Origin of the sequence: Burkholderia sp. AU38729, assembly GCF_020419725.1 — a bacterium.
Taxonomy (GTDB): Bacteria; Pseudomonadota; Gammaproteobacteria; order Burkholderiales; family Burkholderiaceae; genus Burkholderia.
In genome coordinates this window covers 57,412-112,749 of record NZ_JAIZQO010000003.1, presented here as the reverse complement: position 1 = coordinate 112,749, position 55,338 = coordinate 57,412, and the positions used below count along the sequence as shown (strand labels likewise).

56 protein-coding genes (1 of these 56 only partly in view) are annotated in these 55,338 nt (G+C 67.9%); 20 read left to right on the top strand and 36 right to left on the bottom strand.

What is annotated here, in order from left to right:
- Positions 1–285: 285 nt before the first annotated feature.
- From LGM56_RS09440 to LGM56_RS09425, 4 genes are all read right to left on the bottom strand, one after another.
- Positions 286–747 (bottom strand): ExbD/TolR family protein, encoded by a 462-nt coding sequence (locus LGM56_RS09440; protein WP_089494089.1) that lies wholly within the window; start codon positions 745–747, stop codon positions 286–288.
- 24 nt (positions 748–771) lie between these two features.
- Complete coding sequence (locus LGM56_RS09435; RefSeq protein WP_059528793.1) at positions 772–1,440, bottom strand: MotA/TolQ/ExbB proton channel family protein; 669 nt, start codon at positions 1,438–1,440, stop codon at positions 772–774.
- 18 nt (positions 1,441–1,458) lie between these two features.
- The gene (dapB, locus tag LGM56_RS09430; protein ID WP_089424479.1) at positions 1,459–2,256 is read right to left on the bottom strand and encodes a 4-hydroxy-tetrahydrodipicolinate reductase; all 798 of its coding nucleotides are present in this window, start codon (positions 2,254–2,256) and stop codon (positions 1,459–1,461) included.
- A 65-nt stretch (positions 2,257–2,321) separates the two neighbouring features.
- Positions 2,322–3,137: an outer membrane protein assembly factor BamE gene (locus LGM56_RS09425; RefSeq protein WP_089494088.1), complete on the bottom strand. Its 816-nt coding sequence runs from the start codon at positions 3,135–3,137 to the stop codon at positions 2,322–2,324.
- Between the two features lie 141 nt (positions 3,138–3,278).
- On the opposite strand from LGM56_RS09425, the gene fur reads away from it, so the two are divergent.
- Complete coding sequence (gene fur, locus LGM56_RS09420; protein ID WP_226204328.1) at positions 3,279–3,707, top strand: ferric iron uptake transcriptional regulator; 429 nt, start codon at positions 3,279–3,281, stop codon at positions 3,705–3,707.
- A gap of 177 nt (positions 3,708–3,884) precedes the next feature.
- Here fur and LGM56_RS09415 read toward each other — a convergent pair whose 3' ends face one another.
- The 3 genes from LGM56_RS09415 to LGM56_RS09405 form a co-directional block, all read right to left on the bottom strand.
- Entirely contained in the window at positions 3,885–4,403 is a 519-nt protein-coding gene (locus LGM56_RS09415; RefSeq protein WP_089494087.1) for an ureidoglycolate lyase, read from the bottom strand.
- 14 nt (positions 4,404–4,417) lie between these two features.
- Complete coding sequence (alc, locus tag LGM56_RS09410; protein ID WP_226204326.1) at positions 4,418–5,425, bottom strand: allantoicase; 1,008 nt, start codon at positions 5,423–5,425, stop codon at positions 4,418–4,420.
- A 104-nt stretch (positions 5,426–5,529) separates the two neighbouring features.
- Complete coding sequence (locus LGM56_RS09405) at positions 5,530–6,852, bottom strand: C4-dicarboxylate transporter DctA (RefSeq protein ID WP_046546282.1); 1,323 nt, start codon at positions 6,850–6,852, stop codon at positions 5,530–5,532.
- A gap of 212 nt (positions 6,853–7,064) precedes the next feature.
- Between LGM56_RS09405 and LGM56_RS09400 the strand changes: the two genes are divergently transcribed.
- Complete coding sequence (locus LGM56_RS09400) at positions 7,065–7,787, top strand: FadR/GntR family transcriptional regulator (protein WP_089472139.1); 723 nt, start codon at positions 7,065–7,067, stop codon at positions 7,785–7,787.
- A gap of 45 nt (positions 7,788–7,832) precedes the next feature.
- On the opposite strand, the gene cynR is transcribed toward LGM56_RS09400, so the two are convergent.
- Positions 7,833–8,723 (bottom strand): transcriptional regulator CynR, encoded by an 891-nt coding sequence (gene cynR, locus LGM56_RS09395; protein WP_206150152.1) that lies wholly within the window; start codon positions 8,721–8,723, stop codon positions 7,833–7,835.
- A gap of 311 nt (positions 8,724–9,034) precedes the next feature.
- On the opposite strand from cynR, the gene LGM56_RS09390 reads away from it, so the two are divergent.
- Positions 9,035–10,234, top strand: coding sequence for an MFS transporter (locus tag LGM56_RS09390; protein WP_226204323.1), 1,200 nt, complete (start codon positions 9,035–9,037; stop codon positions 10,232–10,234).
- 109 nt (positions 10,235–10,343) lie between these two features.
- Here LGM56_RS09390 and LGM56_RS09385 read toward each other — a convergent pair whose 3' ends face one another.
- Positions 10,344–11,402: an L-idonate 5-dehydrogenase gene (locus LGM56_RS09385; protein WP_089424474.1), complete on the bottom strand. Its 1,059-nt coding sequence runs from the start codon at positions 11,400–11,402 to the stop codon at positions 10,344–10,346.
- A gap of 13 nt (positions 11,403–11,415) precedes the next feature.
- The gene (locus LGM56_RS09380) at positions 11,416–12,189 is read right to left on the bottom strand and encodes an SDR family NAD(P)-dependent oxidoreductase (RefSeq protein ID WP_226204321.1); all 774 of its coding nucleotides are present in this window, start codon (positions 12,187–12,189) and stop codon (positions 11,416–11,418) included.
- A 151-nt stretch (positions 12,190–12,340) separates the two neighbouring features.
- On the opposite strand from LGM56_RS09380, the gene LGM56_RS09375 reads away from it, so the two are divergent.
- Entirely contained in the window at positions 12,341–13,243 is a 903-nt protein-coding gene (locus LGM56_RS09375) for a LysR substrate-binding domain-containing protein (protein ID WP_226204319.1), read from the top strand.
- 77 nt (positions 13,244–13,320) lie between these two features.
- Here LGM56_RS09375 and gap read toward each other — a convergent pair whose 3' ends face one another.
- Positions 13,321–14,331 (bottom strand): type I glyceraldehyde-3-phosphate dehydrogenase, encoded by a 1,011-nt coding sequence (gene gap, locus LGM56_RS09370; RefSeq protein ID WP_059500962.1) that lies wholly within the window; start codon positions 14,329–14,331, stop codon positions 13,321–13,323.
- An 87-nt stretch (positions 14,332–14,418) separates the two neighbouring features.
- Complete coding sequence (tkt, locus tag LGM56_RS09365) at positions 14,419–16,491, bottom strand: transketolase (protein WP_089494081.1); 2,073 nt, start codon at positions 16,489–16,491, stop codon at positions 14,419–14,421.
- Between the two features lie 216 nt (positions 16,492–16,707).
- Here tkt and speE point away from each other — a divergent pair, with 216 nt between their 5' ends.
- From speE to LGM56_RS09350, 3 genes are all read left to right on the top strand, one after another.
- Complete coding sequence (gene speE / locus LGM56_RS09360; RefSeq protein ID WP_089439211.1) at positions 16,708–17,565, top strand: polyamine aminopropyltransferase; 858 nt, start codon at positions 16,708–16,710, stop codon at positions 17,563–17,565.
- Positions 17,566–17,727: 162 nt separating this feature from the next.
- Positions 17,728–18,144 carry a VOC family protein gene (locus LGM56_RS09355; protein ID WP_226204317.1) on the top strand — a complete coding sequence of 139 codons (417 nt, stop codon included), beginning with the start codon at positions 17,728–17,730 and terminating at the stop codon, positions 18,142–18,144.
- A gap of 17 nt (positions 18,145–18,161) precedes the next feature.
- Positions 18,162–18,929: a 16S rRNA (uracil(1498)-N(3))-methyltransferase gene (locus tag LGM56_RS09350; protein WP_226204315.1), complete on the top strand. Its 768-nt coding sequence runs from the start codon at positions 18,162–18,164 to the stop codon at positions 18,927–18,929.
- Between the two features lie 127 nt (positions 18,930–19,056).
- Here the strand turns inward: LGM56_RS09350 and LGM56_RS09345 are convergent, their stop codons facing one another.
- The 4 genes from LGM56_RS09345 to LGM56_RS09330 all read right to left on the bottom strand — a co-directional run bounded on the left by LGM56_RS09345 (position 19,057) and on the right by LGM56_RS09330 (position 23,713).
- Complete coding sequence (locus LGM56_RS09345; RefSeq protein WP_226204313.1) at positions 19,057–19,833, bottom strand: hypothetical protein; 777 nt, start codon at positions 19,831–19,833, stop codon at positions 19,057–19,059.
- A 148-nt stretch (positions 19,834–19,981) separates the two neighbouring features.
- Positions 19,982–20,545: a barstar family protein gene (locus tag LGM56_RS09340; protein ID WP_089439207.1), complete on the bottom strand. Its 564-nt coding sequence runs from the start codon at positions 20,543–20,545 to the stop codon at positions 19,982–19,984.
- Between the two features lie 16 nt (positions 20,546–20,561).
- Positions 20,562–20,993 (bottom strand): ribonuclease domain-containing protein, encoded by a 432-nt coding sequence (locus tag LGM56_RS09335; protein WP_031398890.1) that lies wholly within the window; start codon positions 20,991–20,993, stop codon positions 20,562–20,564.
- A gap of 377 nt (positions 20,994–21,370) precedes the next feature.
- The gene (locus LGM56_RS09330; RefSeq protein WP_306427099.1) at positions 21,371–23,713 is read right to left on the bottom strand and encodes an NADP-dependent malic enzyme; all 2,343 of its coding nucleotides are present in this window, start codon (positions 23,711–23,713) and stop codon (positions 21,371–21,373) included.
- Positions 23,714–23,848: 135 nt separating this feature from the next.
- On the opposite strand from LGM56_RS09330, the gene thiL reads away from it, so the two are divergent.
- From thiL to LGM56_RS09315, 3 genes are read left to right on the top strand one after another with little or no spacing between them, the layout of a single operon-like run.
- Positions 23,849–24,847: a thiamine-phosphate kinase gene (gene thiL, locus LGM56_RS09325; RefSeq protein WP_089494077.1), complete on the top strand. Its 999-nt coding sequence runs from the start codon at positions 23,849–23,851 to the stop codon at positions 24,845–24,847.
- Positions 24,837–25,388: a phosphatidylglycerophosphatase A gene (locus tag LGM56_RS09320; RefSeq protein WP_226204311.1), complete on the top strand. Its 552-nt coding sequence runs from the start codon at positions 24,837–24,839 to the stop codon at positions 25,386–25,388. Before thiL ends, LGM56_RS09320 begins: the two co-directional genes overlap by 11 nt.
- 31 nt (positions 25,389–25,419) lie before the next feature.
- A complete protein-coding gene (locus LGM56_RS09315) occupies positions 25,420–25,920 on the top strand; it encodes a CinA family protein (protein ID WP_034186407.1) in 501 nt (166 codons plus the stop codon).
- A gap of 38 nt (positions 25,921–25,958) precedes the next feature.
- Here LGM56_RS09315 and LGM56_RS09310 read toward each other — a convergent pair whose 3' ends face one another.
- The 18 genes from LGM56_RS09310 to mpl form a co-directional block, all read right to left on the bottom strand.
- A complete protein-coding gene (locus LGM56_RS09310) occupies positions 25,959–27,017 on the bottom strand; it encodes a haloacid dehalogenase-like hydrolase (RefSeq protein ID WP_226204309.1) in 1,059 nt (352 codons plus the stop codon).
- 221 nt (positions 27,018–27,238) lie between these two features.
- Positions 27,239–28,066 carry an orotidine-5'-phosphate decarboxylase gene (gene pyrF, locus LGM56_RS09305; protein ID WP_011350899.1) on the bottom strand — a complete coding sequence of 276 codons (828 nt, stop codon included), beginning with the start codon at positions 28,064–28,066 and terminating at the stop codon, positions 27,239–27,241.
- Positions 28,067–28,105: 39 nt separating this feature from the next.
- Positions 28,106–29,167 carry an aldose 1-epimerase gene (locus LGM56_RS09300; RefSeq protein WP_089494074.1) on the bottom strand — a complete coding sequence of 354 codons (1,062 nt, stop codon included), beginning with the start codon at positions 29,165–29,167 and terminating at the stop codon, positions 28,106–28,108.
- 49 nt (positions 29,168–29,216) lie between these two features.
- A complete protein-coding gene (locus tag LGM56_RS09295) occupies positions 29,217–30,023 on the bottom strand; it encodes an SDR family NAD(P)-dependent oxidoreductase (RefSeq protein WP_226204307.1) in 807 nt (268 codons plus the stop codon).
- A 29-nt stretch (positions 30,024–30,052) separates the two neighbouring features.
- On the bottom strand, positions 30,053–31,069 hold the full coding sequence (gene araH / locus LGM56_RS09290; RefSeq protein WP_039353002.1) for an L-arabinose ABC transporter permease AraH: 1,017 nt from the start codon (positions 31,067–31,069) through the stop codon (positions 30,053–30,055).
- A 70-nt stretch (positions 31,070–31,139) separates the two neighbouring features.
- Positions 31,140–32,651 carry an L-arabinose ABC transporter ATP-binding protein AraG gene (gene araG / locus LGM56_RS09285; RefSeq protein ID WP_226204306.1) on the bottom strand — a complete coding sequence of 504 codons (1,512 nt, stop codon included), beginning with the start codon at positions 32,649–32,651 and terminating at the stop codon, positions 31,140–31,142.
- 69 nt (positions 32,652–32,720) lie between these two features.
- On the bottom strand, positions 32,721–33,716 hold the full coding sequence (locus LGM56_RS09280) for an arabinose ABC transporter substrate-binding protein (RefSeq protein ID WP_039353007.1): 996 nt from the start codon (positions 33,714–33,716) through the stop codon (positions 32,721–32,723).
- Positions 33,717–33,827: 111 nt separating this feature from the next.
- Complete coding sequence (locus LGM56_RS09275; protein ID WP_226204754.1) at positions 33,828–34,607, bottom strand: SDR family oxidoreductase; 780 nt, start codon at positions 34,605–34,607, stop codon at positions 33,828–33,830.
- Positions 34,607–35,284, bottom strand: coding sequence for a 2-dehydro-3-deoxy-6-phosphogalactonate aldolase (locus tag LGM56_RS09270; protein ID WP_226204303.1), 678 nt, complete (start codon positions 35,282–35,284; stop codon positions 34,607–34,609). Before LGM56_RS09270 ends, LGM56_RS09275 begins: the two co-directional genes overlap by 1 nt.
- 22 nt (positions 35,285–35,306) lie before the next feature.
- Entirely contained in the window at positions 35,307–36,332 is a 1,026-nt protein-coding gene (locus LGM56_RS09265) for a 2-dehydro-3-deoxygalactonokinase (protein WP_089494069.1), read from the bottom strand.
- Positions 36,329–37,228 carry an IclR family transcriptional regulator gene (locus LGM56_RS09260; protein ID WP_089494068.1) on the bottom strand — a complete coding sequence of 300 codons (900 nt, stop codon included), beginning with the start codon at positions 37,226–37,228 and terminating at the stop codon, positions 36,329–36,331. The genes LGM56_RS09265 and LGM56_RS09260 overlap by 4 nt, the downstream gene beginning before the upstream one ends.
- Positions 37,229–37,575: 347 nt before the next feature.
- On the bottom strand, positions 37,576–37,977 hold the full coding sequence (locus tag LGM56_RS09255) for an EF-hand domain-containing protein (RefSeq protein WP_089494067.1): 402 nt from the start codon (positions 37,975–37,977) through the stop codon (positions 37,576–37,578).
- An 80-nt stretch (positions 37,978–38,057) separates the two neighbouring features.
- Complete coding sequence (locus LGM56_RS09250) at positions 38,058–39,668, bottom strand: S10 family peptidase (RefSeq protein ID WP_226204301.1); 1,611 nt, start codon at positions 39,666–39,668, stop codon at positions 38,058–38,060.
- A 437-nt stretch (positions 39,669–40,105) separates the two neighbouring features.
- A complete protein-coding gene (mtgA, locus tag LGM56_RS09245; protein WP_226204299.1) occupies positions 40,106–40,843 on the bottom strand; it encodes a monofunctional biosynthetic peptidoglycan transglycosylase in 738 nt (245 codons plus the stop codon).
- A gap of 14 nt (positions 40,844–40,857) precedes the next feature.
- Positions 40,858–41,724 (bottom strand): shikimate dehydrogenase, encoded by an 867-nt coding sequence (gene aroE, locus LGM56_RS09240; RefSeq protein WP_226204297.1) that lies wholly within the window; start codon positions 41,722–41,724, stop codon positions 40,858–40,860.
- Positions 41,721–43,808, bottom strand: a complete 2,088-nt coding sequence (locus LGM56_RS09235) for a ribonuclease catalytic domain-containing protein (protein ID WP_226204295.1) — start codon at positions 43,806–43,808, stop codon at positions 41,721–41,723. The genes aroE and LGM56_RS09235 overlap by 4 nt, the downstream gene beginning before the upstream one ends.
- An 80-nt stretch (positions 43,809–43,888) precedes the next feature.
- The gene (locus LGM56_RS09230) at positions 43,889–44,458 is read right to left on the bottom strand and encodes a YqiA/YcfP family alpha/beta fold hydrolase (protein ID WP_226204293.1); all 570 of its coding nucleotides are present in this window, start codon (positions 44,456–44,458) and stop codon (positions 43,889–43,891) included.
- Positions 44,455–45,840, bottom strand: a complete 1,386-nt coding sequence (mpl, locus tag LGM56_RS09225; RefSeq protein ID WP_226204291.1) for a UDP-N-acetylmuramate:L-alanyl-gamma-D-glutamyl-meso-diaminopimelate ligase — start codon at positions 45,838–45,840, stop codon at positions 44,455–44,457. The genes LGM56_RS09230 and mpl overlap by 4 nt, the downstream gene beginning before the upstream one ends.
- A 246-nt stretch (positions 45,841–46,086) precedes the next feature.
- Between mpl and LGM56_RS09220 the strand changes: the two genes are divergently transcribed.
- The 10 genes from LGM56_RS09220 to LGM56_RS09175 all read left to right on the top strand — a co-directional run bounded on the left by LGM56_RS09220 (position 46,087) and on the right by LGM56_RS09175 (position 54,323).
- Positions 46,087–46,731: a hypothetical protein gene (locus LGM56_RS09220; protein WP_039353186.1), complete on the top strand. Its 645-nt coding sequence runs from the start codon at positions 46,087–46,089 to the stop codon at positions 46,729–46,731.
- A 7-nt stretch (positions 46,732–46,738) separates the two neighbouring features.
- A complete protein-coding gene (locus LGM56_RS09215; RefSeq protein ID WP_226204288.1) occupies positions 46,739–47,290 on the top strand; it encodes a TlpA family protein disulfide reductase in 552 nt (183 codons plus the stop codon).
- Positions 47,291–47,484: 194 nt separating this feature from the next.
- Positions 47,485–47,937 (top strand): type II 3-dehydroquinate dehydratase, encoded by a 453-nt coding sequence (aroQ, locus tag LGM56_RS09210; RefSeq protein ID WP_011350880.1) that lies wholly within the window; start codon positions 47,485–47,487, stop codon positions 47,935–47,937.
- A gap of 66 nt (positions 47,938–48,003) precedes the next feature.
- Positions 48,004–48,477: an acetyl-CoA carboxylase biotin carboxyl carrier protein gene (gene accB / locus LGM56_RS09205; protein ID WP_046544894.1), complete on the top strand. Its 474-nt coding sequence runs from the start codon at positions 48,004–48,006 to the stop codon at positions 48,475–48,477.
- An 84-nt stretch (positions 48,478–48,561) separates the two neighbouring features.
- Complete coding sequence (gene accC, locus LGM56_RS09200; protein WP_021161890.1) at positions 48,562–49,929, top strand: acetyl-CoA carboxylase biotin carboxylase subunit; 1,368 nt, start codon at positions 48,562–48,564, stop codon at positions 49,927–49,929.
- A gap of 2 nt (positions 49,930–49,931) precedes the next feature.
- Positions 49,932–50,834, top strand: a complete 903-nt coding sequence (gene prmA / locus LGM56_RS09195) for a 50S ribosomal protein L11 methyltransferase (protein WP_226204286.1) — start codon at positions 49,932–49,934, stop codon at positions 50,832–50,834.
- A gap of 45 nt (positions 50,835–50,879) precedes the next feature.
- Positions 50,880–52,229 carry a zinc-ribbon and DUF3426 domain-containing protein gene (locus tag LGM56_RS09190; protein WP_226204284.1) on the top strand — a complete coding sequence of 450 codons (1,350 nt, stop codon included), beginning with the start codon at positions 50,880–50,882 and terminating at the stop codon, positions 52,227–52,229.
- Positions 52,230–52,302: 73 nt separating this feature from the next.
- The gene (tpx, locus tag LGM56_RS09185; protein WP_226204282.1) at positions 52,303–52,806 is read left to right on the top strand and encodes a thiol peroxidase; all 504 of its coding nucleotides are present in this window, start codon (positions 52,303–52,305) and stop codon (positions 52,804–52,806) included.
- 85 nt (positions 52,807–52,891) lie between these two features.
- A complete protein-coding gene (locus LGM56_RS09180; RefSeq protein WP_226204280.1) occupies positions 52,892–53,830 on the top strand; it encodes a carbohydrate kinase family protein in 939 nt (312 codons plus the stop codon).
- A 19-nt stretch (positions 53,831–53,849) separates the two neighbouring features.
- Complete coding sequence (locus tag LGM56_RS09175) at positions 53,850–54,323, top strand: glycine zipper 2TM domain-containing protein (RefSeq protein ID WP_021161893.1); 474 nt, start codon at positions 53,850–53,852, stop codon at positions 54,321–54,323.
- Positions 54,324–54,574: 251 nt separating this feature from the next.
- Here LGM56_RS09175 and LGM56_RS09170 read toward each other — a convergent pair whose 3' ends face one another.
- Both LGM56_RS09170 and LGM56_RS09165 read right to left on the bottom strand, forming a co-directional pair.
- Positions 54,575–55,270 (bottom strand): histone H1-like DNA-binding protein, encoded by a 696-nt coding sequence (locus LGM56_RS09170; RefSeq protein WP_226204278.1) that lies wholly within the window; start codon positions 55,268–55,270, stop codon positions 54,575–54,577.
- A gap of 28 nt (positions 55,271–55,298) precedes the next feature.
- On the bottom strand, positions 55,299–55,338 hold the 3' portion of the coding sequence (locus LGM56_RS09165) for a hypothetical protein (RefSeq protein ID WP_076841698.1). The gene runs 287 nt beyond the window's last position; only the last 40 of its 327 coding nucleotides appear in the window; its start codon lies beyond the right edge, outside the window; the stop codon is at positions 55,299–55,301.

Below are 55,338 nucleotides of genomic sequence, written 5' to 3'. Positions count from 1 at the left end.
TCGGACTAGGCTTTAAGCGACGCGACGGCGCGCGCGCAGGAGTGGATCGAAAATCGTGCTTGCCCGGCGGACCTGCAGGTTCGCTGTTGCCGGACCTGTTCGCGGTTTCCGGGCATTTTCCGGGTAACCCGCAGCATGCCCGGGTAGCCTGGAAAATTCCGGGTTACCTGAAAAAAGCCTGCCAACCGGGAAAAACGTTGATTATACCGCCCGCGCCGGCCCATTCGACCGGTCTTGCGGCGGGGCGGCCCGATCCCGCGGCCGGGACAGGCCCGCCGGCTCCGCTCAGCGGTTGGCCGGCACGGCGGGCGCCGCCGCGGAACCGCCCGCCTGCGGCGGCACGTCGGTCACGAAGCCGATCCGCGTGAGGCCGGCGGCCTGCGCGGCGCCCATCACCTGCGCGATCACGTCGTAGCGGGTCGCCCGCGATGCGCGCAGCCGCAGCTCGGGCGGCGCGCCGCCCGCGGCGGCGGCCCGGAAGCGCGCGGGCAGCGCGTCGAGCGTGACCGGTGCGTCGTCCCAGTACAGCTTGCCCGCGTCGTCGATCGACAAGGTGACGGATTGCGGCGTGTCGCGCGCGACGCTGGCCGCGACCTTCGGCAAGTCGAGCCGGATCGCGTGCGTCATCAGCGGCGCGGTGATGATGAAGATGACGAGCAGCACCAGCATCACGTCGATCAGCGGGGTCATGTTGATCTCCGCCATCGGCGCGGACGTCTTGTGGTGCTCGAGTCCGCCGAATGCCATGGTCGCTCCTCCGGAATGGACGCGTCAGGCTTCCTGCGCGCACACGAACACGTGCAGGTCGCGCGCGAAGCCGTCGAGTTCCTCGGCGAGCTGCCGCACGAGCCGCCCGAGGATGTTGTAGGCCAGCACCGCGGGAATCGCGACGACGAGCCCGAACGCGGTCATGATCAGCGCCTCGCCGACCGGCCCCGCGACGTTCTCGATCTGCGCCTGCCCGCTCGCGGCGATGCTGCCGAGCGCGTGGTAGATGCCCCACACGGTGCCGAGCAGCCCGACGAACGGTGCGGTGCTGCCGATCGACGCGAGCAGCACCTGGCCGAATTCGAGGCGCCGCTGCGAGCGCAGCATCGCGTGCCGCAACGCGCGCAGCACGCGTTCGCTGCGCTCGACCCGCGCGGCCAGGGCAGCCGGGTCGTGGTCGTCGGCCGCATCGCGCGCGGCTTCGGCGAGCGGCACGAACACGCGCTCGCGATCGGCGCCGGCGAGCGCGGCGATGCCCGCGTCGAGCGACGGCGCGCGCCAGAACGCGGCGAGCGCGCGCGGCCCCTGCCGCTTCGCGCGAACCAGGAGCCAGGCTTTCATGAGGAGGAAGCACCAACTGGCGACGGACATCGCCAGCAGCACATAGGCGACGGCATGCGTGATCGCATCGCCGCTTTCGAGGTAGTGGACAACGCCGGTGGGTATCGCCATCGGAGTTTCCCCGTGGTGTCAGCGCAGGCCGAGCACGTCCTGCATGTCGAACAGGCCGGCGCCGCGCGCCGACAGGAAGTGGACCGCGCGCAACGCGCCCTGCGCGTACGACACGCGGCTCGACGACTTGTGCGTGATCTCGATGCGCTCGCCGATCCCGGCGAACAGCACGGTGTGATCGCCGACGATGTCGCCGCCGCGCACCGCGGCGAAGCCGATCGACGACGGATCGCGCTCGCCCGTCACGCCGTGGCGGCCGTACACCGCGCAATCGTCGAGCGAGCGACCGAGCGCACCGGCGACGGCTTCGCCCATCATCAGCGCGGTGCCCGACGGCGCATCGACCTTGTGGCGGTGATGCGCCTCGATGATCTCGATGTCGTAGCCGTGCGAGAAATGCTTCGCCGCGAATTCGAGCAGCTTCAGCGTGACGTTCACGCCGACGCTCATGTTCGCCGCGAACACGATGCCGATCTTGCCCGCCGCAGCCTGCAGCTCGGCCTTCTGCTCGGCGGTGAAGCCGGTCGTGCCGATCACGAGCTTCACGTCGTGGCGCAGCGCGGCCTCGATATGGGCCATCGTGCCTTCCGGACGTGTGAAATCGATCAGGGTGTCGGCCTGCGCGAACACGGCGTCGAGGTCGGCGGTCAGCTTGACCCCGGTTTCCTTGCCGAGGAACGCGCCGGCGTCCTGGCCGAGGAACGGCGAATCGGCGCGGTCGAGCGCGCCGACGAGCTGCGCGTCGGCATCGTTGAGAACGGCTTCGATCAGCATCCGGCCCATTCGGCCCGATGCCCCGGCAATCGCAATCTTCATGGCTTTCTACACGACAGGTATAAAAGCGGGCGGCGCATGCCGCCCGGTTTCCGCACGCCGGCTGCTTACTGCGCCGGTGCGGTGAGCGGCTGGTTCTGCAGGTTGTCCGAGCCTTGCGGGCCGACCGGCGGCGCCTCGTTCGACACGCTCGGCTGCGGCGGACGATGGAACTGGAACTGCGGCTGGATCGCCGGCGCGGCGCCCGGCGGCTGGCCGCCCGGCACCGGCGCGCCGCCCGAGGCCTTCGCGGCCGGCGTGAACCGGCGCGAACCCGAACCCTGCCCCGACACCTGGTTGGTCGCACGGTTCGCCGCGCGGGCGGCCTGCGCGTTCGCATCCTGGTCGACCACCGCAGCGGCCGCCGGCGCAGTGGACGGGCTGGCGACAGCCTCCGGCGCCGGCGCGCTCGCGGCCGCTTGCGCGGTGCTCGCGGCGGCGGCAGCCTCGGCGGCCTTCTTCGCCGCTGCGGCCGCCTTCGCCTTCTTGCCGCCGCGGTCGCCGTCGATATCGGCCAGCAGGTCGAGTTCCGACGGCAGGTTGTCCGCCCCCGTCCAGCTCGCCAGGCGATCGCCCGAGAACGTCACGACGAGATCGCGCTGCTGGACGACTGCCGTCGAACCGCGCTTGAAGTAAAAGAGGTAGTCCCAACGGTCGGCGTGGAACATGTCGGCCAGCAGCGGGGTGCCGAGCAGCGCGCGCACCTGTTCGCGCGACATGCCGACCTGCAACTGCGCGGCCTTCTCCTGCGACACGAAGTTGCCTTGCACGACGGTGATCCGGTAGGGGGTGATGCTCTGCGCGATGCGCTGCGTCACGCTGTCGTACGACGAACAACCAGCCAGCGCGGCAACGGCGGCGGCAGCGATGATGACACTCCGCATGCGGCTCCTCTGAAAGTGCGAAAGAGATTCTGGAATCATTTCCCTCACCGTGCAGGCCCGTGTGCAGGCCGCGCGTGTTTCTGGAACGGCGAAAAGCCGGTAACATTGAAGCCCTGCATTGTACTCTAGGGATGCCTAGCCATGACCAATCCGACGGATCTCAAGAATATCGGGCTAAAGGCCACCCTACCGCGCCTCAAGATTCTCGAGATCTTCCAGCAAAGCCCGGTGCGCCACCTGACGGCTGAAGACGTCTACCGGAACCTGCTCAACGAGCAGCTCGACATCGGGCTGGCCACCGTCTACCGCGTGCTGACGCAGTTCGAGCAGGCCGGCCTGCTCACGCGCAGCAACTTCGAATCCGGCAAGGCCGTGTTCGAGCTGAACGAAGGCTCGCACCACGATCACCTCGTGTGCCTCGATTGCGGCCGTGTCGAGGAGTTCTTCGACGCCGAGATCGAAGGCCGCCAGCAGGCGATCGCGAAGGAGCGCGGCTTCAAGCTCCAGGAGCATTCGCTCGCGATGTACGGTTCCTGCACGACCGAGCACTGCCCGCACCGCAAGCACTGATTCGCGCGCCTCGCGCACGCAGCACGGCCCGGCCGGCACCTTGCCGCCCGGGCCGTGTTCTTTTCGGGATAGCGGCGATGCACCGCCGCGTGGATCGTGCGCCCAGGCTTTCGGAAACCCTTCGACACGCCCGCCCGGGCTGCCGTCAGGCAGCCGGAGCCGGGCGTTGCCGTTGCGTCAGGCCGCGCAGGCCGGCTCGAACTCGAGCGCCCACGCGCGCTCGAGCGGGATCTCGTCGCAGTTCGGCTGCGGCCCGCCGCGATCGACGATCACGAAATCGCTGACCGCGTCGAGCGCGAGCAGCGGATGGTGCCAGACGCCCTTTGCATAGTTCACGCCCTGCCAGCCTTCCGCGAGGAACGCGCGCATCGCGTCCGGCCGGAATGCGCCAGCCGGCGCGACGACGATCGCGTAGCGCGACACGGCCGCGAGCGGGATGAATGCCTGGCTGCCGTGCGGATGGCGCTCCATCAGCGTGACCGCGACCGGCAGCGCGCGCGGCTGGGCGCGGAACACGCTGACGAGCGGACGGCCGCCGTCCGCGCATACGTCGATCGTCGCGAGATCGTGGAAGCGCTCGGTCGTGCCGCCGTTGATCGGAAAATGCCGCGCGCCTTCGAGCGCGATCACGTCGCCGAACGGCGCGAACGCTTCGCGCGTCAGGCGCTCGACGCGCAGGATCCGGGATTCGCTCATGCCGTTGCCCTCCTTCAAGCCGGCTCGCCCCACAGACGCAGGCGCGACACGCCGCCGTCCGGGAAGATGTTGAAACGCACGTGCGTGACGGGGCCGAGCGCGGCAAGCTGGTCGAACGTGTGGACGTGATCCATCTGAAGCTTCTGCTCGCCGAGCAGTTCGGCCCAGAACATCGCCTGCGTGACGAGCGAATCGTCGGTGCCGCCCGCGACCCGCGCGGCCTGCAGCGAGCAGCGGTCGGGGAAATTGCCCTTGAAGAACGCGGTATCGACCTCGACGCGCCGGATGATGCCCGGCCGCGCGAGCGCGACGATCGCCCAGTCGTTGCCGGGCTCGCGGCGCCGCCGCGTTTCCCAGCCGTCGCCCATGTTCACGCCGCGCCCCGGCATCAGCATCTGCGACGCCGGGCCGAAGTGCTGGTTGTTCGCCGCCACCAGGTAGCCGCCGTTCTCGATCGCCGCGAGATCGACGAGCTCGCCGGCCGGCGCCTGGCGCCAGTCGCGCTGCGGCTGGCCGTACACGCGCAGCCGGGCGAGGCCGCCGTCCGGGTACAGGTTCACGCGCAGGTGCGTATAGGGCCGCGCATCGTCGACACTCACGTAGTGATGCGAATTGCCCTGCAGCGTCGTCGCCGGGACGATCGGGCGCCATTCGGCGTCATCAGGCGGCGTGTCGCCTTCGGCGACGCACGCGTCGATCGACGCGGCCGGCGGGAAGTTGCCGGTGAAATGGCTCGTATCGAGGTCGACGCCGTGGATCACGCCCGGCCGCGCGAGCCGCACCACGCAGAAGTCGTGGCCGGTCGTGCGCTTGCGGCGCGTTTCCCAGCCGTCCATCCACTTGCCGTGGTCGTCGTACTTGCCGGGGATGAACACGGCCGGCTCGGGATTCAGCATGCGCTCCTTCGGCGCGAAGAATTCGTCGCTGGCAAAGAGCGCCTGCGCCCCGAGGCGCGGGTCGGCGAGGTTCATGTAACGCCGCGTGAAGGCCGGCGCATTCGGATCGAGGATGGGGGCTGCCATGTCGTCTCCTGATGTTGGATCGCGTGCCGGCGCATCGAGGCGCCGGCCGCATGAATTCGGGTGCGCGGGACGACCAGGGGAAGCCGCCCCGCGCGGGGGTGCGCTCAGAGCGCGTGAGCCTGGTCGCCGGCGACCGGCGCCGCGCGGCCTTCCTCTTCGGCCGGCACGTAGCGCAGCTCGCGATTCAGCACGCGGGTCGCGCGGGCACGATCGATGTCGTTCTCCCACACCGCGACGACCACCGTCGCGACGCAGTTGCCGATCAGGTTGGTCAGCGCGCGGGCGATGCCGACGAACCAGTCGACCGGCAGGATCAGCACGAGGCCGAGTACCGGAATCGCGGGGATCGCCGACAGCGTCGCCGCGAGGATCACGATCGCCGAGCCCGGGATCCCGTGCGCGCCCTTCGACGTGACGAGCGACACGAGCAGCACGACGATCAGGTCATGCGTCGACAGCGGCGTGTTGGTGGCCTGTGCGATGAACAGCACCGCGAGCGTCAGGTAGATCGAGAAGCCGTCGAGGTTGAACGAATAGCCGGTCGGGATCACGAGGCCGACCGTCGAATCCTTCACGCCCATGTATTCGAGCTTGCGCATCACCTGCGGCAGCACCGCGTCCGACGACGCCGTGCCGAGCACGATCGACAGTTCCTCGCGCAGGTAGCGGATCAGCTTGAACACCGAGAAGCCCGCGAGCCGCATCACCGCGCCGAGCACGACCGTGACGAACACGAAGCAGCTCAGGTAGAACACCGCGACCAGGTAGCCGAGCTGCTTGAGCGACGCGACGCCGTACTTGCCGGTCGTGAACGCGATCGCGCCGAGCACGCCGAGCGGCGCGAGCTTGATGATGAAGCCGATGATCCGGAAGAACACGTGCGACAGTTCCTCGATCAGCGAGTTGACGCGCTGCGCCTTGTCGCCGAGCAGCGACAGCGCGGAGCCGAACAGCACCGCGAACACGAGGATCTGCAGGATGTCGCCCTTCGCGAACGCGTCGATCGCGGTCTCGGGGATGATCTTCATCAGGTAGCCGGCCGTGTCCTTCAGGCTTTCGGCGTTCTTCGCGTACGACGCGAGCGACGACGCGTCGAGCGAGCGCAGGTCGATGTTCATCCCGACGCCCGGGCGCGTGAGCCACGCGAGCACGAGGCCGATGCCGAGCGCGAGCGTCGTCATGATCTCGAAGTAGATGACGGCCTTCAGGCCGACCCGGCCGACCTTCTTCAGGTCGCCCGCGTTGGCCATCCCGCTGACCACCACGCAGAACACGATCGGCCCGATCACCATCTTGATCAGCTTCAGGAAGCCGTCGCCGAGCGGTCGCAACGACTCGGCGAAATGCGGGAAGAACGCGCCGAGCGCGATCCCTAGAATCAATGCGACGACTACCCGGCCAAACAGCGAATTGAGGAATTTCGACACGGCGCTCTCCCGATCCAACGGTTGCAGTTTCGTCTGTTCATACTGGTAAGACCAGTGATGTTATGGTGGATAGTAGGAAGCCGATATAGTCACGTCAAGGACGGATAAAATAGGGATTTCCCGCCCCTGCTTGCCCTGGTTTCGATGCACCGTGAGGGGCGGATCGTGGCTTTCCCGTAGGTCGGCCATGCACCGCCTGCGTGCGGATTACAATGCCGGTCAGACCGGCCCAAGTTCACATCATGAAAAACGTTCCGCATACCGTGACCGACGCCGCCATCGCGACGATCCGCGACCGGATCGAGGCAGGCGTTTATCCGGTCGGCAGCCTGCTGCCGGCCCAGCGCCAGCTCTCCGAGGAGCTGGAGATCAGCCGCGCGTCGCTGCGCGAGGCGCTGTCGACGCTCGAGGCGCTCGGGATGCTGCGCATCCGCGCCGGCAAGGGCGTGTATGTCGAAAGCGCGCAGGCCACGGCCGCGCATGCATGGCGCTTCGCCGAGCAGTCGTCGCCGCCCGACACGTACCAGATGCGCTACGCGCTCGAAGGGTTCGCCGCGCGGATGGCCGCGCACGTCGTCAGTGACGACGACATCGCGTGGTTCGAGGACAACCTCGCCGACCTGCACGTCGCGCTCACCGAAAACGCGCTCGACGACGCGTCGCAACTCGACTTCGACTTCCACATGCGGATCATCCATCTCGCCGGCAACGCGGCGATCGAATCGGTGCTGCGCAGCAGCGCGGACATCATGAAGGAAAGCCAGCGCATGCCGTTCTACCGGCGCGAGCTGCTGCTGTCGACGTGGCAGGAGCACCGCGCGATCGTCGACGCGCTGATCGCGCGCGATGCGGGCGCCGCCGGCATCGCGATCGAAACGCACATCGCGAACGCCGCGCAGCGCGCGGGCATCTTCTTCCCGACACCCCGCACGTGACGGCCCGGGCGGCCGCCCGTCGCGCGCGCCGCCCGGTCTTGCCGGTCAACTTCCCGACGGATCCCGATACGCGAGCGCACGCTCGATGAACGCACGCGCCGCGACGCTGCGGTACGCGCCCTTGCGCGTGAGCAGCGCGGCCGTGCGCGCGGGCAGCGGCGGATCGATCTCCAGCGCGCACAGGTCGGCGCTCTCGCGCGCGACCGCGTCGGGCAGCACCGTCGCGAGCCGGCCGCACCGCACGAGCTCCAGCACCGCGCTGACCGTATTCGTCTCGATCGCGATCTTCGGCTGCGCGCCGTGTTCGATGAAATACCGGTCGATGCGCTCGCGCGTCGCGAACGCGCGGCTCAGCAGCACCAGCGGCTCGCCGCCGAGCTCGGCCGGCGTCAGCGCGCGACGGCGCCGTGCAAGACGATGCGTGCGGCCCGTCACGAGCGCGAGCGGCTCGTCCCACAGCGGCAGCGCGTCGATGTCCGGCGCACGCGGCGGCATGAACGCGAAGCCCGCGTCGAGCCGGTCGTCGGCGAGCAGCGCCTCGATGCGCGCCTGCGGCATCGCATCGATCGTCAGCGCGACGTTCGGATAGTCGGCATGGAACGCGTCGATCAGCGAGCCGCTCAGGTAGGCCGCGAAGGTCGGCATCATCGCGAGCCGCAGCGACCCGCTGCCGAGATCGGCGACGTCGTGCAGCGCGCGCTGACCCGCATCGAGCTCGTGCAGCGCGGCGCGCGCATGGCGCGCATAGACTTCGCCGAACTCGGTGAGCTGCACCGTGCGGCCCGAGCGGTCGAACAACGGCACGCCGAGCGTGTCCTCGAGCTGGCGCACCTGCTGCGACAGCGTCGGCTGCGACACGTGCAGCGCGTCGGCCGCGCGCGTGAAACTGCGCTGCTCGGCGACGGCCAGGAAATAGCGGATGTGGCGGAGGAGCATGGCGGCCGAGGTATTGGTTTTGCCAATGAAGCGCATAACGATCCAGTCTTGGACGCTATGGCTCGATTCCCGCATCATACGCACATCCGTTCCCGTGCATGACCACTGCCAGCGCACCGGAACGGCTCGCCCGGGCCCGCCCTGCCTCCGCCGCCGCACGACGATCCGCCGCCCGCCCGATCCGGGCCCGGCCGCGATCCGCCCGGCGCGCATCGGCTCACCGCCGAGCCGTCGACGCCGGCCCCGATTTCCGTCACCCCGCGCATCCGACGGCTCCGTGCCGCCGGCCGGCGCCGCTGTTTTTCGCGACCATGGAACCGCATCACGACACCCATCCTCCCCTGACCCGCGCCATGACGCTGCTGTTCGCCTGCGCGTGCGGCATCGTCATCGGCAACATCTATTACGCGCAGCCGCTGCTCGCCGCGATCGCGCGCAGCTTCGGGCGCGCGCCGACCGAGCTCGGCTATCTCGTCACGCTGACGCAGCTCGGTTACGCGGCGAGCCTGCTGCTGATCGTTCCGCTCGGCGACGCGGTCAACCGTCATACGCTGATCGTGCGGCTGCTGATGCTCAACGTCGTCGCGCTGGTCGCGGTCACGTTCAGCACGAACTTCACGATGTTCGTCGTCGCGAACGTCGCGGTCGGCTTCGTCACCTGTTCGACGCAGCTGCTCGTGCCGTTCGCCGCATCGCTCGCCGATGCGCGCTCGCGCGGCCGCGCGGTCGGCACCGTGATGAGCGGGCTGCTGCTCGGCATCCTGCTCGCGCGCGTCGCGGCCGGCGCGATCGCCGACGGGTTCGGCTGGCGTGCGGTGTACGGCATCGCGGCGGTGATGGTGGCGGCGCTGACCGTCGTGCTCGCCGTGAAGCTGCCGAAGGATCGCCGCGATGCGCGCCTCGACTATGCGGCACTGATGAAGTCGCTCGTCGCGCTGGTGCGCGCACAACCGCTGATCGCGCTGCGCTCGACCTACGGCGCGCTCGTGTTCGCGTGCTTCAGCCTGCTGTGGACAGGCCTCACGTTCCTGCTCAGCCAGCCGCCGTACAGCTATTCCGAAGGGCAGATCGGCCTGTTCGGCATCGTCGGCGCGGTGGGCGCGCTCGCGGCCACGTCAGCCGGCCGGCTCGTCGATCGCGGCCACGGCAACGCGGCAACGGGGCTGTTCGCGGCGGCCGTGCTCGCGTCGTTCGCGCTGATCGCTGCCGGCGCGCACTCGCTCGCGGCGCTGATCGCGGGCATCCTGCTGCTCGACGTCGGCGTGCAGGGCATGCACATCTCGAACCAGAGCGTGATCTATGCGCTGGCCGGCAACGCGCGCAGCCGCGTGACGACGATCTACCTGACGAGCTACTTCATCGGCGGCGCATTCGGGTCGTTCGCGGCGAGCGTCGCGTACGGGATCGACGGCTGGCGCGGCGTGTGCATCGCGGGCGCTGCGCTTGCCGGCGTGCTGATCGCGCTGTGGCTCGCGTCGCAGCGCGTCGGCGCGCGGCAGGTCGCGCAGTGATGCAGTAGCTTGTTTTCGCAGCACGACGAAAAAAGGGCACGCCGCGCAAATCGCGGGCGTGCCCTTTTGACGACGTCGATACCGTCCGTCGCGCGCTAGCGCGTGATCGTCACGCGGCCTCGTCCGCGAAGTCGATCAGCACCTTCATCGCGCGCTGCCGGTCGCCGGCCAGTTCGAACGCGAGGTTCGCGTCGCGCATCGGGAACACGCGCGTGACGGCCGGCCGCAGGTCGACGCGCCCCGCGTTGATCAACTGCACCGCGAGCGCGAATTCCGCATGGAAGCGGAACGACCCGCAGATCGACAGCTCCTTCGCGACCACGACGTTCTGCGGCAGGCTGACATCGCCGCCGAGCCCGAGCTGCACGACGACCCCACGTGGACGCATCACGTCCAACCCGTCACGCAGCGCGCGCGCATTGCCCGAACACTCGATCATCACGTCGAACGTGCCCTTGTCGGCGCCGTAGCGCTCGACCCAGCCGGCATCGACCACCGCATTGATCGTGCGGTCGGCGCCGAGCGCGCTCGCCACGGCCAGCGGCGCCTCGACGACGTCGGTCGCGACGATCTCCGCCGCACCGTGCACACGCGCCGCCGCCACCGCCAGCACGCCGATCGGCCCGCAGCCCGACACCAGCACGCGCTTGCCGATCAGCGGGCCCGCGCGCGACACCGCATGCAGCCCGACCGCGAACGGTTCGGCGAGCGCCGCGAGCGACAGCGGCACGTGATCGGCGACCTTCACGCACTGCACCGCGTCGCACACGAGCGCATTGCGGAACGCGCCCTGCACGTGCGGCATCCGCATCGCGCTGCCGTAGAAGCGCATGTCGAGACACTGGTTCGGCAGCCCTTCGAGGCAATAGCGGCACGCGCCGCACGGCCGGCTCGGATTGACCGCAACGCGATCGCCGACCTTCACCGACGTCACGTCCGGCGCGACTTCGGCGACCGTGCCGGCCACCTCGTGGCCAAGCACCATCGGCTGCTGCAGCCGAATCGCGCCGAAGCCGCCGTGCCGGAAGTAATGGAGATCGGAGCCGCAGATGCCGCCCATCGCGACGTCGACGCGCACCTGGCCCGGGCCGATCTCGCCCGCGTCCTGCTCTTCCACTCGCAGGTCGTTCGGCCCGTGGATCACGACACACATGCAACGCATACGCATGACAGCCTCCTTGTCAGACGGCACTGGTCAAACCGCCGTCGACGAACAGCGTCTGGCCGTTCACGAAATCGGATGCGGCCGACGCGAGGAAGATCGCCGCGCCGCACAGCTCGTCGACGCGCCCCCAGCGACCGGCCGGCGTGCGCTTGCACAGCCAGTCCGAGAACGCCGCGTCGTCGACCAGCGCACGGTTGAGTTCGGTTTCGAAATAGCCGGGCGCGAGGCCGTTCGCCTGGATGCCGTGGCGCGCCCAGTCGGCGCACATCCCTTTCGTCAGCATCCGCACCGCGCCCTTGGTCGCCGCGTACGGCGCGATCGTCGGCCGTGCGAGCTCGCTCTGCACCGAGCAGATATTGATGATCTTGCCGCGGCCGCGCGCGATCATGTGCCGCGCGACGGCCTGCGCGACGTTGAACACGCCGTCGAGGTTCACGCGCATCAGCGCATGCCAGTCGTCGGGTTCGAACGCATCGAGCGGTGCGCGACGCTGGATGCCCGCGTTGTTCACGAGGATGTCGATCGCGCCGACGCGCGCCTCGAAATCGTCGATCGCCGCGCGCACCTGTGCGTGCTCGGCGACGTCGAATACCGCGTAGTCGGCCGTGAAGCCTTCCTCGCGCAGACGCTGCACGAGCGTCGCGGCCTTCTCCTCATTGCGATCGTTGATGACGATCGCCGCCCCCGCTTCGGCCAGCCCGCGAGCGAGCGTCAGCCCGATCCCGCGTCCGGAACCGGTAATCAGTGCGCGGCGGCCGTCGAGGCGGAACCGGTCAAGCGCGTGGGTCATGCGTGTCTCCTCGTGCCAGTCGAGCCGACGGCCCATCGCGGCCGGTCTCGCGTCGACGGTATCTTCGGCTATCGGCCGGGTGCCGCGCCAATGGTCTTTTTTGATCCGGTTATCATGAAACTTGATCACCGCCCTCGCCTGCCCGCCGCCCATGGAACTCAAGCAATTGCGCGCCTTCGTCACGCTCGCGGAAGAGCTGCATTTCGGGCGCGCCGCGCAGCGCCTGTTCATCGTGCAGCCGGCGCTGAGCATGCAGATCAAGGCGCTCGAGGAAGCACTCGGCGCGCGCCTGTTCGAGCGCGACCGGCACAAGGTCGAACTGAGCGATACGGGGCGCGTGTTCCTGCCCGAGGCGCGCGCCACGCTGCAGCAGGCCGCACGCGCGGAACAGATGGCTCGGCTGTCGAGCCGCGGCGAGATCGGCACGCTGCGGATCGCGTTCGTGTCGTCGGTGCTGCCCGCGCTGCTGCCGGCCGTGCTGCGCACGATGCGCGAGCGCTATCCGCTGATCACGCTCGAACTGAAGGACCTGCCGACACCCGACCAGATCGCCGCGCTGCGCGACCGGCGGATCGATTTCGGGATGATCCGGCTGCCGGCCGCGTATGCGGGCATCGACACGCGCGTGGTGCTGGAGGAAGGTTTCGTCGTCGCGCTGCCGCTCGACCATCCGCTCGCCGCACACGATGCGATCGCGCCGGCCGCGCTGCGCGGCCAGCCCGCGTTCGTGCTCGCGCGCCGCTACGCGCCGGGTTTTCACGACGACATGCTGCTCGCGCTGAGCCGCGCGGGCACGACGCTCGAGATCGCGCAGGAGTTCGGGGAATTCACGACGATGCTCGCGCTCGTCGCAGCGGGCATGGGCATCGGGCTGATTCCGGCGGAGGCCGCCAGCGCGCTGCCGCCGAACGTGCTCGCGCGGCCGCTCGACCTGGCCGGGCATCGTACGGGCATCGGCCTCGCGTGGACCGATCTCGACAGCCCGCTGAAGCGCGCGTTCGTCGCCGCGCTCGAGCAGGTGACGGCCGCATCGAGCCATAACGGCGGGCAATAAAAAAGCCCGGCCGGAAAAACCGGGCCGGGCTCGTTCGCCGCGCAGGCCGCCTTGCGGCGGTCGCGCAACGTGCAGGATTACTTCGCGTTCGCGAATGCGACAGCCGTATCCAGCATGCGGTTCGAGAAACCCCACTCGTTGTCGTACCAGCTCGACACCTTCACGAGGCGGCCCGACACCTTGGTCAGCGTCGCGTCGAACGTCGACGAAGCCGGGTTGTGGTTGAAGTCGATCGACACCAGCGGTGCGTCGTTGTAGCCGAGGATGCCCTTCAGCGCGCCTTCCGAAGCTTCCTTCATGATCGCGTTGACTTCCTCGACCGTCGTGTCGCGCTTCGCGATGAACGACAGGTCGACGATCGACACGTTGATCGTCGGGACGCGGATCGCGTAGCCGTCGAGCTTGCCGTTCAGTTCCGGCAGCACGAGGCCGACGGCCGAAGCAGCGCCCGTCTTCGTCGGGATCTGGCTGTGCGTGGCCGAACGCGCGCGGCGCAGGTCTTCGTGATAGACGTCCGTCAGCACCTGGTCGTTCGTGTACGCGTGGATCGTCGTCATCAGGCCGGTTTCGAGGCCGATCTTGTCGTTCAGCGGCTTGACGAGCGGCGCGAGGCAGTTCGTCGTGCACGATGCGTTCGAGATGACGGTGTGCTCGGCCTTCAGCACGTCGTGGTTCACGCCGTAGACGATCGTCGCGTCGACATCCTTGCCGCCCGGTGCCGAGATGATCACCTTCTTCGCGCCGCCCTTCAGGTGCGCGCTCGCCTTTTCCTTCGTCGTGAAGAAGCCCGTGCATTCCATCACGACGTCGACGCCCAGCTCGCCCCACGGCAGTTCGGCCGGGTTGCGGTTCGCCAGCACGCGGATCTTGTCGCCGTTCACGACGAGGTAGTCGCCGTCGACCGACACTTCACCCGGGAACTTGCCGTGCGCGGTGTCGTACTGGGTCAGGTGCGCGTTGGTCTTCGCATCGCCCAGATCGTTGATCGCGACGATCTCGATGTCATGCTTCTTGCCGTTCTCGTAGAACGCGCGCAGCGTGTTGCGGCCGATGCGGCCGTAGCCGTTGATTGCGACGCGAATCGTCATGGTCTATCTCCTGATGGCTGAAAAAATTCGTTTCGTGCAGCTTCACGGTGCGACGCGCGAGGGGTGGCGCGCGTCGCGTCTGTCTCTTTAGGCCAGCACGGCCTTGGCGGTCTCGACGACGTGCTCGACGGTGAAGCCGAAGTACTTGAACAGCACGCCGGCCGGCGCCGATTCGCCGAACGTGTCGATCCCGACGACGCCGCCTTCGAGGCCGACGTACTTGTGCCAGAAGCTCGTCACGCCCGCTTCGATCGCGACGCGGCGCACGCCGTGCGGCAGCACGCGCTCACGGTATTCGGCGTCCTGGCGGTCGAACACGTTGGTCGACGGCATCGACACGACGCGTGCCGCGATGCCTTGCTGCGCGAGCGGCTCGACGGCCTTCATCGCGAGTTCGACTTCCGAGCCCGTCGCGATCAGGATGATCTTGCGCGCGACGATCTCTTCGTCCCAGTCCTTCAGCACGTAGCCGCCCTTCTCGATGTTCGCGATCTGCGCATCGGTACGCGGGTTGAACGCCAGGTTCTGGCGGCTGAAGATCAGGCTCGACGGACGGTCGGCGGCGATCGCGTGGGTCCATGCGACGGCCGTTTCGACCGTGTCGGCCGGACGCCATACGTCGTGGTTCGGGATCAGGCGCAGGCTCGACACGTGCTCGATCGACTGGTGCGTCGGGCCGTCTTCGCCGAGGCCGATCGAGTCGTGCGTGAACACGAAGATCGACGGCACCTTCATCAGCGCGGCCACGCGCAGCGCGTTGCGGCTGTAGTCGGAGAACGTCAGGAACGTGCCGCCGAACGGCTTGTGGCCGCCGTGCAGCGCGAGGCCGTTGATCGCGGCGCTCATGCCGAATTCGCGCACGCCGTAGTTGATGTGGTTGCCCAGCTGGACGCCCGGGCCTTCCGGATTCGCGCGGACGGCCTTCGATGCCTTCCAGTTGGTCAGGTTCGAGCCGGTCAGGTCGGCCGAGCCGCCGAGCAGTTCGGGCAGCGCGGCAGCCAGGCCTTCGATCGCCTGCTGCGACGCCTTGCGGGTCGCCACCGTCTCGCCGCGCTCGTTCGCGCCGGCGATGATCGCCGCAGCCTTTTCGGCCCAGTCGGCCGGCAGCTGGTTGGCCATCCGGCGCTCGAATTCAGCGGCTTCTGCCGGGAACTTCGCGCGATACGCAGCGAACGTCGCATCCCATTCGGTTTCCGCGCGTTTGCCGGCTTCCTTCGCGTCCCATGCCGCGTAGACTTCCTGCGGAATCACGAACGGCTCCCAGGTCCAGCCGAGCGCCGCGCGCGTCTTCGCGATTTCTTCCGCGCCGAGCGCCGCGCCGTGCACGTCGTGGCCGCCGGCCTTGGTCGCCGCGCCCTGGCCGATCACCGTCTTGCAGCAGATCAGCGTCGGCTTGTCCGACAGCTTCGCCTTCGCGATGGCTGCGTCGACCGCGTCGACGTCATGGCCGTTCACGTTCGGGATCACGTTCCAGCCGTAGGCTTCGAAACGCTTCGGGGTATCGTCGTGGAACCAGTTCACGACGTCGCCGTCGATCGAGATGCCGTTGTCGTCGTACAGCGCGATCAGCTTGTTCAGCTTCAGCGTGCCGGCGAGCGAGCAGGCTTCGTGCGAGATGCCTTCCATCAGGCAGCCGTCGCCGAGGAACACGTACGTATGGTGATCGACGATCTTCGCGCCGTCACGGTTGAACTCGTCGGCCATCAGCGCTTCGCCGAGCGCCATGCCGACCGCGTTCGCGAGGCCCTGGCCGAGCGGGCCGGTGGTCGTCTCGACGCCCGGCGTGATGCCGTATTCCGGGTGGCCCGGCGTCTTCGAGTGCAGCTGGCGGAAGTTCTTCAGCTCTTCGATCGGCAGGTCGTAACCGGTCAGGTGCAGCAGCGAGTACAGCAGCATCGAGCCATGGCCGTTCGACAGCACGAAGCGGTCGCGGTCGGCCCAGTGCGGGTTCGTCGGGTTGTGCTTCAGATGGCGCGACCAGAGCGCGACGCCGATTTCGGCCATGCCCATCGGCATGCCGGGGTGGCCGGAGTTCGCTTGCTGGACGGCGTCCATTGCGAGCGCACGGATCGCATTGGCCATCAGGGTGGTGGAGGCGGGAGACGAAGTCGTCATGTCGAGTCCGGAGAACGAGTCGAGGAAACGGGGGCACGGCGGCATCCGGAAGCTCGAGCGTCAATCGTTCCCGGCGCGCGGTGCGGCGCCTGACGGACGCGAAGCGGACGGAGCCTACGGACGGGGCTGCAAAGCTCGTCATTTTAACAGATGGGCTGACATTTCCCTTGTCGGCGAGTAGTGTTCCGGCACGGTTTTCCGTCAAACCGCCCGCCTCCTATAATTCAGACGTCGGAACTGCCAGCCCTGAGTGGCCCGCCCGTGAGCACGACTCTACTTTTCCACCCTACGCCCGACTCCGCCTACGGCTTCCCGAACGCCCGGCGGCTCGCGCACGTCGCGTCGCCGCACCAGCAGATCGAGGTTTGGGAAACCCCGCAGCTCGGCCGCCTGTTCACGCTGGACGGCCGACCGATGACGTCGGTCGGCGACGAGTACGTCTATCACGAGTGCATGACGCACCCGGCCGCGCTCGCGCATCCGTCGCCGCGCAAGGCGCTCGTGCTCGGCGGCGGCGACGGCGGTGCGGCGCGCCAGCTGCTCAAGCATGCGTGCATCGCGCGGATCGTGATCGCGGAACTCGACGACGAGGTGGTCGGAATGGCGCGCCGGTATCTCGACGACGTGCACCAGGGCGCGCTCGACGACCCGCGCGTCGAGGTCGTGATCGGCGACGCCGCGCATTTCGTCGAGTCGACCGTCGAGCATTTCGATCTCGTCGTGTTCGACCTCACGCCGCCCGATTCGCCGGCGGCCGGCCTCTATACCCGCGCGTTCTATGCGCGGCTCAAGCGGATCCTGACGCCGTGCGGCGCGATCTCGATGCACCTCGGCTCGCCGGTGTTCCACGCGGCGCGCATCGCCGCGCTGCTCGACGACCTGCGCGCGAGCTTCGCGGTCGTCGATCCGCTGTCCGCGCACGTGCCGCTGTATGGCTCGCAGTGGCTGATGGCGATCGCGAGCGACACGCTCGACGCGGCCGCGCTGTTCGCGCACGACATCGACGAACGGCTCGCGGCCCGCCGCGTCCAGGGCTTGCGCTACTACGATGCGCGGCTGCATGCGTCCCTCTTTGCCCTGCCGCGCGCGCTGCGCGATACACTGGGCGTTCGCCGCTGAGCGTCCGCGCGGCCGCCCCGCTTCCGTTTTCCATCGCGTCCCTGCAGGATTCGCGATGCATCGCACCGGGGCGGAATGTCCTGGACGCCGTGCCGCCCCCCTGAACGAACGCCCGGGCATGGAATCAGAACACGTGCCCAAGCGCCCCCACAGGAGATTTTCATGACCGATCCACGTCCGGCCAACGTGCCTTGGTTGACGCCCTACCTGGCCGTACGCAACGCGCGCGCGGCCATCGATTTCTTCAAGGCCGCATTCGGCTTCGAACTGCGCGACGTGCACGACGAAGACGGCGCGATCATGCACGTCGAGATGGCCTACCGCGGCCAGCTGATCGTGATGTTCGCGCCCGAAGGCGCGTTCGGCTCGACCGCGCGCACGCCGAAAAGTGCGAACGCCACTGCGCCGCAATCGTTCTACCTGTATGTCGACGACGTCGACGCCTCCTGGCAGCGCGCGCTCGACGCGGGCGCGAAGTCGCTGAGCGCGCCGCAGGATCAGTTCTGGGGCGACCGGTTCGCGCAGATCGAGGATCTCGACGGCTACCGATGGGCGCTCGGGCGCCGTCTCGACGCATGACCCCAACCGTTACACGCATGAACGAAGCCACCACCACCGCGGCCGTGCCGCGCTTTTTCGTCGACGCGGCACTGCGCGCCGACGCCACGCTCGCGTTGCCGGCCGAGGTCGCGCGCCACGCACAGGTGCTGCGCCTGCAGCCCGGCGACGTGCTCGCGCTGTTCGACGGCACCGGCGGCCAGTACCGCGCGCGGCTCGTCGAGATCGACAAGCGCAGCGCGCTCGCGCAGATCGACACGTTCGAACCGGCCGAGGCCGAGCCGCCCTATCGCGTGACGCTCGCGCAAGGCATCGCCGGCGGCGACAAGATGGACTGGGTGATCGAGAAGGCCGTCGAGCTCGGCGTGACGGCGGTCGTGCCGCTGTCGACCGCGCGCGGCGTCGTGAAGCTCGCCGGCGAGCGCGCGGACAAGCGCGTCGCGCACTGGCGCGGCGTCGTGCGCGCATCGTGCGAGCAATGCGGGCGCAACCGCGTGCCCGACGTCGCGCCGGTCGCCGGCTTCAACGCGTGGCTCGATACGCTGCCGGCGGCACCGGCCGACGGCGAACTGCGGCTGCTGCTGTCGCCGCGCGCGAGCATCCCGTTCGCGTCGCTGCCCGGCACGCCGCCCGCTGCAACCGTCACGCTGCTGATCGGGCCGGAAGGCGGGCTGTCGCCCGACGAGGAACACGCGGCCCGCGCACGCGGGTTCACCGCGCTGTCGCTCGGGCCACGCGTGCTGCGAACCGAGACGGCAGGCGCGGCCGTGCTTGCGGCGCTTGCGGCGCGCTGGGGGGGATGGTGATCGGAAGTCGTGCCCGCACAAGACGGCGCGACACGCCCTGACCGCACGCCACCCTGCCGCCGCACGACAAGCGGCCCGGCATCGCCGCGGGAATGCGGCCCGTGGCGATGCGGCGGTCTATCGCAACTTACTTGTCGCTCGACGAGCCATGCGGCATCGCTTCTGACAACGCATCGAGCACCGGCGTCAGCACGTCTTGCGGGCTACCGGTCGTCCAGCCGCCGCCGAGGCTGTAGATATCGATCTTGCCCGTCACGGGGTACGTGACCGGCGCTGCGTCCAGCACCTTCGCCATGCCGGAGAAGATCGCATTGAACGCGACAATCCGGGCCGCATCATTCTTCAGGCGGCCGTTGCCGAGCTTCGCCTCCAGCGCCTTCGCGCCGGGCCCCACATCCGGGACGCGGCACGCAAATTCCACCGTCGCGATCGTTTTGCCCTCAATCGCCGAGTTCGGTCGTTGCGACGACCCGGTTGCCTTGCACTCCGAGCGATTGATCGCACGCTGATAGGCCGCTGCCATGCTCTCAACCGACGGACGCAATGCGGCACTCGCCTTCGCCGGCATCGGCACCAGCAAGTCTTCAGCCATCTCCTTGCGCATCGAATCGCCCATCTTCGACAGAACGTCGACGTTGAGCGCGTCCTTGCCGCCGTAACTCGCGCGCACCGCATCGTTGAATTCGCGGGCTTTCGACACATCGCCGTTGACGAATGCGCCGATGTAAAGGCCGACGGTCTGCTCAGGCGTCAGCGGCGCGGCATGCGCGGCGCCCGCCGCGACCAGCAGGGGCAGCACGACGGCGCGTGCGGAACGGGAAATATTCATGGGAAGACAGCCCTCTCTCGATGGTTTGTTTTGTGCGCCCGACGCGGCGGCTGCCGCGGCCGGGCCGACCGACATTGTCTCGAAAAAAGGTGCCGGATGAAAGGCCGGTGTCAGCCGGCCATACGCCGTTCCGGCCCGCACGCATCGCGCAGGCGCAAAAAAGCCCGCTCGAGGCGGGCTTCCGAAAGATGATTCGCCAAATCGGCCGCTGGCCGGCGTGCGCTTACGCGAACGAGTAGAACACGCGGAACGCGACCTTGCGCTCGGCCCAGAATTCGGCCGCCTCGCGGAACACGTCGAGCAGCGTCTCGCGCCCTTCCTTGTCGAACTTCTGCGCGATCGGCAGCCCTTCGAGGACGATCACGAAACCGGGCTGCGCGCCGGCCTTCGCGACGAGGTCGGTCAGGGAGTCGTACAGCGCGTCGTAGTTCTTCCCGAAATGCTTCGGGAACAGGAACGACGTCGCGATCGTTTCCATCACTTCCTGCTTCGACTGCGCGGCGCCGCAAAACGCATACAGGAAATGCTGGCCGAGCCGGCCGGCTTCGTCGGCAAGATCCTGCACGCGGAACGCGCGGATCGACTGCACGAGATTGGGTCGCACGGTCGTGAAAAGGCTCATAGGCTCCTCGTTCGATGAAAGCCCGGGCTCGGCTTCCTGTTGCTCCGGCGTGCCGCCAGCCTGCGCCGCCGCGTGCAGTTGGATCACGCGCTGAAACAGATTGCCGTCGCCGGCCGCGAACAGTTCCGCCGCCGCCGTTTCGTGCGCGTAGATGGAGTCGCTCATGCCATTCGTCCCGAAGTCATTCAACAATACGTTTAAAACTGTTGTAGTGGTCGCCCGTGTAATAACAGTTGTCGATCCGGCGCAGTGGCCCGCCGCAGACGATCCGGCGCGCACCGCGATTGCGGGCACGCGGCGTCGGCACCGTGTACTCATGGTAGTAGCCGCGCTTCGCTTTTGGCAGGATCCGCTCGCGGTTGCCAAACACGACGCCGTCTTTCTCGTACGGATAGGGACCGCCAGCGCCGATCAGGCCCAGCGTGGTCACGGCCTCGCGCGGAAGACGGGCGGTCGGAATCGTATCGAGCCCGCTCGCCGCCACGTCGGCCGGAACGGCCTCCCGTGCGTAAGCGGCGGAAACCAGACTGCCCGTCGGCGTGCCGACGATACCCATCGCGAACATCGCGAAGACGGACGCGAGCGCGCCGTTGCGGAGCCACTTGCGTGCCATGAACCAGGGTTCCCGCTGTTAAATCAAGTAGTTGACGACCAACAAAGGCGTTAGCGTAGCGTTATTGGCCGCGCGAATCAATGTCCGTTTGGGAATCGAAAGCGTCGTGATATCCGGAATCGCGCATTTCTTACCGAAATTACACTACATTTATCTTACATAGGATAAAATCCGGACGGCATCTCGCCAATGGTGGGAACTGCCTCCCCGCCTTGCTCGCTGTCTGGAGTGGAGAGATGCTGCTTGTTGCTTGCGGGAAGCGCGTATGCGCCCTGCCCGGCGGCGTGCCCATTGTGGGCACGCCTCTTTTTGCTTTTGTTTACAATTTTCCCGACGCGCCACGCCGGTTCGACCGGCCTGGCGCGTTCGTTTTGGCGTTAGCGCGTGGCGTTCACGTCGGCGACCAGCAGCGCCGCCATGTTGACGATGCGGCGAACGGTCGCCGATTCGGTCAGCACGTGCACCGGCTGCGCCGCGCCCAGCAGGATCGGCCCGATCGCGATGTTGTTGCCCGCGGCCGTCTTCAGCAGGTTGTACGCGATGTTCGCGGCGTCGATGTTCGGCAGGATCAGCAGGTTCGCTTCGCCTTCCAGTGTCGACTCCGGCAGGATTTCCTTGCGCAGCGCCGCGTCGAGCGCGACGTCGCCGTGCATCTCGCCGTCCACCTTCAGCTCCGGCGCACGTTCCTGCAGGATCGTGAGCGTATCGCGCATTTTCTTCGCCGAAGGGGCGTTGCTCGTGCCGAAATTCGAGTGCGACAGCAGCGCGACCTTCGGCTCGATGCCGAAGCGGCGCACTTCTTCCGCCGCCATGATCGTGATCTCGGCCAGCTCTTCCGGGGTCGGGTCGACGTTCACGTGGGTGTCGACGAGGAAAATCTGGCGGCCCGGGAGCACGAGCCCGTTCATCGCCGCGTACACGCTGCAGCCCGGGCGCTTGCCGATCACCTGGTCGATGAAGTGCAGGTGGCGGTGCGTGGTGCTGATCGTGCCGCAGATCATCCCGTCCGCTTCGCCCTTCTTCACCAGCATCGAGCCGATCAGCGTCGTGCGGCGGCGCATCTCGACGCGCGCAAGCTGCTCGCTGATGCCCTTGCGCGCCATCATCTTGTAGTACGTCTGCCAGAAATCGCGGTAGCGCTCGTCGTGCTCGGTGTTGACGACCGTGAAATCGGTGCCCGGCGTCAGGCGCAGGCCGTAGCGCTGGATACGGTGCTCGATCACCGACGGGCGGCCGATCAGGATCGGCTTCGCGAGTTTTTCGTCGACGATGATCTGTACGGCGCGCAACACGCGCTCTTCTTCGCCTTCCGCGAACACGACGCGCTTCTTCTCTTCCGGCGCGGCGCGCGCAATCTGGAAGATCGGCTTCATCGTCGTGCCGCTGTGGTACACGAACTGCTGCAGGTGCTGCTTGTACGCGTCCATGTCCTCGATCGGGCGCGTCGCGACGCCGCCGTCCATCGCGGCCTGCGCGACGGCCGGCGCGATCTTCACGATCAGGCGCGGATCGAACGGCTTCGGAATCAGGTATTCGGGCCCGAACGACAGGTCCTGGATGCCGTACGCGGTCGCGACGATGTCGCTCTGCTCGTGCTGCGCGAGCTCGGCGATCGCGTTGACGGCCGCGATCTCCATTTCACGCGTGATCGTCGTCGCGCCGACGTCGAGCGCGCCGCGGAAGATGAACGGGAAGCACAGGACGTTGTTGACCTGGTTCGGGTAATCGGTGCGGCCGGTCGCGAGAATCGCGTCGGGGCGCACTTCGAGCGCCGCTTCCGGCAGGATTTCCGGCGTCGGGTTCGCGAGCGCGAGGATCAGCGGACGCTCGGCCATGCCCTTCACCATCTCCTGCTTCAGCACGCCGGCGGCCGACAGGCCGAGGAAGATGTCCGCGCCGTCGATCACTTCGGCCAGCGTCCGCGCTTCCGTTTCGCGGGCGAAACGCTCCTTGTCCGGATCCATCAGCTCGGTGCGACCCTTGTAGACCACGCCCGCCAGGTCGGTCACGATGATGTTCTCGAGCGGCAGGCCGATGTCGACCAGCAGGTCGAGACACGCGAGCGCGGCCGCACCTGCGCCGGACGCGACGAGCTTGACCTTCTTGATGTCCTTGTTGACGACCTTCAGCCCGTTCGTGACGGCCGCGGCCACCACGATCGCGGTGCCGTGCTGGTCGTCGTGGAACACCGGAATCTTCATCCGCTTGCGCGCTTCGCGCTCGACGATGAAGCAGTCCGGCGCCTTGATGTCTTCCAGGTTGATCCCGCCGAAGGTCGGCTCCAGCGCGGCGATCACGTCCACCAGCTTGTGCGGGTCCGACTCGTTCAGCTCGATGTCGAACACGTCGATGCCCGCGAACTTCTTGAACAGCACCGCCTTGCCTTCCATCACCGGCTTCGATGCGAGCGGGCCGATGTTGCCGAGACCGAGCACCGCCGTGCCGTTCGTGACGACGCCGACCAAGTTGCTGCGCGCGGTGAAGCGTGCCGCGTTGAGCGGATTCTCGACGATCTCCTCGCACGCGTACGCCACACCCGGCGAGTACGCGAGCGCGAGGTCGCGCTGGTTGATCATCTGCTTGGTCGGGGCGATCGCGATTTTCCCGGGGGTCGGGAATTCGTGATAGTCGAGCGCGGCTTCGCGAAGTTTGGCTTTGGAGGAGGCTTGGGTAGACATGTGTCTCTTGGCGGGCGGATTAGAATGACTCTTCGACGGCATTGTAGCGCCAATCATCGGCCGCCAGACCGGCGATTCGGGTGCAACAGCCGCGACAAAATTGTACTGAACGGTGCAGGAACGCCGCCGCTCGCCTCGTACAATGCCGTTCCTTCCATCGTTTCGGATCCATCCGCCGTGCCAGCCGCCCTCTCCGAGTTTTCGCTGATCGAACGCTTCTTCACGCGCCGCGCCGCGCAGGGCGCCCGTGCGTCGACGCTCGGCATCGGCGACGACTGCGCGTTGATCACGCCCCGATCCGGGAAATTGCTGGCCATTTCGACGGACATGCTGGTGGAAGGCCGCCACTTCTTCCCCGACGTCGCACCCGACGCGCTCGGCCACAAGACACTCGCGGTCAACCTGTCCGACCTCGCGGCGATGGGCGCCGAGCCCCGCGCGTTCACGCTCGCGTGCGCGCTGCCGCGGGCCGACGCCGCGTGGCTGGAAGCGTTCAGCAACGGGCTGTTCGCGCTCGCCGAGCGCTACCGCTGCGAGCTGATCGGCGGCGACACGACGAGCGGCCCGCTGAACCTGTGCGTGACCGTGTTCGGCGAAGTCGCGCCCGACGCGGCGCTGCGGCGTGACGCCGCGCGCGACGGCGACGATGTCTGGGTATCCGGCACGCTCGGCGATGCGCGCGCCGGCCTCGGCGTCGCGCGCGGCGAATGGACGGCCGGCGCAAACGAATCAGCCGCGTTCCGGCGCGCGCTCGAGTACCCCGAACCGCGCATCGCGCTCGGCCTCGCGCTAGCGGGCATCGCGCACGCGGCGCTCGATCTCTCGGACGGCCTCGCCGGCGACCTGCAGCACATCCTGGCCCGCTCGAACGTGCGCGCCGAGATCGATGCCGACGCGGTGCCGCGCTCGGCCGCGCTCGCGACGCTGGCGCCCGACGTGCAGCGCCGCTGCACGCTGGCCGGCGGCGACGATTACGAACTGTGCTTCACCGCGCCGGCGGCGGCCCGCGCGGCGGTCGAGGCGGCGGGCGTGACGGCCGGCGTGGCGGTTACCCGAATCGGTACAATACGCGCGTTGTCCGCGCCGTCGGAGCAGCCCGCGATCACTTGGCGCGACGCTGCCGGCGCGCCCCTCGCTCTCACGTTGCACGGCTTCGACCACTTCCATGCAGACTGACCCGACGCCCGCGCACGCCGCGGCCGAGCCCGGCGCCGCATCCGGCGGCAACGCGCCGCGGCGCGCGACCGCGCGCTTCATGCTGTCGCACCCGGCGCACATCGTGTCGCTCGGCTTCGGCAGCGGGCTCGCGCCGATCATGCCCGGCACGTTCGGCTCGCTGTTCGGCTGGCTGACGTTCGTCGTGCTCAACCGCTACCTGACGGTGCCCGAATGGTGGGCGCTGATCGCGGCCGGCTTCGTGGCCGGCACGTGGCTGACCGGTTTCACCGCGAGGAAGATGGGCTCGGCCGATCCGGGCGCCGTCGTCTGGGACGAGATCGTCGCGATCTGGCTCGTGATGCTGTTCGTCACGCCCGCGACCTTCGTCGGCCAGTTGTGGGCGTTCGTCGCGTTCCGCTTCTTCGACATGCTCAAGCCGCCGCCGATCCGCTATGTCGACCGCCGCCTGAAAGGCGGGCTCGGCATCATGGTCGACGACCTGGTCGCCGCGTTCATGACGCTGCTCGTGATCGCCCTGTGGCGCTCCGTCGTCGGCTGACCGATTTTCCGACTCCCGTTTCCCGACGCGCATGCCAACCGATTCCGTCGTCCATCAGCTTGCGATCCGCGCAGGCAACAAGCTGCGTGACGAGCACCTGACGCTCGCCACCGCCGAATCCTGCACCGGCGGCATGATCGCCGCGGCGATCACCGACATCTCCGGCAGCAGCCAGTGGTTCGAGCGCGGCTTCGTCACGTACTCGAACCAGGCCAAGATCGAGATGATCGGCGTGCCGCCCGACCTGATCGACAAGCACGGCGCCGTCAGCGAGCCCGTCGCGCGCGCGATGGCCGAAGGCGCGCTGCGCAACAGCCGCGCGCAGGTCGCGCTGTCCGTCACCGGCATCGCGGGCCCCGCGGGCGGCAGCGAGAAGAAGCCGGTCGGCACCGTGTCGTTCGGCTGGAGCAACCGGCTGCATACCGACGTCGAGACGCTCGTGTTCAAGGGCGACCGCGAACAGATCCGCACGCAGGCGGCCGCGCATGCGCTGCGCGGGCTGCTGAAGCTGCTCGACGAGCGCGAGGGCTGATCGGGCCGGGGGCGCACGCCGCGCCCCCGCCTGCCCGCTTACTGGATCGCGTCGGGCTTCACGACGATCCAGTTCTTGTCCGCCGTCACCGGCAGGCCGAGCGACTTCTGCCGCGCGGCCGATTCGTCCGACCACGCGCGGATCTGCGCCATCTGCTTGTCCTTCTTGTTCACCCACACGCGCACGCCGCCGCGCGCGACGTCGGTCGCGTTCAGCAGCATGTAGCCGTCGGACGTCGGCGTGTCGCCCGCGACGAGCACCGGCTTCTTCCACTGGTCGATCCAGCCGACGATCGAGCCGAGCTTGCCCTCGTACCACGTCATCGGGTTCATCAGGAACGGCGTGATCACCAGGCCGCGGTTCGCGGCCTCGTCGTACTTGCCGGCCTTGATCTGCAGCCGCGAGGTGGTCAGCGCGCCGGTTGCCGGGTTGCGCAGCAGCGTCGTCACGCCGATCACGTTCTGCGGCTTCACGTTGTAGCCGTACTTCGGGTCGGACAGCACGAGCCGCGCGAGCTCCTCATGCGCGGCCGTCATCACGTAGACCTCGATCCCGTTCTCGCGCAGCGCGTTGTACAGCTCCTGCATCCCGCGGAAGAAACGCGGCGGGTTCACCGTGCCGTCGACCACCTTGTCGCCCTGCCAGTAACGGATCGGGATCGGCTGGCCGTCGGCGAGCATCGCGTCGACGTGGCGCTTCAGGTCGGCCAGCGACTGCCCGGCGAACGCCTGCGCGATCCACGGGTAGCAGACCAGGTCGTCGATTTCGCACAGCCGGTAGTAATAGCTCGTCAGCGATTCCTGGTAGTCGGCGGAATCCTTGAACGGGATCAGCTTCAGCGACGGGTCGAGCGTGTCGCGCGTCAGCACGCCGCGACGCTCGAGGTACGGCAGCAGCGACTCCTCGAGGTCGTAGCGGTAGGTCGTGTTGTCGGCGTCGAACACCGCGTAGTCGCCGCGGTGCGCGTGCGCGGCGATCATCTCGTTCAGCGCCTTCGCGTTATCGGCCGGCCAGTGCGAGAGATCCGCCGCATGGGCGAAGCTCAAGCACAACGATGCGGCAAGCGCGCTCAGAAGACGTCGGGACAGCTTGTGCATGGCGTCGCTCCTTTCTTGACATTTTCGTGACGGATCGATGACAAGCGGCAGCATCGCGCGATTGGCGCGCGGGGATGCGGTGCGGAAGCGACGGGAAGTTGTCCGCGTGCGCCAGTGCGGGCCGGGCAGGCGGAAGAGCGGAAAAACGGGAGGAAAGCGCCGGGCTCGCGCGTGGGAGCCCGCCGGAACCGGCTGCCCGGACGGGCAACCGGCGCAACCGATCAACGATGCGCGTTGATCGTGTCGCGCGTCTTCTGCGCGGCGAGCGCCGCGGCTTCGGCGAAATCCTCGCCCTTGCTCGCGTACAGGATCGCGCGCGACGAGTTGATCATCATGCCGGTGCCGTCGGCCGTGCGGCCCGCGTTGACGGTCGCCTGCACGTCGCCGCCCTGCGCGCCGATACCGGGGATCAGCAGCGGCATGTCGCCGACGATCCCGCGCACGATCTCGATTTCCTTCGGGAACGTCGCGCCGACCACGAGGCCGAGCTGGCCGTTCTTCGCGTTCCACTTGTTCGCCGCGAGATCCGCGACGACCTGGTACAGCGGCCGGCCGTTCGTGTCGAGGAACTGCAGGTCGGAGCCGCCCGGGTTCGACGTGCGGCACAGCACGATCACGCCCTTGCCTTCGTGCTCGAAGTACGGCTCGACCGAGTCGTAGCCCATGTACGGGTTCACCGTGACGGCGTCCGCGCGGTAGCGCTCGAACGCTTCGCGCGCGTACTGCTCGGCCGTGCTGCCGATGTCGCCGCGCTTCGCGTCGAGGATCACCGGCAGGCCCGGATGCTGGAGGTGGATGTGCGCGATCAGCCGCTCGAGCTGGTCTTCCGCGCGATGCGCGGCGAAGTAGGCGATCTGCGGCTTGAACGCGCTCGCGTATTGCGCGGTCGCGTCGACGATCTGCCGGCAGAATTCGAAGATCGCATCGGGCTGGCCGTCGAACTGCACGGGAAAGCGCGACGGCTCGGGATCGAGGCCGACGCACAGCAGCGAATTGGTGCGCTGCCACGCGGCGCGCAGCGATTCGATGAAAGTAAGCGGGGAAGACATGGCGGGTACTCGCGGCAAACCGTTGGTAGACCGCGTATTTTACCCGCGTCGCCGGCGCGCCTCGCGCGAAGCCGCATTGCCGCGCGCATCGGCGCGCTCGACGGTGAACGCGAAACGCCGCGTGAGCCGCTCGCCGGGCGCGAGCAGCGTCATCCCGTGCGCGGTCGCGCCGCCCGGCAGGTTCACCGCGTTGATCGGATGATCGACCGGCTCGAAGCAGAAGAAATCCTCGCCGGGCGGCGTATAGAGCACGTACGCGTCGGCGTCGGCCGCCACCGTCAGCGACAGCCCGCGGCGCGGCCAGCTCACCGTCGCGTGGCCGCCCCAGCCGGTGAACGCATGATTGACGAGCGCGGCCGGCAGCGGGTACGCGACGCCGAACTGCCAGGCCGGCGGCACGCTCACGTGCCGCACCGGCAGGAAATCCGCGCCCGACAGCCACAGCCCGCCGGCAGCCGCGGCCAGTTCGGTCGCGGTATCGCGCACGAGGAACGGATGCACGCCGAGCCCGAACGGCAGCCGCGCGCGCCCCGCGTTCTCGATCGTCAGCGCGATCGACAGCGTCGCGTCGTCGAGCTCGAACGACTGGATCGCGCGGAACGCATACGGCGCGCCGGCGGTGCGATCGAGCGACAGTTGCAGCGACGTGCCGGTCGCATCGTCCACCTGCCACCGCGCGAGCCAGCCGTCGCCGTGGATCGGCAGCGGCTCGTCGCGGCGGTTGCGCGGCACCGCGACCTTGCGCCCGTCGCACTCGAACCGCCCGTCGCCGATCCGGTTCGAGTACGGCAGCAGCGGATAGCACGCGAGCTCGTTCGGGTCCGTCGCCGTCTCCGGGTGCTCGCAGCGGCGGAACACCGGCATCAGCGCGCCGTTGTCACCACGCCAGTCGAAGCGCGCGATGCCGCCGCCGAGATGCGGCAGCACGTCGAGCCGCAGCGACGCGTTCGACAGCGAGACGGCCGCCGCATGCGCGGCGCCGACGCCCTGCGCGAAGGCTGCTGTCTGCGGGCCGGCGCTGACCGGCTGCGCGGCGGCGGCCAGGCGCGCACGGCGCGACTGGCTGGTGGACGACGATGCGCTCGAGGACGTGGCGGTCATGGTGAACTCCTTTCCTTCGTCGAAGAATCGATGCGGGTCGTGCGGACGGTCAGGCCCAGCCGCCGTCGACGATCACGTCCTGCGCGGTGATCATCCGGCTGTCGTCGGCCGCGAGGAACAGCGCCATCCGCGCGAGATCGGCGGGCAGCAGTTCGGCATCGAGGCACTGGCCGGCCTTGATCGCCGCGCGGCCCGCGTCGTCGAGCCACAGCCGGCGCTGCTTGTCGGTCATCACCCAGCCGGGCACCAGCGAATTCACGCGGATGCCGAACGGGCCGAGGTCGCGCGCGAGGCCGCGCGTCAGCCCCTGCACGGCCGCCTTCGCCATCACGTAGACGGGATAGCCGCCGTTCTTCAGCATCCAGCTGATCGAGCCGAGATTGATGATCGCGCCGCCGCCCTGCCGCTTCATGTCGTCGATCACCGCCTGCGCGGCGAAGAACTGGTGGCGCAGGTTCACCGCGATGCCCGCGTCGAACGATGCGGGCGTCACGTCGCCGATCGCATGGCGCGTGTCGTTCGCCGCGTTGTTCACGAGCACCGCGATCGCGCCGATGCGCGCGCGAATCGCGTCGATTGCATGGCGCAGCGCGTCGATGTCGGTCAGGTCGCACGGGAGGAACAGCGGCGCATGGCGTACGTGCGCGAGGCGTTCCGCGAGCGCGGCGCCGGCCGCCGCGTCGAGGTCGACGAACGCGACGCGCGCCCCCTGTTCGGCAAAGTGCTCGACGAACGCCGCGCCGATGCCGGTCGCGCCGCCCGTGATCAGCACCGCGCGATCCTCGAGGCTCGGGTAGCGTGCAAAGCGCGCGTGGCTCGCGGTGTGCGGGTCATGCGCGGAAGTGTCGATGGTCATGCGGTTCGTCTCCGTGAGAGCGGATCGGGTCAGTCGCGGACGCCGCGGTTCTTCAGCTGGTCGAGCAGCACGGCCGCGAGCAGGATCGCGCCGCGCACGAGGTACTGGTAGAACGCGTCGATGTTCAGCAGGTTCATCACGTTCTCGACGGTGCCCATGATCAGCACGCCGATCACGACGCCCGAGATCGTCGCGCGGCCGCCCATCAGCGACACGCCGCCAAGCACGCACGCGGAGATCACGTTCAGCTCGAAGCCCTGCGCGGCGTTCGGCTGGCCCGACGTGATGCGCGAGGCGAGGATCACGCCCGCGAGCGCCGTCACCGCGCCCTGGATCAGGAAGATGTACACGCGCGTGCGTTCGACGTTGATCCCCGCGAGCCGCGAGGCTTCCGGGTTGCCGCCGATCGCGAGCGTGTTGCGGCCGTAGACCGTCTGGTTCAGCAGCACGCCGAACGCGATGAAGCACAGCAGCGTGACCCAGATCGGCAGCGACACACCGAAGAGCGTGAGCCCGCCGAGCGCGATGAACGTATCCGACGACACGCCGACCGCCTGCCCCTTCGACACGATGAAGCCGAGCCCGCGCACGATCTCCATCGTCGCGAGCGTCGTGATCAGCGCGTTGATGCGCAGGTACGCGATCACCGCGCCGTTCACGAAGCCGATCGCGGCGCCGGCCGCGACCGCCGCGACGATCGCGACGAACGTGTTGTCGGTCGCGTTCAGCACCATCGCGCACAGCACGCCCGAGAACGCGACGGTCGAGCCGATCGACAGGTCGAAGTCGCGCGACGCGAGACAGAACATCATCGTGCACGCGACCATGCCGATCTGCGAGATCGACAACGCGAGGCCGAGCATGTTGTCGATCGAGAAGAAGTGATCGACGGTCAGCGACATCGTGATGAACATCACCGCGAAGATCGCGATCAGGCTGTATTCGGTCAGATGCTGCCACCACTTCTGGCGGTCGCTCTGCTGCGGCACCAGCGCGTCGGCCGACGGCTTCACGGCGGCGCTGCCAAGGTTTTCGTTGACTTGCATGATTGAGTCTCCTGCTCCTGCATCGCACGGCCCGCGCCGTGCCTGTCCGATTCGATTGTCGTGTGCGGCGTCAGGCCGCCTCGACGGCGCTCGTCTGCGGCAGCGCCAGGTTCAGCACCGCGTGTTCATTCGCCTGCTCGCGCGGCAGTTCGCCCGCGATCCGGCCTTCGCGCATCACGACGATGCGGTCGGACACGCCGAGCACTTCCGGCAGCTCCGACGACACCATCACGATCGCGCAGCCGCGTTCCGCGAGCCGGTAGATCACGTCGTAGATCTCGTGCTTCGCGCCGACGTCGATCCCGCGCGTCGGCTCGTCGAGGATCACGACCTTCAGGTCGGGCTCCGCGAGCCAGCGCGACAGGATCGCCTTCTGCTGGTTGCCGCCCGACAGGAAACGGATCTTCTGGCGCCGGCTCGGCGTCTTGATCTTGAGCCGCTGGATGAAACGGTCGGCCGTTTCGCTTTCGGCCTTGCGATTGATGAAGAGCCCCGCGCGCAGCGAATGGCGGCGGCAGCTGATGTTGATGTTCTCCGCGACCGACGCGATCGCGATGATCCCCTCTTCCTTGCGGTCCTCGGGGCACAGCACGATGCCGTGGCGGATCGCGTCGCCGGTGCGCTTCACGTCGATGCGCGCGCCGTCGAGCGTCAGCACGCCCGCACGCCGGTGATCCGCGCCGTACACGAGCCGCATCAGCTCGCTGCGGCCCGCGCCGACGAGCCCGAAGAAACCGACGATCTCGCCCGCGCGCACCGAGAAGCTCGCGGGTTCGCGCAATGCCGGGCCGTCGATGCCTTCGGCCGCGAAGCGCACGTCGCCGAGCGCACGCGGCGCGTAATGATAGATATCCGAAATCTCGCGCCCGACCATCTCGGCGACGAGCCGTTCGCGCGGCACGTCGGCGAGCGATTCGTGCGACGCGATCTTGCGCCCGTCGCGGAAGATCGTGCAGGCGTCGCACAGCCGGTAGATCTCGTCCATCCGGTGCGAGATGTAGATCAGCGCGCGGCCCTGCGCACGCAGGTCGTCGACGAGCTTGAACAGCACTTCGGTCTCGCGATGCGACAGCGAGCTGGTCGGTTCGTCGAGCGCGATCACGCGCGCATTGCGCATCAGCGCCTTGCAGATCTCGACCATCTGCCGCTGCGCGATCGACAGCCGCCCGAGCCGCGCATCGGGATCGAGGTCGACGCCCATCGCCGCGAGCCGTTCGCGCACGAAACGCTTCGCCTCGCGCTTCCTCACCCAGCCGAACGCATTCGGCAGGCGGCCGAGCAGCAGGTTTTCCGCGACCGTCAGGTCGGGCACGTACTGCAGCTCCTGGTGAATCACCGCGATGCCGGCCGCGATCGACGCGGCCGCACTCGCGAACTGCACGGACCGGCCGTCGACCAGCACGCTGCCCGCATCGGGCTGGTATTCGCCGCCGAGAATCTTCAGCAGCGTCGACTTGCCCGCGCCGTTCTCGCCCATCAGGCCATGCACCTCGCCCGCATGCACGTCGAACGAGATGCCGTCGAGTGCGCGCACGCCGGGAAAGACCTTGCCGATATTGTCAAAACGCAGTGCCGCTGACACGTCGTCTCCCTACTCTTGCAGATCCATCGATCGCCGGCTGCCGCGTGGCCGCCGCAGCCGGCAAGCCGCTTACTTCGACGCGAGCCCCATCTCGTCGCGCACCTTCGACACGTTGTCGCGCGTCGCGAGCATGCCGGTCGTCAGCGTCAGTGCCGGCGGCGCCTTGCCCTGCGTGATCCACGTGTACATCAGGTCCGAGGTCTCCTCGCCGTGACGCTTCGGGCTGATGATCACGGTGCCGTAGAAGCCCGTCGGCTGCGGCTTCTTGAACTCGTTCAGCGCAGAATCGGAACCGCCGATGCCGATGCCGATCATGTTGTCCGCCTTGAAGCCGCGCCCTTCGGCCGCGCGCACCGCGCCGAGCACGGCTTCGTCGTTCAGGCCGTACGCCACCCAGTGCTTGAACTGCGGGTTTTTCGTGAGCGCGATGTTCGCCGCATTGAAGGCGTTCTCGGTGTCGGTCTTCGCCTGCGGCGCCGCGATCACGTTCGCCTTCGGGAAGCCGGCGGCCACCAGCGCGTCGGTTGCGCCGCTGGTGCGGTCATGCGCGGTCGGCAGCTGCTCGTAGGTGATGTCGATCGCGCCGACGTCCTTCATGTCCCAGCCGCGCTTCTTGATCTCGGCCGCGATGCCGTCGCCGACCTGCTTGCCGATGTTGTACGCGGAGATCCCCATGTGCGGGACCGCCTCGATCGGCTTGCCCGCGCCGTCGACGAGGCGGTCGTCCACCGTCATCATCTTCAGGTTGTGCGACTTCGCCTTCGCGACGATGCCCGGCCCGAGCTTCACGTCGGGCGTGCAGATGATGAAGCCCTGCGCCTTCTGCGCGGACAGGTTGTCGATCGCGCTCATCACCTTTTCGCCGGACGGCGCGCCGATCTTCACGAGCGTGAAGCCCTTCTGCTTCGCCGCGATTTCGGCGAACTTCCACTCGTCCTGGAACCACGGCTCTTCCGGCTGCTTCACGAGGAAGCCGATCTTGACCGGATCGGCCGCGTGCGCGACCGGGCTGCCCATCACCACCGCGGCCGCGGCCGCCAGCGTTACGAACGTTCTGCGTTTCATCTCCAGTGTCTCCTTGTTTTCATCGAACAGGATGCAGCCGCTTGTTGGTTTCGACGCAGCGTGCGCGCGGCCGTCGCACGTGCGGTCTTTCGAATCGTTACGTCAATCGTGTCAGTCGTGATACAGCGCCGCGCGCCCGCCATCGACGGTGATGCACGCGGCATTGATGAACGGCGCCTCGTCGGACGCCAGGAACACGGCCGTCATCGCGACCTCCTCCGGCCGGCCGATCCGCTTCATCGGCTGCAGCGCGAGCGTGTCGGCGCGCGCGGCAGCCGGGTCGGGTTGTGCGTCCCACCAGTCGCGCGTGAGCTGCGTCTCGATGTAGCCCGGCGCGATCGCGTTCACGCGCACGTTGCGCGCCGCGTATTCGATGCCGAGCGCGCGCGTGAGGCCCAGCACGCCATGCTTCGCGACCGGGTACGGAAAGCAGCCCGGGATGATCCTGAACGCGTGCGTCGACGCGATGTTCACGATGCTGCCGCGGCCGCGCTCGACCATTCCTTCCAGCGCCGCGCGGCAGCCGTGCCACACGCCGTCGAGATCGACCGCGAAGCAGCGCCGCCAGTCGTCGTCGGTCATCGTCAGCGGATCGGCGAACACGTTGATGCCCGCGTTGTTCACCAGTACGTCGAGCGGGCCGAACGCCGCCTCGGTCTGCGCCAGTGCGTCGCGCACCGCGTGCTGCCGCGCGACATCCGCCTGCAGCGGCAGCACGCGCGCGCCGGCGATCTCGTGCGCGATCCCGGCGGCGGTACGTTGTGCCTGCGGAAAGTCGAGATCGACGAGCGCGACCGCCGCCCCCTCGCGAACGAACGCGCGGGCGATCGCGGCGCCGATGCCCCGGCCCGCGCCCGTCACCATCGCGACCTTGTCCGCGAGGCGGCCCATCATGCGGCTCCGCCGCGCGCCGCGCGCAAGCCGGCCTGGAACGCGCGCGCGTTCGCCGCGGTCGCGTCGGCCGACTGGCCGGGGCGGTACAGCGCCGAGCCGAGCCCGAAACCGCTCGCGCCGGCATTGAGGAACGGCGCCATGTTGTCGGGCGAGATACCGCCGACCGGGATCAGCGGCACCGCGCGGTCGATCACCGCGCGCCACGCCTTCACGACCGGCACGCCGAGCTGCTCGGCCGGGAACATCTTCAGCACGTCGGCGCCGTTCGCGAGTGCCGCAAACGCTTCGGTCGGCGTCGCCACGCCCGGCGCGCTCGCGAGGCCGCGCTCGCGGGCGCGGCGGATCACGGCCGCGTCGCTGTGGGGCATCACGATCAGCGCGCCGCCCGCGTCCTGCACGCGGTCGACATACTCGGCGCGCAGCACGGTCCCCGCGCCGACGATCGCGTCGTCCGGCAGCGCACGCCGCAGCGCCGCGATGCTGTCGAACGGATCGGGCGAGTTGAGCGGCACCTCGATGATCCGGAAGCCGGCTTCATGGAGCGCACGGCCGTGGTCGGCCGCTTCGGCGGGCGTGATCCCGCGCATGATCGCGATCAGCGGGCACGCGTCGAACGCGCGCATCAACGCGGCGTGGGGCGCGTAGGGTGCGGGCAAGGTCAGGTCGGACGGCATCGAAGGTTCCTCGGCAATCAGTTCATTGGTCGGCGCAGACGGGCTCGCCATCCGCGCGCACGAGCCCGGCGCGCGACGCGATCCGCCACAGGCCGCGGTCGGTCGCGTGTGCGACCACGCGGGCGGGCGGGTGGCCGAATTCCTGGAGCGCGTCGGCGTAGCGCGCGCATAGGCCGTCATCACCGATCAGCAGCAGCGGCTGGTCCGCGAGCGCGATGCCGCGCTCCGCGAGCATCGCGTCGAGCGCGTTGAGCTCATGGCCGATCAGCAGCCCGGACAGGTAGTCGCCCTGCGCATCGGGCGCGAGCCGGTCGGTCAGGCCGAGCGTGCGCGTGCTGAAGATCGTCGCGAGCAGCCCGGTGCGCTGCGCGCCGCGCGCGACCGAGACGCCGCGCACGAACGCCGCGCGATCGGGCGACGCGCCGGCGCGCATCGTGCGGCCGAGGATCGTGTGGTCGCGCAGCACCGCGAACAGCTCACCCGTCATGAAGGTCTGGAAGCGCTCGATCAGCCCGTCCCTCACCCACGCCCATTTCGCATGGGTGCCCGGCAAGCCGATCAGTACCCCTGAACGATCGGTGCCAAGCGTGGGATCGCTCGCGAGCGCACCGAATATCTGCGTCTCTTCACCGCGCATCACGTCGGGCAGTTCGCCCGTGGAGATGACGCCCGGCACGATCGAGATCGTCGTGCCGCGCGCCGTCGTCACCGTGATGAGGCCCGCGACGAGCGCGTCGGCGCCGGCCGGCACCGCGACGTACGGCGCCTCGCGCCAGCCCTGCGCGCTGCCGACCATTCCGGCGGCGAGCACCGGCAGGCCCGGCGTGCGGTCGAGCCAGTCGCCGCACGCTTCCTCGAACACCGCGTCGAACGCGCGCGCGCCGCCGCCCGGCACATGCATCACGCCCGCCGCACGGCTGCGCGTGTCGATGAGCGCGCCGCGCGCGTCGTACAGGTAAGCGCGCAGCGACGTCGTGCCCCAGTCGAGCGCGATCAGCGACGGGGTGGCGGAACTGGCATCCGGAACGGGCCGGGTCGAAGTCGTCATCGTTTGATCCTGCGGGTACCCTGCGGCGGGCTCCAGCCCAGTTCCGCGGAAATGGCTCGCGCTTCGCGCTGCACGAGCGGAATCAGTTCGTCCATCCGGTCGTGCGGCATGTACGGAATCGTGCTCGCGACCGACACGGCCGCGACGATCGCGCCCGAGGCATCGCGGATCGGCGCGGCCACGCAGCGGATCGACGCCTCGTTCTCCTCGAGATCGAACGTATAGCCGCCGGCCGCGTAATGCGCCATGCGCTGCAGGAACGCGCTCGTCTCGGGCCGGTTGTCCGGCTTGAAATTGACGCCGGCAAGCGCCCGCCGGGCGGCCTCGAACAGCGCGCGCCACGTGTCGGGATCCGTGTCCAGCATCATCGCCTTGCCGATGCCGGTCGACGCGAGCGGCATCCGGTGGCCGACGCGCGAGCGCATCTCGAGGCCGCGCGTGCCGGGAATCTTGTCGATGTACAGCACGTCGTCGCCATCGCGCACGCCGAGATGGATCGTGTCGAGCGTCGCTTCCGCGAGCGCTTCGAGGTGCGGGCGCGCCACCGCGGTGAGCGGCATCTGCTCGAGCGCGATCGTGCCGAGTTCGATCAGCTTCGGGCCGAGCAGGTAACCGCCTTGCACCTGGCGCAGGTAGCGCGCCTGCACGAGGCTGCTGACGAGGCGGTGCGTGGTGCTGCGCGTCGTGCCGAGCGCCGCGCCGATCGCGCGCATGTCGCGCGCGCCGTTCGCGATCGCCTCGAGGATCGCAAGGCCGCGCAGTAGCGTCTGCGTACCGGCCTGCTGCGCGGCGAGATCGAGCGGCGTGCTGGTCGCGCCGATGCTGTCGGTCAGCGACGCATCGTCCGGCGTCGCACGCCGGGCGTCGAGGGCAAGGATGTCGGGCATCTTGGTCATGGGGCGGGCTTCTTCAACGGAACCGGTGAAGCCGTTCGCACGATGCCGGCATGGCGTCCGGCGTCGCGACGAGGCGGCGGTCGATGCACCGAATAAAGCGCCCGGCGAACTTCATGGAAGGTGTCTCCGTGTGCGTCGGGCGCCGCGCGATGCGTGGGTCCGAAGCTGTGATGTGCTTCGGATTGTAGGAGCGCACGCACTCGTCTCCAATATTTGAGTGCGTTGCCCAGATAATGAGAATTCAGCGTGAATCCGCCCGTCTTCGACGTCATGGCGGCTTCATGTGCACGGGGGCGGAACCCGCCGTGCAGCAGGTTCCGCCCCCGTTTGTTCACCGCGCGCCGCGCTTACTGCTGGCTGCTCGTGCTGCGTGCCTGCATGTAGCGCTGCACGTCCGCGAACGACACGCGGCCGTTGCCGGACGAGTCGATCTGCCGGAAGTGGTTCGCGACATAGCCGAGGCCGGCCGCGCGTGCCTGCGACTCGGTGATCGAACCCGTGTTCTGCGCGTCGGCCGCGCTGAACTGCCGCGCGAGCTTGCGCACCACCTGCGCGTGCAGCGCGGCGCCCGTCGTCTGCGTGCCGGCGGTCGGCTTGCGCGCGGCCGGTGGTACATACGGATCGCCGAGCTGCGCCTGGCGCGCACGCACCGGCGCGGCGGCGTCGCTCGCCTGCGCGAACGCGGATACGGATGTTGCGGCGCCGACACAGGCGAGCGCCGCGACAACGACGATGAAACGATTCTTCATATCAGGCTCCAGTCTGGAATGAGGTCGTCAACGGCAGGCGCGGCGCCACCGCGGGCGCGCGTCGCCTGCCTGGCGCAGCATCAGTGCGCGGCCGCGTTGTAGAAGGTCACGAGGTCGGCTTTCTCCTGCGGACGCGACGTATCGTCGAGATAGACCATGTGTCCGCCCTGATAGTCCTTGATCGTCAGGTTCGGTTGCGTCCCGAGCCGCGCGAGATCGAGCTCGGTCTGATAGAACGGCGTCGCGATGTCGTGATACCCGTTCAGCGACAACACCTTCAGCTGCGGATTCAGCGACAGCGCCGCGGCGAGATCGGGGATCGTGTCCGGCATCGCGAGGCCGTCGTGCGTCCAGTCCCACGTGTTGATCGCATTGCTGCTCACCGAGTAGGCCGACTGCGCGGTGTACTTCAGCTCGTTCGGCAGGTAGCTGCCGATCGTGTCGGTGAACGGCTTCGTGATGAACGTGCTCGACGGGTCGCCGCCGGATGCCAGCGGGCTCGACACCGGCACGTTCACGCGCGCGTCGTAGCGGCCGATCAGCGTACCCGGGATCAGCGACAGCTGGAAGCTGTTGTCGAAGAAAGTCGGGATCACGTTGAAGTTCGCATTCCACAGCGACTGCTTCACGCCGGTCGAATTCACCATCGTCGTGACGAGGGTCGGCGGCGGCGGCGTATGGCTCGCCAGGTACGCGTTCACGGCCGGCGCGTAGCTGCCGGCCGTCAGCAGGCGCATCTGGTCCGCATACTGCGGCAGGCTCGACGGGTTCGGGTTGTCGAGCTGGTAGTACGCGCCGACGGTGCCATACGACGGCACGAAACCCGCGCAACTCACCGGGCTCGACCCGTTGTTCGAGTTGCCGATGTAGTCGCTCGCCATGTCGCAGTTCACGTTGTAGTTCAGGATCGACGACTGCAGCACGATGCCGTCGAGCTTCACGCCGGCCGTCTCGAGCAGGTTCGCGAGCACGTCGGTGCGCGGCGTGCCGTACGACTCGCCGAACAGGTATTTCGGCGAATCGTTGCGCTGGTTCACGGTGAGGTAGCGCGTCACGAAATCGCGGAACGCGCCGCCGTCCTGGTCGACGCCCCAGAACGTCTGGTTCGTATTCGGCGCGATCGCTTCCGAGAAGCCGGTGCCGATCGCATCGACGAACACGAGGTCGGTCGTGTCGAGCAGGCTTTCCTGGTTGTCGACGAACGGGAACGTCGACGTATTCGCGTTCGGGTCGCCCGTCTGGATCCGGCGCGGGCCGAACGAGCCGAGGTGCAGCCACACCGATGCCGAGCCGGGGCCGCCGTTGTACAGGAACGTGACGGGCCGCTTCGCCGCGGGCTGGTTGTCGGCCGTATAGGCGACATAGAAGAACGATGCTTCGGGCGCGCCGGTCTGCGGATTGCGCGCGACGAGGTGGCCGGCCGTGGCCGTGTAGCGGATCGTCTTGCCGTTGAGGGTGATCTGGTGATGCGTGACGGCGGCCTTTTCGACCGCGGCGGAGGCGTCGAGCGACGCGTTCGCGCTCGACGAATAACTGTTCGGATCGTTGTACGCCCTGTCCACCTGACTGGCGGGATCGGCTGAATTGTCGGCGCTGGCAGCAGAAGACGATGTCACGTCGTCGTTGCAGGCCGTCAGGATCAGCGAAGAAAACACCACTCCCAACAACAGCTTCGCTTTGCTTGCTGGCATCGTTGCTTTCCTTCTCTCGGATGTTTTTTGTGTCGAGCAGCCGGATAAGCCACCCCCCGCCTCGATTGCGGCCGATAAGCCGAGGCGCTGGCCAATATACGCGAGGCCGTCAGCTTTGAAAAATTTTGAAATATTTGGCTGGCGGCCGGTGCGGCGCACACCTTTCAGGAATGCTTCGGTTTGCGAAACATTGCATTTCACACACCTTTCACGGACTTTCGTGTTTATTCGGGGAGACTAAAAATCTCCGAATTTCGTGCCATATCGGGCAACAAAATCACACGACGTCCGGTATTGCTCAGCAAAACGAAATAGACGGATTCATCTAAAGGATGTGGCCCGAAATGATCGCGACATGAATGCGCTGCAACGCACAAACGGCCCATGACGGGCGCACGGACGACGAAACGGTCAATGCGACGGCGCGAGCGCGCCGTTCACTCCGATTGCGGCAGTGCGGCCGCACCCATCCGCCGGGCGATGACCGCCGCGCGCTGCGCCTGGTACGCCGAGCCGCGATGCGCGTCGAACCAGCGCGGCTTCGGCAGCATCACCGCGAGACGCGCCGATTGCCACGCGCCGAGCCGGCTTGCGGGAATCCTGTAGTAATAGCGGGCGGCTGCTTCGGCGCCGTACACGCCGCGCCCCCACTCGACGGAATTCAGGTAGATCTCGAAGATCCGCTCCTTGTCGAGCACCGTTTCGAGCATCCACGTGATGATGAGCTCCTGCCCCTTGCGGATGTAGCTCTTCTCGCGCGACAGAAACAGGTTGCGTGCGAGCTGCTGCGTGATCGTCGAGCCGCCCGCGACGATCCGGCCGCGCGCCTTGTTCTTCTCCCACGCCTGCAGGATCGCGTCGACGTCGTAGCCGTTGTTGGTCGCGAAGGTCGAATCTTCCGACGCGATCAGCGCGCGCTTCAGGTTACGAGAGATCTGGTCGTACGGCACCCATTGATGCTGGATCTGCGCAGGCGGCTTGTCGCGCGACAGCCACCACGCGTCGGTGCGCATGAACGCGGTCGAGCCCGGGTTCACGAACGACCACAGCGCGATCTGCGCGAGATAGAACAGTTGCGTCGCGAGCCACGCACCCGCGAACACCGATCCCGCATAGACGATCCAGCGGGTCGGGCTCACCGTCCGCGTGGGCTGCGTGCCGCTCACCGCCACCACGTGCCGCGCTCCGTTCAGCTCGCCGCGAGCGCCTGGCGCAGCGCGGCCAGCACCGGCGCGCCGTCCGGCCGCACACCGCGCCAGATGAAGAACGATTCGGCCGCCTGCTCGACGAGCATGCCGAGGCCGTCGGCCGTGCGCGCACCGAGCGACGCCGCATGCTGCATGAACACCGTCGGCTGCGCGCCGTACATCATGTCGTACGCGAGCGTGCCCGCGCCGAACGCGGCGGCGTCGCACTCCGGCAGCGCGGCATCGAGGCTGCCGGCCGTCGCGTTGATCACCACGTCGTACGGCTCCGCGCGCACGACGTCGGGGCCACCGCCCGCGAGCGTGCAGCCCGCATCGTGCGCGGCCTGCATGAACTGGCCGACGAGCGCTTCGGCCTTGCTCGCGGTGCGGTTCACGATTCCGATCGACAGCGGCGCGCGGTCGAGCAGCGGCAGCACGACCCCGCGCGCCGCGCCACCCGCGCCGAGCAGCAGGATGCGTGCGCCCGCCAGCGACACGCCGAGATTCGCTTCGATGTCGCGCACGAGGCCGACACCGTCGGTGTTGTCGCCGTGGATGCGGCCGTCGGCGTCGATGCGCAGCGTGTTCACGGCACCCGCCGCCGCCGCGCGCGGCGACAGCGTGTCGGCGAGCGCATGCGCTTCGAGCTTGAACGGCACCGTCACGTTCGCACCGCGACCGCCTTCGGCGACGAACGCCCGTACGGCCGCGTCGAAACCGTCGACCGGCGCGAGCCGGTGCGTGTATTCGACCGGCTCCCCCGTTTGCGCGGCGAATTGCGCGTGGATGAACGGCGACTTGCTGTGCGCCACCGGGTTGCCGAACACGACATAGCGGTCGGCGCCGCTCATCGACGCAATCGCGGTCATGATGCGCGCCCCTCTTCGCCGGCGTCGCCGTTCGCGGCTTCGCCACCTTCACCGGCCGCCGCGCCATCCGCTTCCGCCAGTGCTTCGGCTTCGGTTTCGGCGGTGGCGTCTTCGGTGTCGATCAGCGTGTCGTCGCCGCCTTCGGCGTCATCCTCTTCCTCGGCCGCGTCGCCGCTCGTCACGGTCGGCGCGTCGAGCACGTTCAGCAACCGCACCGACGCCTCGATCGTCAGCTCGTCGAGCGCCATCACGTCGAGCAGCACGCGCGTGCCGCGCGCATGCACGCCGAGCCCCGGCACGTGCAGCAGCAGCGGAATTTCCTCGAGGCGCACGAGGTCGCCCTTCACGACGCTCGCGACGACCTGCTTCTTCTGTTCCTGCGCGAGCCAGCGCAGGCACCAGAAATATTCCATCCGGCGCTGGTAGTCGGCGTAGGCCGTGTAGGTGTCGTCGAAGCCCTGCACGACCGCGTACAGGTCGGCGTCCTTCGGCTTGAACGGCGCGGCGAGCTTCGCGGTGACGCCATGCTGCACGCACGCGAGCAGCTGCCACTGGTTCACGAGGTCGACGTAGCGCCGCAGCGGCGACGTGCTCCACGCGTACTGCGCCACGCCGAGGCCTTCGTGCGGCGCGGCCGTCGTCTGCATCCGCGTGCGCTTCGGGCCCGGCGCGCCGAAGCCGCGCTGCGAGCGGTAGATGCCCGGCACCGTGTGGTCGTGCAGGAAGGCGCCCCACGTCGAGTTCGCGAGGATCGCGAGCTCCGACACGATCAGGTCGAGCGGCGACCCGCGGCGGCGCGGCGTGATCGACACGTGCTCGCCGTCGACATAGAAGTTGTAATCGGTGTTGCGCTGCACCTCGCGCTTCAGGCCGTAGCCCGCGCGCGCGACCTGACGCTTCTCGAACAGCGCCTGCGCGAGCGGCCACAGCACGGCGATGTCGTCCTTGTGCGGATACTCGCCGGTGCCGGCCGCGAGCGTCTCTTCGTTGACGAGTTCGTCGAGATGGTTGTGCCGCAGGTTGCTCTTCACGAACACGAGCTCGGCGCGCGTCTCGTTCGCGACGATCTCCTGGGTTTCGCGATTGACGATGATGTACAGCGACAGCGCCGGACGGTAATCGCCTTCCTTCAGCGTGAACACGTCGACGACGTCGTCCGGCAGCATCGTGATCTTGTCGCCCGGCATGTAGACGGTCGACAGGCGCGTGCGCGCGATCGCGTCGACCGGGTCGCCGCGCACGATGCCGAGCGCCGGCGCCGCGATGTGCACGCCGATCCGCACGCGGCCGTCGGCCAGGTGCTCGACCGAGAACGCATCGTCGATTTCGGTCGTCGTGATGTCGTCGATCGAGAACGCCTGGACGTCCGCACGCGGCAGGTCGTCCGGCAGCGGGCCGACCGTGACGGCCGGGAAGCCCGTGCCGTGCGGGAAGAATTCCGCGAGGAAGCGCGCCTCGTGCAGCGCACGCGGCGACGCGATACCACCGCAGTCGAGCATCAGCCGCGCCGGCGACACGCCGCGCGCACCGGCCGCCGCTTCCATCGCCTTGTATTCGATCGAATTCTTGTCCGGCCGCGTCAGCAGCCCGAGCACCTTGCCCGCGAACGCCTCCGGCAGCTTGCCGGCCTTCAGTTCCTCTTCATACTGCACCTGGACGAGCGCCTGCTGGCGCTTGCGCTCGAGCGACGCGAGCGCCATCTTGAGCTGCTCTTCCGGCGCGCGCTGGTACTGGCCGCGCCCCTTGCGGCGGAAGTAGACGGGCGAACCATGCAGGCGCAACACGAGCGCCGCGCGCTCGACCGGGCCGTACGACGCGCCGAAATATTCCGCGGCCAGCGCCGTATAGGCAAACTCGTCGGCCGGCGCGCATTCCCACAGGAAATCCAGATCGATCTGCTGCGCGGCCGTGTCGGCCTCCTGCATCAGTTCGCTTGCGGCCGGCTTGTCGAATTCGATCAGCACGTCTTTCGCGCGCACCTTCGCCCGCCGCCCGCCGGGCAACTCGACCTGAAACGCGTCGCCCTGGCGCGACAGCACGCTGCCCGCCTTGAAACTGCCCGATTCCTCGAAGAAAACGTTCACTCAGTACTCTCGTTCAGACTGCCGGGCGCCGCATCGGCGGCGCCGCATGATGATGGGAATTCGATCGGCACATGGCCGGTTTAAGACGTCTTTCCGTCGCAAAAGGCGAGAACGTCGTCGACATAGTCGGCAAATTCGCTGATCCCGTGATCGCTGCCTTCGATCACGCGCGTCTTCGCGCCCGGGTAATGGGCGAGCATCTCGCGATAATCGAGCACTTCGTCGCCGGTCGCCGCGAACAGATAGTAGCGTTCGGCACGCGTGATCGCCGGCACGCGCAGCGCATCGAGCTCGTGCAGGTGACGGCGCTCGACGACGATCGTGCCGCCGCCGTGATACAGCGGCTGTTCGCCAAGATGCTGCTCGAGATCGCGCTGCGGCACGATGGCCGGATTCAGCAGCACGGCCTTCCAGCCGTGCTTTTCGGCTAGCCACGTCGCGTAATAGCCGCCGAGCGAGCTGCCGATGACGGTCACGTCGTGCGCACCGGCCACCTCGGCTTCTGCCACCGCGATCGCTTCGAGCGGGGACACCGACAGCGACGGGCACCGCCACTCGTCAATCCGGCCGAGTTCGGCCATGCGCGCGGCGAGCTGGCGCGACTTCTGCGATTCCGGCGACGACCGGAAGCCGTGCAGGTACAGGATCACGTGCGGCTCCCGAGCGCATCGAGCAGCTTCTGGTGCACGCCGCCGAAGCCGCCGTTGCTCATCACGAGCACGTGGTCGCCCAGGCGGGAGGCTGCGACGACGGACTTCACCAGCAGGTGCAGATCGTCGAATGCGTGCGCCTTCTCGCCGAGCGGCGCCAGCGCTTCGGCCAGGTTCCAGCCGAGCGCGTCGCGCCCGGTCGGCGCGCCGTAGCCGAACACGAGATCGGCGTCGGCCAGGCTCGCCGGCAATTGCGACTTCATCACGCCGAGCTTCATCGTGTTCGAGCGCGGCTCGAGCACCGCGAGGATGCGGGCATTCTGGCGGCCGATGCGGGCACGAAGGCCGGCGATCGTGGTGTCGATCGCGGTCGGATGGTGCGCGAAGTCGTCGTAGACGGTCACGCCGTCCACGCTACCGCGCACTTCCATCCGGCGCTTCACGTTGCGGAACGACGCGAGGGATTCGGCCGCCTGCGCGGGCGGCACACCGACGTGGCGCGCGGCCGCGATCGCCGCGAGCGCGTTCATCCGGTTGTGATCGCCCTGCACCTGCCACGCGACTTCGCCGACCCGTTCCGCGTGCGAATACACCGCGAAGCGCTCGTCGACCGGCACGCCGTCCTCGGCCGGCAGCGCCTGCCAGCCGCCGTCGACGCCGAAGCGCTCGACCTCGCTCCAGCAGCCGCGCGCCAGCACGCGCTCGAGCGCGTCCGAGCGGCCGTTCGTGACGATCCGGCCGACACCGGGCACGGTACGCACGAGATGGTGAAATTGCGTCTCGATCGCGGCGAGATCCGGGAAGATGTCGGCGTGATCGAATTCGAGGTTGTTCAGCACCGCAGTGCGCGGCCGGTAGTGGACGAACTTCGAGCGCTTGTCGAAGAACGCCGTGTCGTATTCGTCGGCCTCGATCACGAAGAAGCTCGAATCGGTGAGCCGCGCCGACGCGCCGAAGTTCAGCGGCACGCCGCCGATCAGGAAGCCCGGATTCAGGCCCGCGTCTTCCAGCAGCCACGCGAGCATCGACGACGTGGTCGTCTTGCCGTGCGTGCCCGCGACCGCGAGCACCCATTTACCGGCCAGCACGTGCTCGCCAAGCCACTGCGGGCCCGACACGTACGGCAGGCCGCGATCCAGGATCGCCTCCATCAGCGGATTGCCGCGCGTGACGACGTTGCCGATCACGAACAGGTCCGGTTTCAGGTCGATCTGCTCGGCGCCGTAGCCCTCGATCAGCGTGATGCCCTGCGCCTCGAGCTGCGTGCTCATCGGCGGATAGACGCCCGCGTCGCAACCCGTCACCGTGTGGCCCGCCTCGCGCGCGAGTACGGCGAGACCGCCCATGAAGGTGCCGCAGATGCCAAGAATGTGGATGTGCATAGATGAATGCTTTCGCGCCGCCGGGCGCCGTCGATTCGGAAAGGATGCGTGTGCGGCGCGGCGGACAGGCCGTGCGGCCGACGCCCGGCCAACGGCTTTTGCCGCGACACAAAGAACAGTATTGTAACTGACGGCCTGCCGTGCCCGGCGGCCCGAACGCTGCGCGCGAACGGTGCCGGCACGCCAGGCGGCAGGCCGCCGCACCCGCGCTCGGGCCTTGCGGCGATCGAGTATGATTGCCGGATCATGTCTCGTAAAACCCTTCTCGACCCGCGGCGCGTCCGCGAGGAAATCGCCCAGTCCGCCGCGCGCCTGATCGCGGAGGACGGCCTGGACTATGCCGGCGCAAAGCGCAAGGCAGCGCGCCAGTTGCTGGGCGATACGCGCGTTGCCGGCGAATGGCTGCCGGATAACGACCAGATCGAGGAAGAACTGCGCGAGTACCTCGCCCTGTTCCAGAGCGACACGCAGCCGGACGAACTGCGCCGCCTGCGCGAAATCGCGCTCGACTGGATGCGCCGGCTCGCCGAGTTCCATCCTTATGTGACGGGCGCCGTGCTGAACGGCACCGCGAACGCGCATTCGGATATCCATTTGCAGGCATTCACCGACAACCCGAAGGACGTCGCGATCTACCTGCTGAACCAGAACGTCCAGTACGACGTCTCCGAGACGCGGCACTTCGCGGGCCGCGCCGACGTCGAGACGCTCAGTTTCCTGTGGCGCCCGCGGCGCGACGTCGATGCGATCGGCATCCACCTCGCGCTCTATGCGAGCGACGACCTGCGCGGCGCGGTCAAGGCCGACGCGCGCGGCCGGGTCGCCCGTGCGGATGCCGCCGCGCTGCGCGCGCTCGTCGAAGCAGGCAAGACCCCTTCCGAACCGGAATGATTCAACGATGATGATGAAACGCATGTTGGCGCTCGCGGTGATCGCGGCCGCCGCCGTTGCCGGCGGGCTCGCCGCCGGCCATTGGTTCCGCGGCCCGGCCGACGACGGTGTCGCCGTCGCGGCGCCCGCCGCACACGGCAGCCCGGTCGAACAGTTGTGGGCGGCGTCGCTGACGGGCACCGACGGCAAGCCGGCCACGTTGTCCGCGTTCAAGGGCCAGAAGGTCGTCGTCAATTTCTGGGCGTCTTGGTGCGGCCCGTGCGTCGAGGAGATGCCGGAGCTCGTCGCGCTGTCGCACCAATACAAGCAGAAGGGCATCCGTTTCATCGGGATCGGCGTCGATTCCGAACAGAACGTGAAGAACTTTCTGCAGAAGGTGAAGGTCGATTACCCGGTATTCGTCAGCGGATATGCGGGCGCCGATCTGGCCCGCAATTTCGGAAATACCGCCGGTGCGCTGCCGTTTACGGTCGTCATCGACGAAACCGGCAAGATTCGCGAGACAAAATTGGGACAAATCCAGCCGGCCGAGCTGAAAAAGACGCTCGACGCGCTGTAACCTGCCTGAACGGCGGCCCGCACGTTGGCGGCAATTTGCCCGTCGATCACCGCAATTTCGCGTGAATTCGCCGACACTTTGGATGCGCGCCGGTAATTCTTGCAGATCGCGTGCGCCCGGCCGTTCGGCAAAACTAGACAAATTTCTCTAAATAGCGCTAAAGTTCGCGCAATTCCGCAGAAATAGAAGCGACCATGACACGATTGCTGGTGCTGCACGGCCCCAACCTGAACCTTCTCGGCACCCGGGAACCGGAGGTGTACGGCCGCGTCACGCTCGCCCAGATCGATCAGGCGCTTGCCGCGCGTGCCCGGGAAGCCGGCGCCGAACTGTCGTCGTTCCAGAGCAACCATGAAGGCGCGCTGGTCGACCGCATCCAGGCCGCGCGGGAGGAACAGACCGATTTCATCCTGATCAATCCGGCCGCGTACACGCACACGAGTGTCGCGATCCGGGACGCGATCGCCGGCGTTGGCATCCCGTTCGTCGAGGTTCACTTGTCGAACGTGCATCGCCGCGAAGCGTTCAGGCACCACTCCTACTTTTCCGACCAGGCCGAAGGCGTGATCTGCGGGCTCGGCTGGAAAGGTTATCTGTACGCGCTCGAGTACGCGCTGGACAAGCTGCAAGGCACGTCGCGCGGCTGATTTCGCGATCTAGATTCAGCGCCGGCCCCTAACCGGCGCTTTCACGTATTGAAAGGGGAATTCCCGATGGATCTTCGTAAGCTGAAAACTCTGATCGACCTCGTTTCCGAATCCGGCATCTCCGAGCTGGAAGTGACGGAAGGCGAAGGCAAGGTGCGCATCGTCAAGAACGCGCCGCCGGTCTACGTGCAGCCGACGGCTGGGTATGCCCCGCAAGTCAGCGCGCCCGCCCCGTCGGCCGCGCTGCCGACCGAAGGCGCCGCCGCGCCGGCCGCAGGCGGCGCAGCCGCTCCGGCTGTCCCGCAGGGTCACGTCGTGACGTCGCCGATGGTCGGCACGTTCTATCGCGCACCGTCGCCGGGCGCGGACCCGTTCGTCCAGGTGGGCGATACGGTCAAGGAAGGCCAGACGATCTGCATCATCGAAGCGATGAAGCTGCTCAACGAGATCGAGTCGGACAAGGCCGGCGTGATCAAGGAAATCCTCGTCGAGAACGGCCAGGCCGTCGAATACGGCCAGCCGCTTTTCGTGATCGGCTAAGTCCGCCGCGCGGCCTGCGGGCCGCGCGCCGCCGATGCCCGCCAGGCGCCGTTCGCGCGCCCCTCGAAGAGACGAATACTCGCTATGTTTGAAAAAATCCTCATTGCCAACCGCGGTGAAATCGCGCTGCGCATCCAGCGTGCGTGCCGTGAGCTCGGCGTCAAGACGGTGGTCGTCTACTCGGAAGCCGACAAGGAAGCCAAGTACGTGCGCCTCGCGGACGAAGCCGTCTGTATCGGCCCGGCCCCGTCGAACCTGAGCTACCTGAACATGCCGGCGCTGATCAGCGCCGCGGAAGTCACCGATGCCGAGGCGATCCACCCCGGCTACGGCTTCCTGTCGGAGAACGCCGATTTCGCGGAACGTGTCGAGCAGTCGGGCTTCACGTTCATCGGCCCGCGCCCGGAAACGATCCGCATGATGGGTGACAAGGTCACCGCGAAGCAGACGATGATCAAGACCGGCGTGCCGTGCGTGCCGGGCTCGGAAGGCGCGTTGCCGGACGATCCGAAGGAGATCGTCAAGATTGCACGCGCGATCGGCTATCCGGTCATCATCAAGGCGGCAGGCGGCGGTGGCGGGCGCGGGATGCGCGTCGTGCACACCGAGGCCGCGCTCGTCAACGCGGTCAACATGACCCGCGAGGAAGCCGGCCGTGCGTTCGGCAACCCGCAGGTGTACATGGAGAAGTTCCTCGAGAACCCGCGCCACATCGAAATCCAGGTGCTGTCCGACGCGTACAAGAACGCGATCTGGCTCGGCGAGCGCGATTGCTCGATGCAGCGCCGCCACCAGAAGGTGATCGAGGAAGCGCCGGCACCCGGCATTCCGCGCCGCCTGATCGACCGCATCGGCGACCGCTGCGCGGACGCCTGCAAGAAGATGGGCTACCTCGGTGCGGGCACGTTCGAATTCCTGTACGAAAACGGCGAGTTCTACTTCATCGAGATGAACACGCGCGTGCAGGTCGAACACCCCGTATCGGAGCTGATCACGGGCGTCGACATCGTGCAGGAACAGATCCGCATCGCGGCCGGCGAGAAGCTCACGCTGCGCCAGCGCGACATCCAGTTCCGCGGTCATGCGATCGAATGCCGGATCAACGCGGAAGATCCGTTCAAGTTCACGCCGTCCCCGGGCCGGATCACGTCGTGGCACACGCCGGGCGGCCCCGGCGTGCGCGTCGATTCGCACGCCTACAATGGCTATTTCGTGCCGCCGAACTATGATTCGATGATCGGCAAGCTGATCACCTACGGCGCGACGCGCGAGCAGGCGATCAGCCGGATGCGCATCGCGCTGTCGGAAATGGTCGTCGAAGGCATCCAGACCAACATCCCGCTGCACCGTGAGCTGATGATCGACTCGAAGTTCGTCGAAGGCGGCACCAGCATCCACTACCTCGAAAACCGGCTCGCCCAGAAGCAGCAGGTCGCACCGGAAGAAGCGTAAGCATGAGCTATCGCGAACTCGTCGTCGAACTGGCCCGTGAGCATGCGGAGGCGCTGTCCGACGCGCTGCTCGAACTCGGCGCGCTGTCGGTGTCGGTCGAGGATGCCGACGCCGACACGCCCGACGAACAGCCGCTCTTCGGCGAGCCGGGCCTCGTGCCCGACCGCACCGCGTGGCAGCACTCGCGCGTGGTCGCGCTGCTCGCGGCCGACCATGAGCCGGCCGTGCTGCTCGCGGCGGCCGCGAACGAGATCGGCGTCGCCGAGACGCCGGCGTTCACCGTCCGCGAAGTCGAAGAGCAGGACTGGGTGCGTCTCACGCAATCGCAGTTCGAGCCGATCCCGATCGGCGAGCGGATCTGGGTCGTGCCGTCGTGGCACGATGCGCCCGATCCCGACGCGCTCATCCTCGAACTCGATCCGGGCCTCGCCTTCGGCACCGGCAGCCACCCGACCACGCGCCTGTGCATGGAATGGCTCGAGCAGTCGGTGAAGCCCGGCCAGTCGGTGCTCGACTACGGCTGCGGCTCGGGCATTCTCGCGATCCTCGCGAAGAAATGCGGGGCGAACCCCGTCATCGGCATCGACATCGATCCGCAGGCAGTCGAATCGGCGCGGCAGAACAGCGAACGCAACCGTGCGGAAGTCACGTACGGGCTGCCCGATGCGTGCCCGGACGGTGAATTCGACGTCGTCGTCGCGAACATCCTGTCGAATCCGCTGAAGCTGATGGCGTCGATGCTCGCCTCGAAGGTCAAGCCGGGCGGGCGCATCGCGCTGTCAGGCGTGCTCGCGCGCCAGGCGGACGAAGTGGCGGCCGTCTACGCACGCTATGTCGACATCTCGGTCTGGCGTGAGCACGAAGGTTGGGTATGCCTCGCCGGAACCCGCCGCGAAAGCCATTAGAATAGCGCTGTCCTTCACTCTGGCCAGCAGGCCGCCCGGCTCGACATGCTTCTTGCGACGCGCTGCCCTCATTGCGAAACCGTCTTCCGGCTGCAGCAGGAACAGCTCTCGCTGCATCAAGGGCTCGTGCGCTGCGGGCATTGCCACGAAGTCTTCAACGCATCCGAGTCGCTCGTTCCCGAGTACGCGCAGCAGCCCGAGCCGGTCCTGACCGAACCGGCTGCCGCGCAGGATGACGGTGATGCGCATCATCCGGCCCCGCCTCGGCTGTTCGCTGCCGAGGCGCCGGCCGGGTCACCTTCCGACACCGATTACAAGCCGGAAGGCTGGGACATGTGGGCGCCGTGGCTCGATGCCGGCGTCGACCCGTCGCTGCAGCACAGCGTGCGGACCGTGCGCACCGAGCCGCTGATCCCGCTTGCCCTTCCGTCCATCGAAGCCGGCGTCGTGCACCTGTCGGGTACGCCCGCACCGTTCGCGCCCTCCCCGGCCGAGCTGGCCCCGTCCGCTGCCGTCGAACAGCCGGCCGAATCGCTTCGGACGCAAACGCAAACGCAAACGCCGCAGGATACCGAACCATCGGCCGCGCCCGTCGAACACGATCCGCGTGAGCCCCGCTTCGTCGCGCACCTTCCGTCGGACGCAGAGACCGCTCGCGACGCCGCCGAACCCGTCGGAACCGCGCACTTCGCCGTGCAGGACGACGAACGCGCGCCGCGCGAACCGCGCTTTGCGTTCGCGCCTGCGCCAGCCGTCACCGAAGCCGGGTCCGAGCCCGACTCCGGCACCACCCGGCACGACGAGACGCCCGCCGCCACGACCCACGCGCCGGCCGCCCCCTTCCCCGCTGCGCTGACCGACGACGATCGTCCGCATTTCGCCGTCACGCGCGAAACGCGCGCGCCGCAGCGGCGCGGCATGCTCGGCGGCTTTTTCGGCGGCCTCGTCGCTGCCGCGCTCGCCGTGCTGCTCGTCGGACAACTCGCATGGTGGCAGCGCGAAACGCTGATGATCTACTGGCCCGTCACGCAGGGCTGGTTCCGGCAGGCCTGCGCGCCGCTCGGCTGCACGGTTGCGCCGCCGCGCGCGATCGACGGCCTGCGGCTCGACGCGACCGACCTGCGCCAGCTCGACGGCCCGCGCGAGCTCGAGCTGAAGGTGCCGCTGACGAACCGCTACCGCGTCGCACTCGCCTACCCGTCGCTCGAGCTGACGCTGCTCGACGACACCAACCACGTGACTGTGCGCCGCGTACTCGCGCCGCGCGACTACGTGCGCCCGGGCACGCCGATCGACGCCGGGCTGCCGCCCGGCACGACGCAGACGATGGTCGTCCGCGTCGAAACGAGCGGCACACCCGCCTCGAATTTCCGCGTCCAGATTTTCTATCCGTGACGCGTCGCGGCGCGCGCCTGCGCGCCCGTCTCAACCCGCGCGCCCGAGCGGCGCGCTATTTCGGAGCACGAACATGAGCAAAGTTACGCTGGGTGGCAACCCGATCGATCTCGCCGGCACGTTCCCGGCCGTCGGCGCGCAAGGCGCCGATTTCAAGCTGGTCGGCAAGGACCTCGCCGACCTGTCGCTCGCCAGCTTCGCCGGCAAGCGCAAGGTGCTGAACATCGTCCCGAGCCTCGACACGCCGACCTGCGCGACGTCGACCCGCAAGTTCAACCAAGCCGCATCGTCGCTCGACAACACGGTTGTCGTCGTCGTGTCCGCCGACCTGCCATTCGCCGCGACGCGCTTCTGCACGACCGAAGGCCTCGATAATGTCGTGACGGCTTCGACGTTCCGCACCGGCCGCGCGTTCGCGAACGCGTACGGCGTCGACGTGACGAGCGGCCCGCTGAACGGCCTGACCGCACGTGCGGTCGTCGTGCTCGACGCGCAGGACAAGGTGATCCACGCGGAACTCGTCGGCGAAATCAAGGACGAGCCGAACTACGATGCCGCGCTCGCCGCACTGAAGTAAGCTTTCTTTCGCTTTCCCCTGCCGCGCCGCGCCTTTCGCGCGGCGTTGTCGCGCAGGGTTCCTCATTTCTACAGGAACGCACACCTTGGCTACGTTGATTTGCGGCTCGATCGCCTACGATTCCATCATGACCTTCGAGGGGCGGTTCCGCGAGCACATCCTGCCCGACCAGGTGCACCTCATCAACCTGAGCTTCCTGGTGCCGACGATGCGCCGCGAATTCGGCGGCTGCGCGGGCAACATCGCGTACGCGCTGCACCTGCTCGGCGGCGATGCGCGCATCATGGGGACGATCGGCGCGCTCGACGCGCAGCCGTATCTCGACCGGCTCGACCAGCTCGGCCTGCGCCGCGACCACGTTCGCGTACTGCCCGACACGTATACCGCGCAGGCGATGATCACGACCGATCTCGACAACAACCAGATCACGGCGTTCCACCCGGGCGCGATGATGCAGTCGCACCTGAACCACGCGGGCGACGCGCCGGGCATCAAGCTCGCGATCGTCGGCCCCGACGGCTTCGACGGGATGGTGCAGCACGTGGAAGAACTCGCCAAGGCCGGCGTGCCGTTCGTGTTCGATCCGGGCCAGGGCCTGCCGCTGTTCGACGGTGCGACGCTGCGCCGCAGCATTGAACTTGCGACCTATGTAGCGGTCAACGACTACGAGGCCAAGCTGGTGAGCGACAAGACGGGATGGTCCGAAGATGAAATCGCCAGCCGGGTCGACGCCCTCGTCATCACGCGTGGCGAGCAAGGCGCGACTATCCGCCACAAACAGGGCACGGAGCAGATTCCGGTCGTGCCGGCCGAGCGGATCTCCGATCCGACCGGCTGCGGCGATGCCTTCCGGGGTGGCTTGCTGTACGGCGTCGAGCATGGCCTCGACTGGGCAACCACGGGCCGCCTCGCGAGCCTGATGGGCTCGATCAAGATCGCCCACCAGGGGCCCCAGACTTACGTACTGACGCGCGCCGAAATCGACGCGCGCTTCGAGACTGCATTCGGTTACAGTCTCAAATGAATTTTGTGGGAGAGCAAAGATGTTGACGAAAAAGACCCTCACGCTCGCGGCCATGCTGACGGCCTCGCTGACGCTCACCGGTTGCTTCACCGCACCCGGTTCGGCGGATGTCTATAGCGTCGGCCAGGCGCAGCGCGAACAGACTGTCCGCATGGGCACGGTCGAAAGCGTCCGCGCGGTGCGCATCCAGTCCGACGGCGGCGGCAGCGCGATCGGCACGCTCGGCGGCGGCGCCCTCGGCGCAGTGGCAGGCAGCGCGATCGGCGGCGGCAAGGGGTCGATCCTGACCGCGATCGCCGGCGGCCTCGTCGGCGCGGTCGCGGGCAACGCGGTCGGCGAAAACCTCAGCACGGCGAACGGTGTCGAAATCACCGTGCGCCTCGACAACGGCGATCTGCGCTCGATCACGCAGGCTGCAAGCGGCGAAGCGTTCCGCGCCGGCGAACGCGTGCGACTGCTGTCGAGCGGCGGCGTCACGCGCGTCACGCACTAACAGGTACCTCAGCGCGCGGCGCAAGCCGCGGTCGAACGCATGTGCGAAGCTGCACATGCGTTTTTTTTTCGTCCGTACTCGCCGCAGCCGGCGCACGGGCGTCCCGCGTACGGGCGTCCGGTATGCGGGCACACCGGCAAGGACGGACGAAAAAAATCCCGCCACCTGAGCCAGATGGCGGGACTGATTGAGTAGCGCTACTCAACCCGCGGACACCACGTGAGTGTCCGGGTGGTGCAGGTCAGCCTCGATTACGGACGGCTGCCGGTCGGGAACGGCCATGCCGCTGCCGGGTTGAGCGCGGTCTTCACGCCCGATGCCGGTGCAACCGATGCGGTCGACGCGGTCGTTGCCGGCGCAGCCTTCTTCACGACGGCCTTCTTCGGAGCAGCAGCCTTCTTCGGAGCCGCAGCCTTCTTCGCCGGAGCCGCAGCCGGAGCAGCAGCGGCAGCCTTCTTCGCCGGAGCAGCGGCCTTCTTCGCAGGGGCAGCCTTCTTCGCAGCAGGCGCAGCCTTCTTCGCGGCAGCCTTCTTCGCAGGCGCAGCCTTCTTCGCAGCAGCCTTCTTCGCCGGCGCGGCCTTCTTCGCAGCAGCCTTCTTAGCCGGTGCGGCCTTCTTCGCAGCAACCTTCTTCACTGCGACTTTCTTGGCGGCAACCTTCTTCGCTGCGGCCTTCTTCGCCGGTGCTGCCTTCTTCGCGGCAACCTTCTTCACCGCGACCTTCTTGGCGGCAACCTTCTTCGTTGCGACCTTCTTCGCAGCAACCTTCTTCACTGCGGCCTTCTTCGCCGGTGCTGCCTTCTTCGCGGCAACCTTCTTCACCGCGACCTTCTTCGCAGCAACCTTCTTCACTGCAACGGCCTTCTTCGCCGGAGCAGCAGCCTTCTTCGCAGCGACCTTCTTCACTGCGGCCTTCTTTGCAGCCGGTTTCTTCTTGGCAAGTGCCATGTTGTTCTCCTTCAGGTTCAGATGAGAGTCAGTTCAAACTACACCCTTCGTCAAAACCCGCTTCCCGC

What these genes read in the sequence shown, in the direction of transcription:
- LGM56_RS09255 (WP_089494067.1), bottom strand. Translation starts at nt 37,977, where the DNA reads ATGAAGAATCGTTTCATCGTCGTTGTCGCGGCGCTCGCCTGTGTCGGC.
- LGM56_RS09435 (WP_059528793.1), bottom strand. Translation starts at nt 1,440, where the DNA reads ATGGCGATACCCACCGGCGTTGTCCACTACCTCGAAAGCGGCGATGCG.
- LGM56_RS09260 (WP_089494068.1), bottom strand. Translation starts at nt 37,228, where the DNA reads ATGACCAAGATGCCCGACATCCTTGCCCTCGACGCCCGGCGTGCGACG.
- LGM56_RS09170 (WP_226204278.1), bottom strand. Translation starts at nt 55,270, where the DNA reads ATGGCACTTGCCAAGAAGAAACCGGCTGCAAAGAAGGCCGCAGTGAAG.
- LGM56_RS09345 (WP_226204313.1), bottom strand. Translation starts at nt 19,833, where the DNA reads ATGTCGGTCGGCCCGGCCGCGGCAGCCGCCGCGTCGGGCGCACAAAAC.
- LGM56_RS09350 (WP_226204315.1), top strand. Translation starts at nt 18,162, where the DNA reads ATGAACGAAGCCACCACCACCGCGGCCGTGCCGCGCTTTTTCGTCGAC.
- LGM56_RS09375 (WP_226204319.1), top strand. Translation starts at nt 12,341, where the DNA reads ATGGAACTCAAGCAATTGCGCGCCTTCGTCACGCTCGCGGAAGAGCTG.
- LGM56_RS09390 (WP_226204323.1), top strand. Translation starts at nt 9,035, where the DNA reads ATGGAACCGCATCACGACACCCATCCTCCCCTGACCCGCGCCATGACG.
- LGM56_RS09335 (WP_031398890.1), bottom strand. Translation starts at nt 20,993, where the DNA reads ATGGCACGCAAGTGGCTCCGCAACGGCGCGCTCGCGTCCGTCTTCGCG.
- tpx (WP_226204282.1), top strand. Translation starts at nt 52,303, where the DNA reads ATGAGCAAAGTTACGCTGGGTGGCAACCCGATCGATCTCGCCGGCACG.
- dapB (WP_089424479.1), bottom strand. Translation starts at nt 2,256, where the DNA reads ATGAAGATTGCGATTGCCGGGGCATCGGGCCGAATGGGCCGGATGCTG.
- LGM56_RS09440 (WP_089494089.1), bottom strand. Translation starts at nt 747, where the DNA reads ATGGCATTCGGCGGACTCGAGCACCACAAGACGTCCGCGCCGATGGCG.
- LGM56_RS09280 (WP_039353007.1), bottom strand. Translation starts at nt 33,716, where the DNA reads ATGAAACGCAGAACGTTCGTAACGCTGGCGGCCGCGGCCGCGGTGGTG.
- accC (WP_021161890.1), top strand. Translation starts at nt 48,562, where the DNA reads ATGTTTGAAAAAATCCTCATTGCCAACCGCGGTGAAATCGCGCTGCGC.
- LGM56_RS09300 (WP_089494074.1), bottom strand. Translation starts at nt 29,167, where the DNA reads ATGACCGCCACGTCCTCGAGCGCATCGTCGTCCACCAGCCAGTCGCGC.
- LGM56_RS09295 (WP_226204307.1), bottom strand. Translation starts at nt 30,023, where the DNA reads ATGACCATCGACACTTCCGCGCATGACCCGCACACCGCGAGCCACGCG.
- LGM56_RS09330 (WP_306427099.1), bottom strand. Translation starts at nt 23,713, where the DNA reads ATGCCGTCGAAGAGTCATTCTAATCCGCCCGCCAAGAGACACATGTCT.
- LGM56_RS09315 (WP_034186407.1), top strand. Translation starts at nt 25,420, where the DNA reads ATGCCAACCGATTCCGTCGTCCATCAGCTTGCGATCCGCGCAGGCAAC.
- LGM56_RS09190 (WP_226204284.1), top strand. Translation starts at nt 50,880, where the DNA reads ATGCTTCTTGCGACGCGCTGCCCTCATTGCGAAACCGTCTTCCGGCTG.
- LGM56_RS09265 (WP_089494069.1), bottom strand. Translation starts at nt 36,332, where the DNA reads ATGACGACTTCGACCCGGCCCGTTCCGGATGCCAGTTCCGCCACCCCG.
- prmA (WP_226204286.1), top strand. Translation starts at nt 49,932, where the DNA reads ATGAGCTATCGCGAACTCGTCGTCGAACTGGCCCGTGAGCATGCGGAG.
- alc (WP_226204326.1), bottom strand. Translation starts at nt 5,425, where the DNA reads ATGGCAGCCCCCATCCTCGATCCGAATGCGCCGGCCTTCACGCGGCGT.
- accB (WP_046544894.1), top strand. Translation starts at nt 48,004, where the DNA reads ATGGATCTTCGTAAGCTGAAAACTCTGATCGACCTCGTTTCCGAATCC.
- LGM56_RS09400 (WP_089472139.1), top strand. Translation starts at nt 7,065, where the DNA reads ATGCCGGTCAGACCGGCCCAAGTTCACATCATGAAAAACGTTCCGCAT.
- cynR (WP_206150152.1), bottom strand. Translation starts at nt 8,723, where the DNA reads ATGCTCCTCCGCCACATCCGCTATTTCCTGGCCGTCGCCGAGCAGCGC.
- LGM56_RS09310 (WP_226204309.1), bottom strand. Translation starts at nt 27,017, where the DNA reads ATGCACAAGCTGTCCCGACGTCTTCTGAGCGCGCTTGCCGCATCGTTG.
- pyrF (WP_011350899.1), bottom strand. Translation starts at nt 28,066, where the DNA reads ATGTCTTCCCCGCTTACTTTCATCGAATCGCTGCGCGCCGCGTGGCAG.
- mpl (WP_226204291.1), bottom strand. Translation starts at nt 45,840, where the DNA reads ATGCACATCCACATTCTTGGCATCTGCGGCACCTTCATGGGCGGTCTC.
- LGM56_RS09355 (WP_226204317.1), top strand. Translation starts at nt 17,728, where the DNA reads ATGACCGATCCACGTCCGGCCAACGTGCCTTGGTTGACGCCCTACCTG.
- tkt (WP_089494081.1), bottom strand. Translation starts at nt 16,491, where the DNA reads ATGCCGCCGTGCCCCCGTTTCCTCGACTCGTTCTCCGGACTCGACATG.
- LGM56_RS09415 (WP_089494087.1), bottom strand. Translation starts at nt 4,403, where the DNA reads ATGAGCGAATCCCGGATCCTGCGCGTCGAGCGCCTGACGCGCGAAGCG.
- LGM56_RS09220 (WP_039353186.1), top strand. Translation starts at nt 46,087, where the DNA reads ATGTCTCGTAAAACCCTTCTCGACCCGCGGCGCGTCCGCGAGGAAATC.
- aroQ (WP_011350880.1), top strand. Translation starts at nt 47,485, where the DNA reads ATGACACGATTGCTGGTGCTGCACGGCCCCAACCTGAACCTTCTCGGC.
- LGM56_RS09320 (WP_226204311.1), top strand. Translation starts at nt 24,837, where the DNA reads ATGCAGACTGACCCGACGCCCGCGCACGCCGCGGCCGAGCCCGGCGCC.
- LGM56_RS09425 (WP_089494088.1), bottom strand. Translation starts at nt 3,137, where the DNA reads ATGCGGAGTGTCATCATCGCTGCCGCCGCCGTTGCCGCGCTGGCTGGT.
- LGM56_RS09215 (WP_226204288.1), top strand. Translation starts at nt 46,739, where the DNA reads ATGATGATGAAACGCATGTTGGCGCTCGCGGTGATCGCGGCCGCCGCC.
- aroE (WP_226204297.1), bottom strand. Translation starts at nt 41,724, where the DNA reads ATGACCGCGATTGCGTCGATGAGCGGCGCCGACCGCTATGTCGTGTTC.
- fur (WP_226204328.1), top strand. Translation starts at nt 3,279, where the DNA reads ATGACCAATCCGACGGATCTCAAGAATATCGGGCTAAAGGCCACCCTA.
- LGM56_RS09340 (WP_089439207.1), bottom strand. Translation starts at nt 20,545, where the DNA reads ATGAGCGACTCCATCTACGCGCACGAAACGGCGGCGGCGGAACTGTTC.
- LGM56_RS09385 (WP_089424474.1), bottom strand. Translation starts at nt 11,402, where the DNA reads ATGCGTATGCGTTGCATGTGTGTCGTGATCCACGGGCCGAACGACCTG.
- LGM56_RS09270 (WP_226204303.1), bottom strand. Translation starts at nt 35,284, where the DNA reads ATGCCGTCCGACCTGACCTTGCCCGCACCCTACGCGCCCCACGCCGCG.
- LGM56_RS09380 (WP_226204321.1), bottom strand. Translation starts at nt 12,189, where the DNA reads ATGACCCACGCGCTTGACCGGTTCCGCCTCGACGGCCGCCGCGCACTG.
- LGM56_RS09175 (WP_021161893.1), top strand. Translation starts at nt 53,850, where the DNA reads ATGTTGACGAAAAAGACCCTCACGCTCGCGGCCATGCTGACGGCCTCG.
- LGM56_RS09275 (WP_226204754.1), bottom strand. Translation starts at nt 34,607, where the DNA reads ATGGGCCGCCTCGCGGACAAGGTCGCGATGGTGACGGGCGCGGGCCGG.
- araH (WP_039353002.1), bottom strand. Translation starts at nt 31,069, where the DNA reads ATGCAAGTCAACGAAAACCTTGGCAGCGCCGCCGTGAAGCCGTCGGCC.
- gap (WP_059500962.1), bottom strand. Translation starts at nt 14,331, where the DNA reads ATGACGATTCGCGTCGCAATCAACGGCTACGGCCGCATCGGCCGCAAC.
- LGM56_RS09250 (WP_226204301.1), bottom strand. Translation starts at nt 39,668, where the DNA reads ATGCCAGCAAGCAAAGCGAAGCTGTTGTTGGGAGTGGTGTTTTCTTCG.